Below are 57,671 nucleotides of genomic sequence, written 5' to 3'. Positions count from 1 at the left end.
ATAGGTCAAGCCGTATGTGTAAACGACCAGGGTAAAGGGCTTGGTCAGGATGATAATGGTCATGTAACGCTTGAAGCTCATCTTGGTTAGAGCTGCCAGCATACAGAGAAAGTCCGCTGGACTAACCGGCCAAATCATCATAAAGATAAAGAATCGATCAAAGCGATTGCCCTTGTCTAACCAACCGATGTACTTATCATAGGTACGCTTGCTGACGACAGACTGAACAAAGGGTGCTCCGTAGAGGCGAACCAGGTAAAAGATAATGGCGCAACCAATAACGATTCCAATATAGTTATAAATAGTTCCAATAATGTGACCGTAGATAAAGACACCGGCAACGGATGTCAGAGCACCAGGAATGATAGGAACAACCGTCTGCAAAATCTGTAAAAAGATAAAGAGTGGTGGCCCCCAGATACCGGCCTGTTGGATAAAGGCAGATAGGGTTTCCTTAGAATGCAAGACTCCAGCCTGATAGGCCCAGATACAGAAAATCAAAGTACCAACTCCACCGATGATGGAAGAAATATTGATTGCTTGCTGTAGAACGGGAGAAACAGCTTTCATTTGTTTATCGTGTGACATGTAAACTCCTCTTGTGTAGTATGATTCTACTATACCATATTTTAAGGAGAAAGACTATATGGGAAACTTCGTGTGACTTAGTCTCAAGTATGGTAAAATGGGAATAAGAAAATGACAGCTTAGAATGAGGAAAATCATGTTAGGATTGAAGTTTAATGGCACTTGGCGCAACTATCAAAAGCAGGTCTTGGATAACTTCCAAGAATACCAAGCAGACGGCCATGTCCACTTGGTGGCAGCACCAGGTTCTGGTAAAACAACCATTGGGATTGAGTTGATTGCTCGCTTTGATAAGCCTGCCCTCGTTTTGGTACCGACGGTTACCATTCGGGAACAATGGGTGGATAGGATTCGCCAGGCCTTTTTAGAGGATGAGGACCAAGTCACAAATCTCGTGTCCCAAAATCTCAAGGACATGAAGCAAATTACCATCGCCACCTACCAAGCTTTTCACAGCGCTATGCAACAGGTACAATCCCAAGAGGATAATGGCGATGTTGAGGACTATGTCGGATTTGACATGCTTGCCAGCCTCAAGGAAAGGGGCGTTGAAACCCTCTGTCTGGACGAATGCCATCATTTGAGAAATGAATGGTGGAAAAGCCTAGAAGACTTCCGTAAAAATTACCAACAACTGCAAGTTATCTCTCTCACTGCGACACCGCCTTATGACAGTGAACCAGAACTCTGGGAACGCTATCTCCAGATGTGTGGCGAGATTGACCAAGAAATCACAGTGCCAGAACTGGTCAAGGAAGACACTCTTTGCCCTCATCAGGACTTTGTCTATATCTGTTTTCCGACTAAGGAAGAGGACAAGCGCTTGGAAGAGTTTGAAGACACCAAGTGGCAGTATGTCAGCCAACTAGTCGTTGATCCTGACTTCCAAGAGTTGATTCGAAGTTCCAAAGTTCTCAAAGGGGAAATTTCTGCGGATATGCTCCTTGAGGATCCCAAGTATCTCTCAGCTCTCCTCATTTATCTACAAGCGCAAAAGCTGGAAATTCCCAAGCATCTACAAGATTTACTGGGAGCTGAAGGCTTGCCTGCCCTCAATTACTACTGGCTCGAAGTTCTCTTGCAAGGCCTTCTCTATCAAACTCCTGACTGGTATGAGGATTCGCAGGAGACAAAGAAAAAAATAGAAGCAGAACTGAAATCAAGAGGACTGATTGAAAAACGTCAGGTTTTCTTGGTCAAATCCAAGGCCAATGATCAAATCCTCAACCAATCATTGGGGAAATTATCTGGAATTGCTGATATCTTTGCGACCGAGTATGCTAGCCTCGGAAAAGACTTGAGACAACTAGTCCTAGCAGACTATATTCGTAAGGACTTTGCTAACTATCTAGGGGATGATCAGGCACCCATCACTCAATTAGGTGTCCTACCTTACTTTGAAACCATTCGCAGAAGTGCACAAAAGCAAGGTCTTTCTGTCCCTATAGCAGTCCTTTCGGGAAGTGTGGTTATCGTGCCAACTAGTGTTAGGGAGGAACTCCAAGCACTCTTGCCAACAGTCGCTTTGACCTTCTCAGCTATTGGTCAACTAGATCCAGATGCCTATCTTCAGGTAGGTTTCCCCTCAACCTGTAAAGGGATGGTAGGGGCTGTAACTGAACTCTTTCAGAGGGGTGCCATCCAGGTCTTGGTCGGCACTAAGTCTCTCTTGGGAGAAGGATGGGATGCGCCTTGCGTCAACTCTCTCATCTTAGGAAGTTTTGTCGGAAGCTTTATGCTCAGCAATCAGATGCGGGGCCGTGCTATCCGTATCTGGCCAGGGCATCCAGATAAGACCAGCAATATCTGGCATCTGGTCGCTATCAAACCCTATACAAAAAATCTTTTCTTGTGGGAAAAGGAAAATGAAGAGGAAGTAGAGAAGGATAATCCCTATCAAGATTTACTGAGTCTAATTCGTCGTATGGAGCATTTTCTAGGTTTATCCTATAAGGAGGATACCATCGAGACAGGTCTGGATCGCTTGGACTTCCCTAAACCACCCTTTAAGAAAAATAAGATTCAAGCCTATAATCAGAAAATCAAGGAATTGTCCAAGGACCGTACCACCCTTCGCAAAAAATGGCAGGAGGCGTTGGTAGTTGCGGATAAGCTAGAGATTGTCAATGAGGTAGCAACAGATCGCAAGCAGATCCCTCTGCTCACTCTTGTTGATGCTGAAAAATGGCTCCGTTATTCCTTTATGCTAACGGCCCTCAATCTCCTCTTTTATATCTTTAGGGTCCGTGGAACTAGTATTCGCTGGTTGTTTGGACTGAGCATCCTCTTTCTAGCCTACACCGTGATTCGCTATTTCTTTTACAGGAGTCCTTATGTACGCCTACGGCAGGCGGGTGAAGGTATTCGTAATGCCATGCTAAAGATGGGGCATTTGTCCGATGACCAGTCGCGCGTGCAGGTAGAGGAAGATAAGGAAAGTTATAGCATTTTTGCCTATCTTAAGGGGGGCAGTATGAGAGATAAGGAACTCTTTTCTCAGACCTTGGGTGAATTCTTTGCAGCCGTGGACAATCAACGCTACCTCTTAGTCGCTAAAAAAGCACCAGCAGGTCAGTCCAAGTATTTCGTAGTCCCTAGCCTCTTTGAAAAACGTAAGGAAGATGCACAGCTCTTTCTAGACGCAGTCGCCCCTCAGCTAGGTGATTATCAGCTGCTCTACACCCGTAACGAAGCAGGCCGAAAAATCCTGCTCGAAGCTAGACTCAAATCCCTAGCCAACAAAAATGACCGCCTCATCACCAAGAAGAAGGTCAAAAGTGCTTTGAAATAGGAAAGTTTGCAAGAGATAAATAAGTAAATTCTCTTAAAGTATAAGCACAATTAGAGACAGTAAGAGACGGGTGGTACGAGTAAGAAGGAGAAGAAAGTTAAAGTAAAATAGGCTATACCTGTATCAGGATAAAATAAATGCTTTTAGGCATATTATTATCTAAAGGCATTTTTTATTGGATTCGTGTTATAATTTTGATAAAAGTATAAGGTAGTAAATTATTTTTTTTTTTAGAAAGAGTCAATATGGATGATAGATATATTAAGTTAGACCACATTGATACTTCAGTTGCGGCTAAAAATGTCGCCAAATTGCTAGAGGATAATAAAACCTATTTCCTAAATGGGAGCTGGGGTTCTGGCAAAACGGAGTTTTTAGCTGAAGTTGACAAGAACACTAATAAAAAATTAGTAACGTTAGATTTTTGGAGATTAAATGATAACCGCTCAACAATTGAGATTGTTTTTTCAAAATTGCACCCGTTTATATACATTTTTCTAAGGACTTGCTTAGTTTTATGTGTTGCGATTTCTATTTTAATGACGAATGTTGTTGATTTAGGATTAAGCAAATTTTTTGATTTTTGGGTGGTTTCACTTGGTGGAATCGTTGCTTTGAGTGTGGGTGTTTATCAATTTTTCAAAATCAAATCTGATGGGTTTTACAGTTATTTGTTAACATTTAAGTATTTTTCATTAGCTCGAAAAGTTCTAGTTATTGATGATTTTGATCGAATGTCTAATAAACAACAAGAGGAGAGTTATAAAATTTTTAGCTTGCTTAATGGTAAGCTTCCAATTGTTTTTGTTGGGGATATTGAGAAAGTTCACCTTAACGATAATAATTTCCTTTCTAAAATTATTGATAGACAGATAGAGTTACCATTTGTCCTTCATTCATCAAATATTTGGCAAGATTATTTTGAGTTGTTAAGCAAAAAACTGAATACTAGTTTGTCAGATGATTTTTGGAGAAGGTTTAGCTTTGAAAATAGAAACTTGAGGGATAGAAATCATTTTAATGACTATGTCAATCAAGAATTCCTTTCAAGGGGTAAACTAGGTCATGTTCAAGAGGAACAGCAACTTTGGATTATCTATGCCTATCTTTTTTATCCTGAATTATATAAACAATTATTGAAGAATGAGGAAATAAGAGTAAATGAAGATGAAAAAACTGGAATTAAAGAGATGTTCAAATTTGGACAAAGCATACAAGAAATATTGTCTGACATTCAGCAATCAGACCTCAACCAATATCCACCAAGTTATAAAAAGAATAAATCAGGCTATTTTCTTTATGAAGAATCTATAAATCGTACAAAAGAGGAGTTGGACATATTGCTTGAAACAGATAGTGAGAAATTATCAAGAGAACTAAGAGAGTCATACCATAACACAGATTTTTATCAATATCTTTCAAGTGAATATAAATCTTTTTCTGAAAAACTAAAAGCAAGATTACTACATATTACCATCAAAGAGTCTATGAAATCTTATAATAGCCCTACAATGGACTATATTGTTGGAGAAAAATTAAATGAAGAAATTCCCAGATATGAGAGGAATAGTCCTTTAAGTGAGGAAATAATAGGTATCATTGTGAATTTTTGGGAAAGCATTCTGAGAAAAGAAGGTTTAGATCCGTCTGAAATCCTTTATTTTATGGAAAAACATAGAGTGCTGACCTTCCATGATTTGGGACGTCACTATAAAAACCTAGAAATAAATAATGAAAATTTTGCTAAGCTAAAGCGTAAAGATATAGTCTTATTGACTTATCTTAGTTCAGTTAATAAATTTGGACAATTTAAGAAATGGGATAGTAGTATATGGAATGCAATTGATTATTTTGGAGATAAGGAATTCTTATCATTTTGGAAATTCCAAGGAATTCTGTCTACTGATGAGAATTATTTTGATTTTGATATTATCCCAGAAAACAAGACTTATACTCTTTGGATAGGTAAATACGCTTTTGAACCTCCTTATGAACTTGAAGATTATAGAGAGGATGTTATTAGAAAGATTCGTCCGAAACTTGAACAACTGAAATCAAAAGGATTTACGTTTGTAGAAAAAATAGATGGAGAACATAGACAAAGGGAGTAGGCGTACCAGACTTAATATTTTCTATTTCATAACTCATTTCTGAAGTTTATAATAAATAATTTATCTGCCCCACTCGATCTATTTTGGTCGAGTGGTTTTTCTTAAAATATGATAAAATAAAAAGGATAATACATTAATTAAAGAAAGTAAAAATGGCAAACAAAGAAAGTGCAGAGCGCAAGGAACGGCATCGTAAAATTTGGGCAATTGCGGACGATGTTTGTGGAGCTGTAGATGGTTGGGATTTTAAGCAGCACATAAGTATAAAGGAGGAACTCACATGTCTAAACTAAAAAAGACACGATTGGTAAAACAAGGTTAAAAATAATAATTATTATATTATAGTTATCTCAAAAATAAAATGGAGATGTTAATGAGTAAAAGGAAAAGTAAACAAATAAAAAAAACGTCACAAACTAAAAAAGAAGAATCAAAAATTGAGATAAAAGGGAATCATGAACTTAAAAAATTTTTAGATAACTCTAGATGTGAAAGAAGAATTATTGAAAATTTTGGTAGAAATTCAGTAAAAAAAATAAGTAATGTGAACTTAGAAAAAGTGGATTTTAAGAATTTGACATTAAAGAACTGTGAGTTTGTTGATTCGGAAATTAAATTTTCACATATATCTGAAAATAGCTATTTGAGAAAGTCTAAATTTTTAAATGTGGATTTTACAGGGACTGTATTTGAAAATGTAAATTTAGAAAAAGCAGAATTTAAGAATTGTAAATTATATTATGTACGATTTGAGGATTGTATTGTTGATTATAAAAATATTTTAAAAAACAAACCCGATGAGCCTAATTTAGCTATGAATCTTATTAAGTCATTGTACAAAAATGAACTACAGCAAGGTAATGCAAAAGAAGCTGATGAACTTTTTTTATTATATAAAAAAGAAGAGAGGCAATTTTTCAAACATTTGATTGGTTGGAAAAAAGCTAAAAAAAATAGCAATAAAATGTATCAGAATGAAAAATATTATAATGAATATATGAAGGATAAAAAACTTAATAAATTTAGTGTGTTTTTAAAATTAATATCATCATTGACAAATAATATTATTTGGGGATATGGAATAAAAATTCACAGAATAGTAACATCTATGATTTTTGGAATATTAATATTCTCTTTTATATATTTTAGTATAAATGATAAAAATTGTCTTAATTCAATTTTTTTGAGTTTTAAAACTTGGATGCTTAACAATGAATATGAATCTAATAATATGGTCGTTAGTGCAGTTATGATAATTGAGAATCTTTTAGGATTAGTGAGTTTAGCATTGCTTACATCAGCATTTTATAGAAAGGTGGAAAAATAGATTGGAGTCTAAAAATGTAGAAAAATTAAGAGAACTGATAAAAGATAATAGATTAACAAAAAAAATAGATGCGATTTTTTTGTATGGTTCTTCAATTACTAAGGAAAAAAATGAATATTCAGATATAGATGTTTTGATAGTGGTTCAATATGAATTACAAGCTAGAGATGAGGAAAAAATATTGAAAGTTATATCTTCAATATATGATTCTCAAAAATTAGATATTTCTATATACGATAACAATAAATTTCAAAATTTGTTGGACTCTGGAGCGTTGTTTATTCATCATTTGAAAAACGAAGGTCTATTGATATACTCTTCAAGAGATAAAACAAAAGAATACTATTTCAATAATCTTAAAGACTTTAAGGGGCTAGCAGAAGATGTTTTATTGTATAGAAGAATGTTGACTAAAACAAAAGCAAGTATTGAGTTAAATGGGATCAATTATTTTGACCTATGTATACTTAGTATGATTACAAGGAATACATTAACACTCTTAAATTATAAGCAATGTAAAGAAAAGTGTAAGTTCGGGAAATTGGAAGTTTTCAAATCGATAAAGAATTCAAAATTAGAATTAGAATTTAAAGAGTATTGTAAACTATTGGAATACAGATCCTATTTTAGGAGAGGTTTTCCCAGGGTTGAACTACCTAGCATTGAAGATTTTCAATTAATTTTGAAGAAGGTTGAAGAGCTAGTATGTTATGCAATTAACGAAATAGGTGTTAATGATACAATAGATAGATTTTATTTTTTAATTGACGATAATAATGCTAGAAATTTGTATACATCATTTGAAGTTTTTACAGATTTAGAAAGAGATATATATTTTTATTTAAAAAAATATGGTAAATCAAAATATAAATTAGAAATAAATTCTATTAGAACTGATTATATTGAATTTTTAATCGAAAATTATAACAAAGATGAATTTTTTTCTTTGACATTACAAATTTTAAATCATATCGAAAGAATAAAGAAAAAATCAAATAACTATTCTATTGATTTTCCTGACTTAATGACAATAAGAAACATGTCTAAATCTGAAATTTCATTAAATAAATTACTTCTAAAAATTTTAATGAGTATAAAAAAATTGACCAAAACCAATATAAAGTTATTAGATAAATGGCAAAAAAAATTAGAATCTAAAATTGATAGCACATTTATAGAGGATTTAGAGAGATACAGAAATATAAGAGGTAATACTTTTAAATAATATAAAAATACAACTTTAACTAAACTTATAGATGGTAAATGGAGAATACAATAAATTGATAATCTTCAAAATTTTAAGCTTTCATTAGATATGGATGGAATGATTTGGGCGTTCACTGAAGAAGCTTAAGCGAATTTTTCTACTATGAAATCATTCATAACTAGAATTATAATTCGAAATGAAATTAATAAATAGAGTTATGTACGTTAACAGACTACGTGAATATATATCTGATTTTAATTTACAGGTTTGGATATTATTACATGATTTTATATACAGGTCGGGAACGTTACTCATGAACTTGGTTAGCCATATTAGCATTGTAGTTCCGCCAATTGATTTTATTTCAAAATTAGACACCCAACTACAACCTATAATGTTACAACAACAGATTTCAAAAAATTTAAATCAAGAACTCACCCAATTGCGCGATTGGCTCTTGCCAATGCTGATGAATGGACAGGTGAAGGTGGAGCGCTAGGGAATTTAAAAACTTTTATATAAAATGCTATCAAGGAGGTGTGTGAATATTGTCTTGTGTAATTGGAACTGTATTTAAAAATTTCGCAATTATTTCAGGAGATACGCGTCTTAGCAAAGATTCAGGTGAAACTGTAAGTAATACATACTCTAAAGTGTTCAAGGTAAATCAAAATGTATTGGTAGGTTTTACTGGTTCAGGTAATGCTGTAGATATTTTAAATAAAAAAGGTATTTTTGATAAAGATGACTGTCCAAGCGCCGAAGATTTTCTAGAATTTTTATGGCTTTTATTAGGTAACAGAGTGGTAAATGAACCAAACCATTGTAATATATTAGTTTTGGGAAAAAGTAAAATGAATTATGGTTTTGGTGGAAACTTTCATATGTCAGAAGATGATGTTCAAAATCAGCTACATTTAACAGATCACAGGAACGTATGGGCTCCTATTATGACACCTCCAAATGTTGATTACGAGTATTATCAAGATTTAGTTAATTCAAAAGTACAATTTATTATTGCTGAACAAATAATTTCTCCAGTATTTAGTAGAGGGATGGCGATTAAGAAAATAAAAGAAATTCATAGAGAAATTATTCTAGAAATTTCTAAAAAAGATAAATCAGTTAATAGTAATATTGAACAACATGTGATTAAATGGTGAATATGACTAATAAAATTGTTGAATACAAAGACCTGATTGCTTTTCATCCAGGTCAATATGTTGGTGAGTTGATTGAAGATTATAACCTAACGCAAAAAGAATTTGCGGAGAAGTTGGGGGTATCGCCAAAGATGATCAGAAAATTAGTGAAAGGTGAGCAGTCAATTAGTAATGAGATTGCTCAGAAGTTAGAGAAATTTACCAAAATTTCGATGAAAACTTGGCTCAATCTTCAAAATGCTTACGATGTAAAAATGGCAGAGTTCTTAGAGTAAACATGGTATAATGTCAGATATGAATAACAACAACCAACGTGCCCTTTGTCAGCAACTCTGGGCGGAAAACAAATACCTTGTTTTGAGTCATTCTAGCAATATTTACAAGGACATTCGCCAGTATCTCAAGCAAAAAGTGGTGGAGCTGAGTCAGGTTCAAGAGATGATTGACCGTGCCTGCCAGATTCCAGAACACAGGGGTCAGGTTTGCAACGCTTTTCAGCATATTTGGGGCTATTTTAAAAAGCAAGCTAGCCTTGACGAGCGCAGAGATTATATGCTCTTGTTGGATCGCTATCGCTTTGGTCAAGCTTCTAAGCAAGACTTGATTGCTAAGACGAGAGATTTGCTTGAACGTTACCCAAATGCATATCTGCAACATTCTACCTTGCTGAAAGGAGACTCCCATGAGACTTTGGAATGAGGCTTTGATTTCACAACTTCCCCGTCCTCAGCTCTTGGGGCAACATCGAGAGTGTTGTGCCCTTCGTGGCAATGGCTGGGGCAGAAAGCATGCGACGGTTGATTATGTCTTTACCCACTCGCCTTATCGTCTTTATGCCTATCATCGCTTGATCATGGAGGAGATGGCAGACCGTGGCTACAAGGTCAGTCCAGAGTGGCTGGACAAGTACTACCGTGGGAAGACCTGTCCTCCTTATCAAGACTTAGCAGAGGAAAAGCTGAAAAGTCCTATCTATAGTGAGCATGATCATGCGTACTATGAGGAGTGTCTGGCAAATCTCCGTGACAAGGGGATCGACCTATAGTCTTTTCTAATACCAAGCTATAGTCAACTCTCAGTTTACTCAAGTTTGACTATGAACATGCCTATCTTGAAAATATGTTAATCATTGTCTACCAAAGGATTTGGGGAATCTTCTCCAAATCTTTTTTTGTGCGTTGAAAAGTGATATAGTTTCAAACTATATCAAAGCCTAATTTTTTACAATTATACAGACGCTTTCTTTTCTGTTAAGATAGTTTCAACAACAATTTTTGGAGGACAAAACATGTCAACTACAATTATCGGTTTCCCTCGTTTGGGTGAATTCCGCGAATTAAAATTTACAACTGAAAAATACTTTAGAAAAGAAATCTCAGAAGAAGAACTCTTGGCTGCTGCGAAAGAATTGCGTGCAAAACACTGGAACATCGTCAAAGAAAAAGGCATCACTGAAATCCCATCAAATGACTTTTCTCACTATGATAACTTCCTAGATGCAGCTTTCCTTTTCAACGTAGTGCCTGCATCTGTTCAAAACTTGGAATTGTCAGATCTTGAACGCTACTTTGCTTTGGGACGTGGTTACCAAGGAGAAAAAGGGGATGTTCGTGCCCTTCCAATGAAGAAATGGTTCAATACTAACTACCACTACATCGTTCCTAAATTTGAAAAAGACACTCAAGTGAAACTTGCAGGTCACAAGATTTTTGATGAGTTCCAAGAAGCTAAAGAACTTGGTCTCAACACTCGTCCTGTCCTTGTAGGTCCATTCACTTTCCTCCAATTGTCAGACTTTGAAGAAGGTGTGAAAGCAGAAGACTTCGTAGATAGCTTAGTAGCTGCTTACCAAGATGTTTTTGCGAAATTGGCTGAACTTGGTGCGACTCGTATCCAATTGGACGAAGCTGCTCTTGTAAAAGATTTGACAACTGAAGAAAAAGCCCTCTTCTTGAACCTCTACAACAAACTATTGGCTGACAAAAAAGGTCTTGAAATCTTGCTTCAAACTTACTTCGGTGACGTTCGTGACGTTTACGCTGACCTTGTCAAATTGCCAGTAGATGCTATCGGTCTTGACTTCGTTGAAGGTAAGAAAACTCTTGAACTCGTTAAAGGTGGCTTCCCAGCTGACAAGACTCTTTATGCAGGTATTGTCAATGGTAAGAACATCTGGCGCAACAACTACGAAAAGAGCTTGGCTGTTCTTGAGCAAATTCCAGCCGAAAACATCGTTTTGACTAGCTCATGTTCACTTCTTCATGTGCCATTTACAACTGCTAATGAAGAATTTGAACCAGCTATCTTGAACCACTTTGCTTTCGCAGTTGAAAAATTGGATGAGATCCGTGACTTGGATGCTATCCGCAACGGTCAAGGTGCAGAAGCACTTGCAGCTAACAAAGAACTCTTTGCGACTGAACGTGTTGGTGAAAATGCGGAACTTCGTGCTCGTATCGCTGGATTGACTGACGCAGACTACACTCGTTTGCCAGCCTTTGCTGAACGTGAAGCTATCCAAGAAGAAGCATTCAAACTTCCAGCTCTTCCAACAACAACTATCGGTTCATTCCCTCAAACCAAGGAAGTTCGTGCTAAACGTTTGGCCTTCCGTAAGGGTGAATTGTCACAAGAAGAATACGATGCTTTCCTTGCTGAAACCATCGACGAATGGATCAAATGGCAAGAAGAAGTTGGATTTGACGTGCTTGTACACGGTGAATTCGAGCGTAATGACATGGTTGAGTACTTCGGTCAAAACTTGTCAGGTTACCTCTTCTCTAAGAATGGTTGGGTACAATCATACGGTATGCGTGGGGTTAAGCCACCAATCATCTGGGGTGATGTGACTCGTCTCAACCCGATCACTGTCAAATGGTCTAGCTACGCACAAAGCCGTACTGACAAACCTGTTAAAGGTATGTTGACTGGACCTGTTACCATCCTTAACTGGTCATTCCCACGTGAAGACATCTCTATCAAGGATTCTACTCTTCAAATCGCTCTTGCAATCAAGGATGAAGTGCTTGACCTTGAAGCTGCAGGCGTGAAAATCATCCAAATCGACGAGGCTGCTCTTCGTGAGAAATTGCCACTTCGTCGTAGCGACTGGTACGAAGACTACCTTGACTGGGCTATTCCAGCCTTCCGTTTGGTACACTCAACAGTAGCACCAGACACACAAATCCACACTCACATGTGTTACTCAGAATTTACAGATATCATCCCAGCTATCGACAACTTGGATGCAGACGTTATCTCATTTGAAGCTAGCCGTTCAAATCTTGAAATCTTGGACGAACTCAAAGCGAAAAACTTCCAAACAGAAGTTGGACCTGGGGTTTACGATATCCACTCACCTCGTGTGCCTAATGAAGGCGAAATCGACCACACCATCGAAGCAATCCTTGCTAAAGTTCCAAGCAGAAAAGTTTGGATCAACCCTGACTGTGGTTTGAAAACACGTGGTATTCCAGAAACGAAAGAAAGCTTGATCCGCCTTGTAGAAGCTGCCAAAGCTGCGCGTGAGAAATTGTAAGAAAAGACAGTTCTCCCTATACGGCTGATCAGTAAGAAATCAACTAGAAAAGGTTCATAAATATGTCACGTCAAACACCGTCCCTCTCATTTGAAGTTTTCCCTCCAAACCCAGCAGTAGGCAATGACAAAATTATTGCGGCCCTGAAAGATATGCAGGACTTGGCCCCACACTTTATCAGTGTGACTGCCAGCAATAATAAATTTAATATCAAAGAGACGACGGTTCGTTTGGCAGACTATATCCAAAATGACTTGGAGATTCCGACCATTGCTCACTTGCCAGCTATTTATCTGACTAAGGATAAGGTGGCTGAGACCATTGCAGATTTGGATAAGGTTGGGGTTCAGAAAATCTTGGCTTTGCGTGGAGATATCATTCCAGATGTTGAGCCTCAAAAAGATTTCCGTTACGCGACAGACCTGATTGAATTCATCAAGGAGCAGGCCCCACACTTTGATATTGTTGGAGCTTGTTACCCAGAAGGGCACCCGGATTCGCCAAACCAAATCTCAGATATCCAAAATCTTAAGAAAAAAGTGGATGCAGGATGCTCTAGTCTAGTAACGCAACTTTTCTTTGACAATGAGCGTTTCTACGATTTCCAAGACAAATGTACCTTGGCTGGAATTGATGTGCCGATTCATGCAGGGATCATGCCAATCCTCAACCGTAACCAAGCGCTTCGTCTCTTGAAGACTTGTGAGAATATTCATCTTCCACGTAAGTTTAAGGCTATCTTGGACAAGTATGAGAATGACCCTGAGTCACTCAGAGCAGCAGGACTTGCCTATGCCGTAGACCAAATCGTGGACTTGGTAACGCAAGACGTAGCAGGTGTGCATCTTTACACTATGAACAATGCAGAAACTGCCCAATATATCCACCAAGCAACCCATGCCTTGTTCAATCACCAGTCTTTAGGATAATAAAAAGCAAACCATTCTTCTTTTCATGGAGGAATGGTTCCTTTTTAATAGAAAAGGCCGCACTTTTTAAGAAAAATATGATAAAATAGACTCTGTACGTACTTGATACAAAGATGAGGGTATTAAATAATACAATGCATTCAAACTGCAAGGTTTAGCGACACGAGCGAATCAAATTGATGATATCTGACGAGAGAGTTAGTAAAGCATTCAGCTAATCGCATGATAGCGATTAGCGTGAAAGGCTTAGATGCTTTAGCATCAAATCTTTCTGATGACTAACGGTAGGAAAGAGCGACACGAGCGAGTCAAATCGATATTATTTGACGAGAGAGTTAGTAAAGCATTTAGCTAATCGCATGATAGCGATTAGCGTGAAAGGTTTAGATGCTTTAGTATCAAACCTTTCTAATGATTTGTATCTTGATCTTTGTAGGCAAGGCGTATAATTTTATCAATCCAAAGGGGATTAAAATGACAAAACATGTGTTTCAAACGACTTTTGCTGGTCGTGAGTTGATCGTAGAGACTGGTCAGGTTGCTAAGCAAGCAAATGGCTCTGTTGTGGTACGTTACGGTGAGTCAACTGTCTTGACTGCTGCCGTTATGTCTAAGAAGATGGCAACTGGTGATTTCTTCCCACTTCAAGTCAACTACGAAGAAAAAATGTATGCGGCTGGGAAATTTCCTGGTGGCTTTATGAAACGTGAAGGACGTCCTTCAACAGATGCGACTTTGACAGCGCGTTTGATTGACCGTCCAATCCGTCCAATGTTTGCGGAAGGTTTCCGTAATGAAGTGCAAGTAATCAACACAGTCCTTTCTTACGATGAAAATGCATCTGCATCAATGGCAGCTATGTTTGGTTCATCATTGGCACTTTCTATCTCAGATATTCCATTTGACGGACCAATCGCTGGGGTACAAGTGGGTTATGTGGATGGCCAGATCGTCATCAACCCAAGTCAAGAACAAGCAGAGCAATCGCTTCTTGAATTGACAGTAGCTGGTACCAAGCACGCTATTAACATGGTAGAGTCTGGTGCCAAAGAATTGTCAGAAGAAATCATGTTGGAAGCCCTTCTTAAAGGACACGAAGCCGTTAAAGAATTGATTGCCTTCCAAGAAGAAATCGTTGCGGCAGTCGGAAAAGAAAAAGCAGAAGTAGAATTGCTTCATGTAGATGCTGAATTGCAAGCTGAAATCATCGCAGCCTACAACAGCGACCTTCAAAAAGCTGTTCAAGTTGAAGAAAAATTGGCGCGTGAAGCTGCAACTCAAGCAGTGAAAGACCAAGTCACAGCAGTTTACGAAGAAAAATATGCAGACCACGAAGAATTTGACCGTATCATGCGTGATGTGGCTGAAATCTTGGAACAAATGGAACATGCAGAAGTGCGCCGTTTGATCACAGAAGACAAGGTTCGTCCTGACGGCCGTAAGGTCGATGAAATCCGTCCTTTGGATGCACAAGTGGACTACCTTCCTCGCGTACATGGTTCAGGTCTCTTTACTCGTGGACAAACTCAGGCTCTTTCTATCTTGACTTTGGCGCCAATGGGTGAAACGCAAATCATCGATGGTTTGGATCCAGAGTACAAGAAACGCTTCATGCACCACTATAACTTCCCACAATACTCTGTTGGTGAAACTGGACGTTATGGTGCGCCTGGTCGTCGTGAAATTGGTCACGGTGCTCTCGGTGAGCGTGCTCTTGCTCAAGTATTGCCAAGCTTGGAAGAATTCCCATACGCTATCCGTTTGGTAGCAGAAGTCTTGGAATCAAATGGTTCTTCATCTCAAGCATCTATCTGTGCGGGTACTCTTGCCCTTATGGCTGGTGGTGTGCCAATCAAGGCACCAGTAGCAGGTATTGCCATGGGTCTGATTTCAGATGGAAACAACTACACCGTATTGACAGATATTCAAGGTTTGGAAGACCACTTTGGAGACATGGACTTTAAGGTTGCAGGTACTCGTGACGGGATTACAGCCCTTCAAATGGATATCAAAATTCAAGGGATTACTGCAGAAATCTTGACTGAAGCTCTTGCTCAAGCCAAGAAAGCTCGTTTTGAAATCCTTGATGTCATTGAAGCAACGATTCCAGAAGTTCGTCCAGAATTGGCTCCAACTGCACCGAAAATTGATACTATTAAGATTGATGTGGACAAGATTAAGATTGTCATCGGTAAGGGTGGAGAAACCATCGATAAGATCATCGCTGAAACAGGCGTTAAGATTGATATCGACGAAGAAGGAAACGTGTCTATCTACTCGAGCGACCAAGCTGCCATTAACCGTGCCAAAGAAATCATTGCTGGTTTGGTTCGTGAAGCAAAAGTGGATGAAGTCTACCATGCCAAAGTGGTTCGTATCGAGAAATTTGGTGCCTTTGTCAACCTCTTTGACAAGACAGATGCCCTTGTACACATCTCTGAAATGGCTTGGACACGTACCAATAATGTCGAAGACTTGGTAGCAATCGGGGATGAAGTTGATGTTAAGGTTATCAAGATTGATGAAAAAGGTCGTGTAGATGCTTCTATGAAGGCACTCTTGCCACGTCCGCCAAAACCTGAACGTTCAGAAGAAAAAGGGGATAAAGGTCCTCGTCATGGAGATCGTCCTCGTCACCACCACAAGGACCACAAACCTAAGAAAGAAACTACAGAAACACCAAAAGACTCAGAATAAGAAAAGGAGAAATGTATGGGATGGTGGCGTGAAACCATTGATATCGTAAAAGAAAATGATCCAGCAGCTCGCACTACCTTGGAAGTCTTGCTGACCTATCCTGGTGTCAAGGCCTTGGCTGCCCACCGTCTCTCCCATTTTCTCTGGAAGCACGGCTTCAAGCTTTTAGCTCGCATGCACAGCCAGTTTTGGCGTTTTTGGACTCAGATTGAGATTCATCCAGGTGCTCAAATCGACTCTGGAGTCTTTATCGACCATGGTTCAGGTCTTGTAATTGGGGAGACGGCTATCGTTGAAAAAGGGGTTCTTCTCTACCACGGGGTAACTCTTGGCGGGACAGGGAAGGATGTTGGCAAACGCCATCCGACCGTTCGTAAAGGAGCTCTCATCTCTGCTCATGCTCAAGTCATTGGACCTGTAGAAATCGGTGAAAATGCCAAAGTCGGTGCTGCAGCGGTTGTCGTAGCAGATGTTCCTAGTGATGTAACGGTTGTCGGTATTCCTGCCAAGATTGTCCGAGTGCATGGGCAAAAGGATGAACCAACCATTCACGAAGTTGAAGTAAAACGGGAATACTACGTCAATAAACTTGAGCAGGCGAGAGATGCCAGTCACAGTTCGTCTGGTTTGTAGAGGATACCTATATGATTCAAGCAAGAAACAAGTTAAGCCAAGAGGAGTTATCTGAGGCGAAAAAACTAATTAACTGTTGCCAAAACTATGACGGTACCTATCGTGATCCCTATCTCTCTAACATGCTTAATTTTGACCCAAACATGCCCGCCTTTTTCCTTTATTACGAAAAAGGCGAACTTGTTGGCCTATTAACGGTTTATGCAGATGATCAAGATGTGGAAGTGACAATACTGGTTCATCCAGATCATCGCCGTCAAGGAATTGCGCGTGCATTGTTTACTAGTTTTGAGAGAGAAACAGCTTCTTTTCCGATTCATTCAGTCACTTTTCAGACAGAGCGTGTTTTTCTAGACCGCCATCTTGATTTTGTTAGCAACTGGGGACTGGTTGAGGATGAAGAGACAGAAACTTGGTTAGGTAAGGATAGAAGACCTTATCCGTTAGCAAAACTTTCCAATCTTGAAGTTTTGTTAGCAGATTGTTCGTATCAGGATCAAATTAGTCAGTTAAAATTTCAGGTATTTTCAGAGGAGCATGAATCTAGAGAAGTTGTGGATAGATATGTCGCTGAAGCTCTGAAAGATCCAGAAAGTCGCTTATATATTTTATTAAAAAACGGCCAGGTTATTGGAACTTGCACGGTTGATTTATCAAGCGATACGAATTACTTCTACGGTTTAGCAATATCGGAACCTGAACGTGGAAAAGGCTATGGAAGCTACTTAGCAAAATCCCTCGTCAACAAACTGATTGAGCAAAATGACAAGGAGTTTCAGATTGCCGTGGAAGATAGCAATGTAGGTGCCAAACGTTTGTATGAAAAGATTGGCTTTGTTAAACAGACCCAGGTGGTTTATCTGAATGCGAAAGAGTAATAAATGCTATTAGAAGAATTTGAAAATGTACCTGCTGTCATCGAGCCAACTGATCGAAGTCTCCTTAGTGGTGGAGAAGTTTGTGATACCATAATCTTGTCTTTTAATGGAGAAATCCTTGAACGTGTAAAGCAGATAGATGGTGTCTACGAAGGTGGCTATCTTACCAATCTAAATGGCAAACTGCCATGGTATATCTATGAAAAAGATGGGAGTAAGGTAGCAGTTGCTATGGCTACGATTGGAGCTCCAATGGTTGTTGGACTTTTGGAAGAACTCAAAGCAAGAGGATTTAAGAACTTTATTGTTTTGGGATCTTGCGGAGTTCTAGACCAGTCTATTCAAGCAGATAAGATTATCCTACCAAGCTCGGCTTTACGTGATGAAGGTACTAGTTATCACTATGCTCCAGCAAGTGATGAAATAGCTTATGAGCGATCTCTACTCTTGACTATGGAAAAAGCCTTGGATAAAGCTGGTATTGAGCACATTCGAACAAAGTCTTGGACCACAGATGCCTTCTATCGTGAGACAGCTGCTAAAGTCAAACGAAGACTAGCGGCAGGAGCTAGAGTTGTAGATATGGAAGCTTCAGCTATCATGGCCTGGGCCCAATATCGACAAGCCAATGTCTATCAATTTTTCTACACAGCTGACTATGTCGACCATCACAATCATGAATGGGATGCTAGACGCGAGGATAGAAAAGCGGATTCTATGACTTTCTTTGAGATTGCCCTAGTCATTGCTCAAGAGTTAGTTTAGACTAGTCTTTACGATAAATTTGAAACAAGAAAGGAAGGGAGCCTAACGGAAAACATAGCAATAAAACTTCCGTAGCGACTCCCTTCATCTTTTTACTGTATTCTTCTTTTATGTTTAGAAAGGAGCAAGGAAATCCGATTTGTGACAGGCAATCGGACTAAAATTTCGTTGAACAGTTAGTTATGAAACTATCTGTTTATGAATTTTAGCTTTCCTGACTATTATTTTATGATTAAAATCTATGACACCATGTCTCGTGATTTGCGAGAATTTGTCCCAATCGAGGACGGCAAGGTTAAGATGTATGTCTGTGGGCCGACAGTTTATAACTATATCCACGTGGGGAATGCCCGCTCAACAGTAGCCTTCGATACCATTCGTCGCTATTTTGAATATCATGGCTATGAAGTAGCCTACATTTCCAACTTCACTGATGTGGATGATAAGATTATCAACCGTGCCAAGGAAGAAGGTATCACACCTCAGGAAGTAGCGGACAAGTATATCGCTGCCTTTCGTGAAGATGTGACGGCTTTGGGTGTTAAACCTGCGACTCGTCATCCTCGTGTAGTCGAGTTTATGGCTGATATCATCCGCTTTGTAGAAGACTTGATTGAAAAGGGCTATGCTTATGAGAGTCAAGGAGATGTCTATTTTCGTGTAGAAAAATCTCATAACTATGCTAAGTTGGCCAATAAAACCTTGGAAGACTTGGAGCTAGGAGCTTCAGGTCGTACAGATGAGGAAACAGCTCGTAAGGAAAATCCTGTGGACTTTGCCCTCTGGAAAGCTGCCAAACCAGGTGAGATTTCTTGGGATAGTCCATGGGGACCAGGTCGCCCAGGCTGGCACATCGAGTGTTCAGTCATGTCAACTGAGATTTTAGGAGATACCATCGATATTCACGGTGGTGGAGCAGACCTTGAGTTCCCTCACCATACAAATGAAATTGCCCAGTCAGAAGCTAAAACAGGCAAGACCTTCGCCAACTACTGGATGCACAATGGCTTTGTCAATATCGACAATGTCAAGATGTCTAAGTCTTTGGGAAACTTCATTACGGTACACGATGCTCTCAAAACTATCGACGGTCAAGTATTGCGTTTCTTCTTTGCGACTCAGCACTATCGTAAGCCTATCAACTTTACAGAAAAAGCAGTGTGTGATGCAGAGACTAATCTCAAGTATTTGAAGAACACTTACGAGCAACCATTTTCTGGAACTGTAGATGCTCAAGAGTTACAGGTTTTTAAAGATAAGTTTGTAGCGGCCATGGATGAGGATTTCAATACAGCTAACGGAATCACAGTTGTCTTTGAAATGGCCAAATGGATCAATTCAGGTAACTATGATGCAGCCGTTAAGGAAGCTCTTGCGGCGATGTTAGAAGTCTTTGGAGTGGTCTTTGTTGAGGAAGATTTGGATGAAGAGATTGAAGCCTTGATTCAAAAACGCCAAGAAGCGCGTGCTAATCGTGACTTTGCGACAGCTGACCAAATACGTGACCAACTAGCTGCACAAGGGATTAAATTACTTGACACCAAGGATGGAGTGAGGTGGACACGTGATTGATGTCAATCTCATTAATGGGATTGCTCTAGCTTTTGAAGGGGATGCGGTGTATTCTATGTATATTCGCCGCCATCTCATTCTTAAAGGCATGACCAAGCCCAATAAACTTCACCAAGAGGCAACCAAGTATGTGTCGGCCAAGGCTCAGGCACATTTGATTTCTCTCATGCTGGAAGAAGAAGTCCTAACGGAAAAAGAAGAAGAAATCTATAAACGGGGTCGCAATACCAACAGTCATACCAAGGCTAAGAATGCGGATGTGGTGACCTATCGTATGTCTACTGGTTTTGAAGCGGTCATGGGCTATCTTCATATGACTGAAAATGTGGAACGCCTAGAAACCTTGATTTCTTGGTGCATCCAAAAAGTGGAGGGCTAGAAATGATTGCAAAAGAACTACTGGATTGGTTTCCTGATGGTAAAATCTTAGATCAGCCAGTTTATAAAGAGGGTTATCTAAGTCTACCTCTGTCAAATTATCAGTGGCTTTTGCTTGAGGAAGCTAGTCTTAGTGAGCGTGAAAAACAACTGGTGGCTCTCTTAACCAAACAGGAGCAAACCATTTCCCTCAACCCCTGGTATAGTTATCTCATTGAAGGCAAAGGACAAGCACCGCAAAACTTTAAAAAATTGCAGCTTGTCTATTGTCACCTATCTTATTTTCAACAGGAGAATTTAACGTCTTGGTTAGAGATGATGGGAACCCTCTTTCCAAATTGTCAAACGGTGCTTCAGGTGGGAGCGCAGGATTACATTTTTGTTCTCCAACAGGATAAGTATACATCCGTTCGCTCAATCCTGACAGATACCTTGGAAGCCGTAGAATATGACTTTGGAGTACGTTTATCCATCATGTTAGGTCAGGTCTGGTCACAGACAGGACATCAGGCTCTGTCAGATCTCATCAAAGCAGAACGTGACTTGTTTAAAAACTGGTGGCGTCAAGGTCATCAAGGATTCCATACTTTTTCTCAACTCTATCTTTGGAGTATGGGTGAAAGAATTGTGGATCTCCGAGTTATCAAGGAATATCTGCATCAGATGATTGTGGACCAGGATCAGATTCAGGAAATCATCCTTTCACTGTGGGAAAACAGTGCAGTCCTGACTAAAACAGCACAGCAGCTCTATCTGCATCGCAATTCTCTCCAATACAAGATTGATAAGTGGGAAGAACTGACAGGACTGCAGTTGAAAGAATTGACAGATTTGACCTTGTGTTATCAGTTGATTTTACCAGATATAATCTAAAGTTTTGTGCAAGTTGCACAGAACTTTTTTATTTTTTTGGTCACCTTGCCATAGAAATGTAAAGCGTTTTCATCTATAATAAAACTATCAAATGACAAAAGGAGTTCACCGAAATGGTAGAATTAAATCTTAAAAATATTTACAAAAAATATCCAAATAGCGAACACTATTCAGTTGAAGATTTCAACTTGAACATCAAAGATAAAGAATTTATCGTTTTCGTAGGACCTTCAGGATGTGGTAAATCAACTACTCTTCGTATGATTGCAGGTCTTGAAGATATCACAGAAGGTACTGCATCTATCGATGGCGTGGTTGTCAACGACGTGGCTCCAAAAGACCGTGACATTGCCATGGTATTCCAAAACTACGCTCTTTACCCACACATGACTGTATACGATAACATGGCCTTCGGTTTGAAATTGCGTAAATACAGCAAAGAAGACATTGACAAACGTGTACAAGAAGCAGCTGAAATTCTTGGTTTGAAAGAATTCTTGGATCGTAAACCAGCTGACCTTTCAGGTGGTCAACGTCAACGTGTTGCCATGGGTCGTGCAATCGTCCGTGATGCCAAAGTATTCTTGATGGACGAACCTTTGTCAAACTTGGATGCTAAACTTCGTGTATCAATGCGTGCTGAAATCGCTAAAATCCACCGTCGTATCGGAGCTACAACTATCTACGTAACTCACGACCAAACAGAAGCGATGACACTTGCAGACCGTATCGTTATCATGTCAGCAACTAAAAACCCTGCTGGTACTGGTACTATCGGACGTGTTGAACAAATCGGTACTCCTCAAGAAGTTTACAAAAACCCAGTTAACAAATTCGTAGCAGGATTCATCGGAAGCCCAGCTATGAACTTCATCAACGTTAAATTGAACGGTGACCGCATTGTTGCTGACGGATTTACTTTGAAAGTTCCAGAAGGTGCTTTGAAAGTTCTTCGTGAAAAAGGCTACGAAGGAAAAGAATTGATCTTCGGTATCCGTCCAGAAGACGTAAATGCAGAACCTGCTTTCCTTGAAACATTCCCAGAATCAGTTGTGAAAGCAACTATCTCTGTATCAGAATTGCTCGGTTCAGAATCTCACCTATACTGCCAAGTTGGTAAAGATGAGTTCGTTGCAAAAGTTGACGCTCGTGACTACTTGCAAGCAGGTGCAACAGTTGAACTTGGATTTGACTTGAACAAAGCACACTTCTTCGACGTAGAAACTGAAAGAACAGTTTACTAAGATAGATTTTAATCAATGAGCACTACTAGAGTTTTTCTAGTAGTGTTTTTTTATCAAGTTTAGCAAACTCTTACAGAATGGGCTTTACTAGTTTTCATATCCTCAAAAAAGTGTTAAAATGGTAGGAAGAATTGGAGAGTATGCATGCCGAAAGAAGTAATTTATTCAGGCGATGAAGTCGTCGCTTTAACGCAAAAATATTTATCGAAAGAAGATGTGGCTTTTGTACACAAGGCCTTGGTTTACGCTGTAGAATGCCATAGTGGCCAGTATCGTAAATCAGGTGAGCCTTACATTATCCACCCTATTCAGGTAGCGGGAATCTTAGCTAAACTCAAGCTAGATGCTGTCACTGTTGCCTGTGGTTTTTTGCATGACGTGGTAGAAGACACAGATGCTACTTTAGATGACTTAGAACGCGAATTTGGTCACGATGTTCGAGTGATTGTAGATGGTGTTACCAAGCTTGGTAAGGTTGAGTATAAGTCTATCGAGGAGCAGCTGGCTGAAAATCATCGCAAGATGCTCATGGCTATGTCAGAAGATATCCGTGTTATCTTGGTCAAACTATCTGACCGCCTGCATAATATGCGCACCCTTAAGCACCTTCGTAAGGACAAGCAGGAACGTATTTCCAGAGAAACCATGGAAATCTATGCACCGCTTGCTCACCGTTTGGGGATTTCAAGTGTGAAGTGGGAACTAGAAGACCTATCTTTCCGCTATCTCAATCCAACTGAATTTTACAAGATTAGTCACATGATGAAGGAAAAACGTCAAGAACGCGAAGCCTTGGTCGATGAAGTTGTGACGAAACTCGAGGAATACTCATCTGAGCGCCATCTTACAGGAAAAATCTACGGTCGTCCAAAGCATATCTACTCTATCTATCGTAAGATGCAGGATAAGAAAAAACGCTTTGAAGAGATCTACGACCTGATTGCCATTCGCTGTATCCTAGACACTCAGAGTGATGTCTATGCGATGTTAGGTTACGTTCATGAGCTTTGGAAGCCAATGCCGGGACGTTTCAAGGACTATATTGCCAATCGTAAGGCCAATGGTTACCAGTCTATCCATACGACTGTTTATGGACCAAAAGGACCAATTGAGTTCCAGATTCGTACTAAGGAAATGCACGAGGTTGCTGAGTACGGGGTTGCGGCTCACTGGGCTTACAAAAAAGGAATCAAGGGTCAAGTTAATAGTAAGGAATCTGCTATTGGGATGAACTGGATCAAGGAGATGATGGAGCTCCAAGATCAAGCAGATGATGCCAAAGAATTTGTGGATACTGTCAAAGAAAACTATCTGGCTGAGGAGATTTATGTCTTTACTCCAGATGGGGCGGTTCGTTCACTTCCAAAGGATTCTGGACCGATTGACTTTGCCTATGAAATTCATACAAAGATTGGGGAAAAAGCGACTGGAGCCAAGGTTAATGGCCGTATGGTTCCTTTGACGACCAAGTTAAAAACGGGTGACCAGGTTGAAATCATCACCAATCCAAATTCATTTGGACCAAGCCGTGACTGGCTCAATATGGTCAAGACCAGCAAGGCACGCAATAAAATTCGTCAGTTTTTTAAAAATCAAGACAAAGAATTGTCCATCAATAAAGGCCGTGAATTGCTGATTAGTCAGCTTCAAGAAAACGGCTATGTGGCCAATAAATTTATGGACAAGCGCCACATGGATGAAGTCCTTCAAAAAACCAGCTACAAGACAGAAGAAGCCCTCTTTGCGGCTATTGGTTTTGGAGAAATCGGAGCTATCACTGTCTTTAACCGTTTGACTGAGAAGGAACGTCGTGAAGAAGAGCGGGCCAAAGCTAAAGCAGAAGCTGAAGAATTGGTCAAGGGTGGCGAAGTCAAGGTGGAGAACAAGGACACGCTTAAGGTTAAGCATGAGGGTGGAGTAGTCATCCAAGGTGCTTCTGGGCTCTTGATCCGGATTGCCAAATGTTGTAACCCTGTTCCAGGTGATGATATCGTCGGCTATATTACCAAAGGACGCGGAGTTGCCATCCACCGTGTAGACTGTATGAACCTTCGTTCACAGGAAAACTACGAACAACGTCTACTCGATGTTGAATGGGAAGACCAATTCTCAAGTAAGGAGTATATGGCTCACATCGATATCTACGGGCTCAACCGTTCTGGTCTATTGAATGATATCTTGCAAGTCTTATCAAATACAACTAAGAATATCTCAACCGTTAATGCCCAACCAACCAAGGATATGAAATTTGCCAATATCCATGTTTCCTTTGGGATTTCAAACCTTTCAATGCTGACCACCGTGGTTGATAAGATTAAGAGTGTACCAGAAGTCTACTCGGTTAAACGTACCAATGGTTAAGTTGGCTTGATATCATCAGAAAGGATTGCTATGAAAATTATCGTTCAGCGTGTCAAGAAAGCTCAAGTTTCTATTGAGGGGCAAGTATATGGGAAAATCCAGCAGGGGCTCTTACTCTTAGTAGGTGTTGGACCTGAGGATCAAAAAGAAGATTTGGATTATGCAGTCAGAAAGCTTGTCAATATGCGAATTTTCTCAGATGCTGAAGGCAAGATGAACTTATCGGTTAAGGATATCCAAGGTCAAATCCTCTCCATCTCTCAGTTTACTTTGTTTGCAGATACCAAAAAAGGCAATCGTCCAGCCTTTACAGGAGCTGCTAAACCGGATATGGCGGAAGCTTTCTATCAAGAATTTAACCAAGAACTAGCCAAGGAAGTTCCTGTTGAGACAGGAGTCTTTGGAGCAGATATGCAGGTGGAACTGGTCAATGATGGCCCAGTAACCATCATTCTTGACACCAAAAATAGATAAAAAAACCAAGCTCGCGGGCTTGGTTTTTCTTATCTATCACAAAATATTCCAAAATGAAATGGGTTCTTGATAGGCTTGGGGGAAGTCTCTTTTCAGGCTTTGGCAGGTGCGATAGGAAGGGATGAGATATCCTAGGATGAGGAGACTTCCCTGAAGGAAAAGTGGGATACCACTTAAAAACAGCAAGGAGAGAATTATCAGGTTATCCCATAGGAGGATTTGTAAGGCAAAACGCCAGAATCTCGATCTAATCTGGGAATAGAGTTGACTAAAGTGGTCACAAAGTTGGTTGGAAAGATAGGTAAACAGCACAGGGTGAAAGAAGATGAGCCAACCATTGTAAATCAAAATCCAATCCCAAGTGAGCCCCTCTTTAAATGTCAAAAATGCCAGCATGATTCCATCGATGATGAGGAGTTGAATGGTTTTGATGGAGATGATTTTTTTCATGATAAAACCTTTTTTTCCTTAGAGACACTCCCACAAAGAGATATGTTTGTCATAAAAGTCTGGATAGTTTTCTCTTAGGTGGCTGGCCGTTATATAATAAAAAGTAGAATGACAGGAAGTAAAGACTGGAGTAAGAGAGTAAAAATGTTGAGGGCCAGTGATGGCTAAAAAGACAAATAATAGTAGGTCAGCGGAGAGAATCTCTAAGTAGTAAAGGCGAATTTTTTTGTTCATCTGAGGATAAATCTCAGAGAAATGTTTTTTGAGTCGATTGACCAAGCGAAATAGCAGTAGTCCTTGAGCAAGGATGAAAATGAAGCAAAAAATCAGGCCTCTCTCCAAAGAAAGTTCGTATCGGGGTCTGAAAGTTACCAACAGTAGCAAATCGCTGACTACGATGGCTGTAAAATGGATTCTAAAGAGATTTTTCATAAGATGACCTCCCTCTTTTATCTAGCTTCATTCTACTCCAAAAGAATGGGAGTTACAAGTAAAATGATAAAAAATTTTAGTAAGGAGATTCTATTAAGTCGGCTTGCTTTCTTTATTTGAGTTTCCTTCTATTTTTCCACTTCTTCATCATTCCAGACAAATAAAGCTCCGATTGCATTGAGGATATAAAAGATGTATTTTCCGATATTGGCAAAGTTTCCTTGAATGCCAGCCTTTGTCAGCTGAACGAAATTGTAAATCAACCAAAATCCCCACTGAGTTGTCAGTTTCAATGCATTCAAAGCATTGGCAATGAGGGAGAATGCAAAGGCAATAGTTGTTACGTAGGCAAGGAGATTCATCTTTCCTCCATAGCCGATATAGTTGGTCATAAATGCAAAGAGGAAGGCGATGATTGAAATGATGATGGCAGCTAATTTTATCTGTTTTTGGCTCATTTGGTTGGGTCTGCCTTCTTGCGAAGCTTCCCATTTCTTAATAGCAAAGGTATAAATGAGGAAGGTGACAGGATAGGTGATAATGGCCGCCTTATTTCCAAGGATATAGTCAATGGTGCCGGACAAAATCGTATTGACAATGCCAAAGTAATTTCCCCATTTGCTTAATTTTCCCGTGAAACGAGTGGACAACATGGAAATCCCAACGTTGGTTACGGAAATCAATCCAAAGGGCACAAGGGCAGTCCATGGGCCCCAGTCTACGAATTTATCGAGACGGGAGTTGAGGTAACCAGATGCGATCGCAATTCCAACGACCAGAGCAACCCCAAAGAGGTCAAACCATTTGGATGTCGCAAAAATTTTTAGTGATTTTTTCATAGGTTAAAATATCTTTCTTTTTTTTACAAACATTCTACAACAAAACGAGAGTAACATCAAATGCTAGAAATAAAACCCTGAAAATCAAGCTTTCAGGGTTGGTAGGGGACTTGAGAAATTAGTTCAGTTTTTCAACATAGAGCTGTTTGGCGATTTCTAGGCTGACTTGGAGTTCTTCATTCTTGTGAATGAGAGTGAAGGTATTAGAGAAGCCATCAAACTGCTTGACTTGGAGTTTATCTCCGATATTGATGGCATGTTTTTCAAGATATTTGAGGAGGTCAAAGCTATCGTGAACGCGAGTCAGGAGATAGGTTCCAGCTTCTTTGGTCTCTGCTAGAGGCAAGTTGTTGATTTCAACCAAAAGTTCTCCCTTGGCAGGAATAGTTCCTCCATGGGGACAGGTTTTTGGAAAGCCTAACATTTTGTCTAATCTCTCGACAAAAAAGTCTGAAACCGTATGTTCTAATACCTCGGCTTCCTCATGAATTTGGTCGCTGGTATAGTCTAGATGGTGCACCAGAAAAACCTCAATCAAACGGTGTTTACGATAGAGCTCAGATACAAGTTTTAAACCAATATCAGTCAATAAGTATCCTTTTTTCTTGTCTTTTAAGATGAGATTTTCGGACTGCATGCGCTTGATCATTTCGGTTACAGCTGGAGGAGATACCTGCATTCGAGCAGCAATTTCCTTATTGGTAATCTTAGGAAGTTCCATGCCAATCTCATAAATACATTTTAAGTAATCTTCTTTATTTGGTGTCATTCGCATTTCCTTGTTTATTATCTCCATCTAGTATACCAAAAAAAGCTAGATTTCTCTAGCTTTCTGCCTTGTTATAAGTGGTCTTTCTTTTAGTCAAGCGACTTTGCTGCTTCAATCGCGGCTTCAAAGTTTGGTTCGCTGTTGATATTATCCACGTATTCGACATAGCGGATGATATTGTCAGTATCAAGAACAAAGACTGCGCGTGCAAGCAGATGCCATTCATTGATTAAGAGCGCGTAATCACGTCCAAAAGAGTGGTCGAAGTAGTCTGAGAGCATGATGGCATTTTCAATTCCCTCTGCGCCACACCAACGTTTTTGAGCAAATGGAAGGTCCATAGAAACAGTAAGGACAACAGTGTTGTCCAAGCTAGCCAATTCTTGGTTAAAGCGACGAGTCTGAAGTGAGCAGATACCAGTGTCGATAGAAGGAATGACACTCAAAATCTTTTTCTTACCATCAAAGTCAGCCAGTGATTTTTTAGAAAGGTCAGTTGTTGTTAGAGAAAAGTCAAGGGCCTTGTCTCCTACTTGTAGTTGTTTTCCTGTGAAAGTTACAGGATTTCCAAGGAATGTAGTCATAAGCTACTCCAATCTTTTTTCTTTCATTCTACATTAAATGTTCAGACTTTTCCAATAGTTTGACTGAAAATTGATTAGACAAAAACGCCAATTCAAGGAGAACGACGTTTTTAGAAATTTATTTAGACAAACCTTCAGCAATCTTTTCAAGATTGTATTTCATCATGTTGTAGTAGCTATCGCCTTCTTTGCCTTCTTCAGCGATAGAATCTGTAAAGATTTGAGCATAGATTGGGATGTTTGTGTCTTGTGAAACTGTCTTCATTGGACGGTCATCGACACTGGATTCGACAAAGAGTGATGGAACTTTTGTTTGACGAAGTTTTTCAACCAAGGTCTTGATTTGGTCAGGAGTTCCTTCTTCTTCGGTATTGATTTCCCAGATGTATGCACTTGGTACGCCGTAAGCTTTAGAGAAGTATTTGAAGCATCCTTCGCTGGTTACGATGAGTTTCTTATCAGCAGGGATAGTGTTAAATTTCTCTTTGGCTTCCTTGTCTAGGGCATCAAGTTTTTCAGTGTATTCTTTGAGATTTTTTTCGTAGAATTCCTTGTTGTCAGGGTCTTTTGCGATGAGCTGTTTGGCAATATTTTGCGCATAAATCATCCCGTTTTCAAGGTTGAGCCAAGCATGTGGGTCTTCTTTTCCTTTTTCATTTTGGCCTTCAAGGTAGATGATATCTACGCCTTCACTGACAGCAAAGTAGTCTTTGTTTTCAGTTTTCTTGGCATTTTCTACCAATTTTGTAAACCAAGCATTTCCACCTGTTTCAAGGTTGATACCGTTATAGAAAATCAAATCAGCTTGAGAAGTTTTCTTGACATCTTCAGGAAGTGGTTCGTATTCGTGTGGGTCTTGACCAACAGGAACGATACTGTGAAGGTCAATCTTGTCACCTGCGATATTTTTAGTAATATCAGCGATGATTGAGTTTGTAGCAACAACTTTTAGTTTTTGACCAGAAGCTGCATCTTTTTTTCCGCTAGCACATGCTACAAGAACAATGGCGGAAAGAAAGAGAACGAGTAATGTACCTAATTTTTTCATTAGATCCTCCAATTTAGTGGGGTTCTGCCCCTTATTTTAACAAATGTTTATTTTTCAGTTTCAAATATCGTTGTTTTGGAGCGATAAAGAAGCTAATGAGAAAGAAACTAGCGGCTGTAAGCACGATACTAGAACCTGCCGCAACGTTAAAGCTATAACCGATAAAGAGTCCCAAAACTGAAGCAGTCGCTCCAAAGGTTGAGGAAAGGAAAATCATACTTTTCAGGCTATTAGCATACAGATAAGCAGTTGCCGCTGGGGTAATCAGCATGGCTACAATCAGGATAGTTCCGACACTTTGCATGGCTGTCACAGACACAAGAGTTAGGAGTACCATGAGAAGGTAGTGATAGAAATTGACAGGCATTCCCATGGCTTTAGCCAAGAGTTCATCAAAGGAAGTTATCAAGAGTTGCTTGAAGAAAATCCAGATTAACAAGAGAATGGCTGCCCCTACCCCCATGGTAATAAACATATCCGTATCTTGGACGGCTAGGATATTACCAAAAAGGATATGGAAAAGGTCAGTTGAACTTTTAGCGACACTAATCAAGATGATACCGAGGGCTAAGAAAGAAGAAAAGGTAATGCCGATGGCGGTATCGCTTTTGATAATCGAGTTCCCCTTGATGTAGGTAATGATGATGGCAGCTAGCAATCCAAAGACAATGGCTCCGATAAAGAAGTCAAGGCCCAAGATAAAGGAGAGGGCTACACCTGGCAAGACAGCATGTGAAATGGCATCTCCCATGAGTGACATCCCGCGTAGTATGATGAAACATCCTACAGCTCCAGCTACGACCCCGATGACAATGGCTGTTATCAAGGCATTTTGCAAGAAATGGAATTTTTGCAATCCATCGATAAATTCTGCAATCATAGGTCACCTCCATTGAAAAAGAGTCGATTACCGTAAGCTTCTTTGAGATTGGCTTCGGTAAAGGTTTCTTTGGTTGGACCAAAGGCAATCACTTCTCGATTGACAAGCAAGACTTGATCGAAGTAGTGGGGAACCTTGCTGAGGTCGTGGTGGACGATCAGAACCGTCTTCCCAGCTTTTTTCAGATCTCTCAGCGTATTCATGATGATTTCCTCACTGACAGAGTCAATCCCAACAAAGGGCTCATCCAAGAGGATATAGTCGGCTTCCTGCACCAAACATCTGGCAATCAAGACCCGCTGGAATTGACCTCCAGACAGTTGACTGATTTGCCGTTCTGCGTAGTCAGCTAGACCGACGATTTCAAGGGCCTCTTGCACTTTCTTCCAATGTTTAGCATTTAAACTGCGAAAGAGAGGGATAGAGGGAAAGAGTCCTAGAGAGACACATTCTTTTACCTTGATGGGAAAGTTGTAGTCGATATTGATTTTTTGTTCGACATAGGCGATTCGATGTAAGGATTTTTTCACTTCCTTGTCATCGAGAAATGCCTGACCTTGATGTGGGATAATTCCCAGTATCCCTTTTAATAATGTTGATTTCCCAGCACCGTTTGGACCAATGATACCGGTAATTGTTGGTCCTTGGAGCACTAGTGAAATATCCTTTAGTGCCAACGTTTCTTTGTAGGAGACACTGAGGTTTTCGATACGTATCATACAGTTATATTCCTCCTAATTTTTAATATACCTTAATTTTATTTTTAAGTCAAGTTAATTTTTGTAAAAATTTAAAATATTAATGATTAAAATAAGAGGGCAACTCGGCATTTTTAATTGCAATCCCAAGGGAATTTTGCTAAGCTAGGAATAAGTGAAAATAGGAAAGAGAGAACAAGATGACACGTTATCAAGATGATTTTTATGATGCTATAAATGGTGAGTGGGAAAAGACTGCAGTCATTCCAGCTGATAAATCAAGAACAGGTGGTTTTATCGACCTTGACGAAGAAATTGAAGAGTTGATGCTAACAACAACTGACAAGTGGTTGACTGGAGAAGATGTGCCAGAAGATGCTATCTTGGTAAACTTTGTTAAGTACCATCGTATGGTCAGAGATTTCGATAAGCGAGAAGCAGATGGGATCAAACCAGTTCTTCCTATGCTTAAGGAATACCAAGATTTGGAAAATTTTGCGGATTTCGCAAGCAAATTAGCAGAGTTTGAATTAGCTGGTAAACCAAACTTCCTTCCATTTGGAGTATCACCTGACTTTATGGATGCTAGAACCAATGTTCTCTGGGCTAGTGCTCCAGGAACAATCTTGCCTGATACGACCTACTATGCGGAAGACCATCCACAACGCGAGGAATTATTGAACCTTTGGAAAGAAAGTACTGCTAATCTCCTCAAAGCCTATAACTTCTCAGATGAAGAAGTCGAAGATCTTTTAGAGAAACGATTGGAGTTAGACTGTCGTATCGCAGCAGTCGTACTTTCAAACGAAGAAAGTTCAGAATACGCCAAACTCTACCATCCATACGCTTATGAAGATTTCAAAAAGTTTGCACCAGCTTTACCTCTCGACGACTTCTTCCAAGCTGTGATTGGGCAAGTACCTGATAAGGTCATCGTAGATGAGGAACGTTTCTGGCAAGCGGCAGAGCAATTCTATAGTGAAGAAGCTTGGCCTTTGCTCAAGGCAAGCTTGATCTTGAGTGTGATCAACCTTTCAACGAGCTATTTGACAGATGAGATTCGTATCTTGTCAGGTGCTTATGGCCGTGCTCTTTCAGGTGTTCCAGAAGCCCAAGATAAACGCAAGGCTGCTTACCACTTAGCGCAAGGACCATTCAAACAAGCCCTTGGCCTTTGGTATGCCCACGAAAAATTCTCTCCAGAAGCAAAGGCGGATGTTGAGAAAAAAGTGGCAACTATGATTGATGTTTATAAGGAACGCTTGGCCAAAAACGACTGGCTCACTCCTGAAACACGAGAAAAAGCTATCGTCAAACTCAATGTCATCAAGCCTTATATCGGTTACCCAGAAGAATTGCCAGCTCGTTACAAGGACAAGGTAGTAGACGAAAACGCTAGCCTCTTTGAGAATGCCCTATCCTTTGCGCGTGTAGAAATCAAACACAGCTGGAGTAAGTGGAATCAGCCAGTAGACTACAAGGAGTGGGGCATGCCTGCTCACATGGTCAATGCTTACTACAATCCACAAAAGAACTTGATTGTTTTTCCAGCCGCTATCTTACAGGCGCCATTCTATGACTTGCATCAGTCATCTTCTGCCAACTATGGTGGTATCGGAGCAGTTATTGCCCATGAAATTTCTCACGCCTTTGATACTAATGGAGCTTCCTTTGATGAAAATGGAAGTCTCAAGGATTGGTGGACTGAGAGCGACTATGCAGCCTTTAAAGAGAAAACGCAGAAGGTTATCGACCAGTTTGATGGTCAGGAATCTTACGGAGCAACCATTAACGGGAAGCTAACTGTATCAGAAAACGTTGCGGACTTAGGAGGAATAGCTGCAGCGCTAGAAGCTGCCAAGAGAGAACCTGACTTCTCAGCTGAAGAATTCTTCCATAACTTTGCGCGTATCTGGCGTATGAAAGGCCGTCCAGAGTTGATGAAACTCATGGCTAGCGTTGACGTGCACGCGCCAGCTAAACTCCGTGTCAATGTCCAAGTGCCAAACTTTGATGACTTCTTTACAACCTATGATGTCAAAGAAGGCGACGGTATGTGGCGTTCACCAGAAGATCGTGTGATTATTTGGTAATCAAAAAACCAAGGATCAAACATCCTTGGTTTTTAGTTTGCTAGAAAAATGGATTAAAGGTTTTTTCGTGAGCGATGGTCGTAGCAGGTCCGTGTCCAGGATAGACATCGTAGTTTGGGAGAGTAAAGAGCTGGGTTTGGATACTATGGAGAAGCTGTTCCATGCTACCAGTTGGTAAGTCTGTTCGACCAATGGTTTCACGGAAAAGAGCATCACCCGTTAAGACAAGCTGAGTATCCGGAAAGACAAAGGATACGCCACCAATAGAGTGGCCTGGTGTTGGTAATACAGTAAAGTGAAACTCCTCTATCTGGTATTCTTTATGAAAGACAAAGGTGTGTTCAGCTGGTCTACAGACAACATCTGCCATATCATCGTGACGAGGAAGACCAGAAAGATTATCAACAGGAGTATAGAGCCAAGTGGCCTCGCTTTCCGCTACATAAACGGGAGGATTTCCAAAAGTATCTCTAACCAAGTCTAGACTCAAGATATGGTCATAGTGGGTGTGGGTCAGGAGAATTGCACAGACTGGTTTGTTAATGGTCTCGATAGTCTTGCGAATAGCCTCCCAATGGCTACCAGGATCGACTACAATCAAGTGTTGGTCTCCTTCAAGATAATAAGTGTTTTCATAGGCAACAGGGTTCACAGTTTTATGGATTTTCATAGGATTTCCTCTTTCAAAGAATTTACTCCTACTAGTATAACACAGAAGAATAAAATAAGGAATCAACAAGAAAGTCCCTCCATAAAGGAAGGGACTTTCTTGTTATTAAAAATGATTTTTCCAGGCTTGGAAACGAGCATCCAGTAGGAGTTGTGTCAGATTTTTTAAGATTTCAACTTGCTTGGGCTCCAGTGTCTGGGCTTGAGAAACAAGTTGTCGAACATGGTCGATAGCATTTCTAGAAGATAAATCGTTGATGGAAGTGATTCCAGATTCTAGGATGGTTCCAAAGAAGAGATCAAAATAGAGCTCTAGTTCTTCATCGGGAACATTGTCCACCCATTCTTTAAGAGCGTCTTTGATTTGCAGACTTTCGCTACTAATTTCCTCTAGTTGGACAAAGTGGTGTCCTTCAGTTAGCCAGCTAAAGGTATTGTGTTGAGCGATTCCACCGAGAGCCGTAGATTTGACGACGGTAGGAGTATCAGGAACTTCTAGCATCATGCCGATGACAGAACCTTGTGGGACATAACGGTGAAATTTAGGGATAACATCTTGATAACCAGTCGTTTCTGTCAGATGAGCCTGCAAACCAGGAGCATCGTAGGTATAAACTGCAGAGACTTTTTCTTGCAATTCAGGCTGGATTTGACTGGCAGCATAGACAGCCAGATTCCCACCTTTAGAATGTCCAGCTACAATCACTTTTTGTTTTGGATGTTGGGTAAAGAATTCTTCCAAGTATTCAAGAGCATGTTTTTGGGCAGGTATTTCCTTCATGTAGGTCATATGGAAATCTTCCTTCCAACCAATAATACTATCGTCTGTACCTCGAAAGACAATCAGATAAGTATCTAAATCAAGGCGATAGGTCATAGCAGCGAACTGTTTCTGTTGCTCCGTATCAACCTCGTTTACAAAGTTAGAGAGTTTGCTATTTTTAAAACGTTTGTGTTGGGATAACTGATCGAGGAGCTGGAGACGTTCTTTATTGGTCAACATGTTAGTCTCACGAGGGACACGTGTTGCGACATCGCTTAAACGATTGACAGGCTGATCCAATAGATTATCAAAAGAAAGATAGGTCAACTCAGCCAGAGCTAGTATATCCAGTTCATTTAAGGGAACATCATAAAAAGAATCGTATTGAACATCAGTTAGGTAGTCGAAAATATTGGCCATGGAAACTCCTTTCTTAACTTTTATCTTATCAGATTTACATCAATTTCGCTAGTAGTGAGGAGAATTTTGCTATAATATAGAAAAAGGAGGAGCAGATGCACAAGATTTTACTAGTAGAAGATGATCCAGTTATCCGTCAACAAGTTGGGAAAATGCTCTCTGAATGGGGATTTGAGGTAGTCATGGTAGAAGACTTCATGGAAGTTCTAACACTATTTGTTCAGTCTGAGCCTCATCTGGTTCTCATGGATATCGGCTTGCCTCTCTTTAATGGCTATCACTGGTGCCAGGAAATTCGCAAGATTTCTAAAGTTCCCATTATGTTTCTGTCTTCGAGAGACCAGGCTATGGACATTGTGATGGCCATTAATATGGGGGCGGATGACTTTGTAACCAAACCTTTTGACCAGCAGGTTCTTTTAGCCAAGGTACAGGGCTTATTGCGTCGTTCCTATGAGTTTGGACGGGATGAAAGTCTCTTAGAGTATGCTGGAGTTATCCTCAATACCAAGTCTATGGATGTGCATGTCAATGGCAAAGCTATCAGTTTAACCAAGAATGAATTTCAGATTTTACGAGTTTTATTTGAGCATGCGGGAAATATCGTGGCGCGTGATGATTTGATGCGGGAACTTTGGAATAGTGACTTTTTTATCGATGATAATACCTTGTCCGTAAATGTCGCGCGCTTGCGCAAGAAATTGGAGGAAGAAGGTTTGATTGGTTTTATCGAAACCAAGAAAGGAATAGGGTACGGATTGAAACATGCTTGATTTCAAAAGTTTTTTTCTAGCTTATATCCGTTCGCGTAGCCGTTTTTTCGTGTTTATTCTCTTACTTACAGGCTTACTTTTTCTCTTTGAGGTCTTATTTGATAACCAAGTGCCCTACTTTAACTATTTCTTCTTTCTATCTACCTTTTTGACACTTTTGTTTTTGGTCTATGATTTCTTGATAGAATTGCAACGCTATCGTAAGGAATTGTTTTACGGAAAAAGAGAAGCCAAGTCACCAATGGAGGCACTACTAACTGAAAAACTAGAGAAAAGTGAAGAAGAACTCTATCAAAAGAAATCAGATGCGGAAAATCGCTATAATGACTTGGTGGACTACTATACTCTCTGGGTGCATCAGATAAAAACACCAATTGCGGCCAGTAAACTCCTCGTGAGCGAGGTGGAAGATCGCCAATTGAAGCAACAGCTAGAACAGGAGATTTTTAAGATTGATTCCTACACCAACCTCGTTCTCCAATACCTACGCTTAGAGAGCTTCCATGATGATCTGGTGTTGAAGAAAGAAAATGTGGAGGATTTGGTCAAGGAAGTTATTCGCAAATATGCCATTTTCTTTATCCAGAAAGGATTAAGTGTTAATCTGCATGACTTGGATAGAAGCATTGTGACGGATAAAAAATGGCTGTTAGTAGTTATTGAACAAATCCTTTCAAATAGCCTCAAATACACAAATGAAGGTGGCATTGAGATCTATATGGAAGATCAAGAACTTTGCATTAAGGATACTGGGATTGGCATCAAAAACAGTGATCAATTGCGAGTTTTTGAACGCGGATTTTCAGGCTACAATGGTCGCATGACCCAGCAGTCATCTGGACTTGGACTCTACTTGACCCAAAAAATCAGCCAAGAATTAGGACATCAAATCCGTATTGAATCTGAACTTGGTCAAGGGACAACTGTGCGCATTAAGTTTTCAGAAGTGAATCTACTGATTGAGTGAAAAGAATTGCTAAGAGCTTGGAAGAATCCTTTCAGGCTCTTCTTTAGACCTTGTTATGGTAAGAAAGTAGGTTTCAATCAGATAAAAAATTGTAATCTTACAAAAATGTAAGATTACAGACCTCTTTTGTAAGGTTATGTTATGGCAAGCTGTCTCTATATGGAGTAAACTTATAGCATAAAGAAAAAGGAGAGAAACCATGAAAACAATCTTACAAAAGAAAGATACAAGTAAACCAAGTCCAAAAGAGATCGAGCGAGTTCAGCTCGGTTGCGCTATTATGCAGGCTCAGTTTCAATTAATGGGATATTAAAAAGGAGATTATCATGACACTATTAGATGTAAAACACGTTCAAAAGATTTATAAAACACGTTTCCAAGGCAACCAAGTAGAAGCCCTGAAAGATATTCATTTTACTGTAGAAAAAGGTGACTACGTTGCCATAATGGGGGAGTCTGGTTCTGGGAAATCAACCCTACTCAATATTCTCGCCATGCTTGACAAACCAACTCGCGGTCAGGTCTTCCTAAACGGAACAGACACAGCTACCATTAAAAATACGGAAGCATCAAGCTTCCGTCGTGAAAAGTTAGGCTTTGTCTTCCAAGACTTCAATTTGTTAGATACGCTTTCTGTTAAAGACAATATCTTACTCCCTTTGGTATTGTCTAGAAAGCCTATTACAGAAATGATGAAAAAATTGGTCGTAACGGCTGAAAATCTTGGCATCAATCAATTGCAGGAGAAGTACCCTTATGAAATTTCTGGGGGGCAAAAACAACGGGTAGCAGTTGCACGCGCCATCATTACAGAACCTGAAATTCTCCTTGCTGATGAGCCAACAGGAGCCCTAGACTCTAAATCATCTGCAGCTCTCCTTGATATCTTTGATCAAATCAATGAACAAGGACAGACCATTCTCATGGTAACCCACTCAACAGCAGCAGCCAGCCGTGCGAAACGTGTCCTCTTCATCAAGGATGGCATCCTCTACAATCAAATCTACCGTGGTGAAAAAACTGATCGTCAGATGTTCCAAGAAATCTCTGACACCTTAACTGTTATGGCAAGTGAGGTGAACTAGTATGTTTCGATTAACCAATAAGTTGGCCATCTCCAACTTGATCAAAAACCGCAAACTCTATTATCCTTTTGCTCTGTCTGTTATTTTGGCAGTCACAATTAGCTATCTCTTTTACTCTCTAGCCTTTAATCCTAAAATTGTGGATTTGCGTGGTGCGTCCGCGATTCAATTTACCCTACAACTAGGGCTTGTCGTAGTGACACTTGCATCAGCCATTATCGTTCTTTATGCCAACAGTTTTGTCATGAAAAATCGCTCCAAAGAACTGGGTGTATATGGCATGTTAGGCTTAGAAAAGCGTCACTTGATTGGTATGACCTTCAAGGAACTATTGATTTTTGGGCTAGTAACAGTCACTGCTGGGATTGGGATTGGTGCCCTCTTTGACAATCTCATCTTTGCCTTATTGCTCAAACTTGCAAAGATGAAGGTAGAGTTAGTAGCCACCTTCCAATGGTCCGTAGTTCTTTCCATCCTTCTGGTATTTGGGCTTGTCTTTTTAGTCATTGTCTTCCTAAACGCTCTCCGCATTATCCGTATGGATGCTCTGCAACTTTCTCGTGAGAAAGCAAAAGGTGAGAAGAAGGGGCGTTTCCTAGTTCTTCAAACTTTAGTAGGGCTCATTGCACTAGGTGGTGGCTACTACTTGGCACTAAGCGTAACAGATGCATTCAAAGCTGTAGCTACTTTCTTTATTGCGGTTATGTTAGTTATTGTAGGGACCTATCTCTTATTCAATGCTGGTATTACAGTTTTCCTACAGTTGCTCAAGAAAAACAAGAGATATTACTACCAACCAAATAACCTCATCTCTGTTTCTAACCTTATCTTTCGTATGAAGAAAAATGCTGTCGGATTAGCAACCATTGCCATCCTTTCAACCATGGTTTTAATCACCATGTCTGCAGCTACTAGTATCTACAACGGATCTGAGAATATGAAAAAACTCATGTATCCTCATGATTTTGATGTTAAGGGACAACATGTAGAAGTTGAGGATTTAGACAAGCTTTTGACTCAATACGCTAGCGAAAAGAACCTAACCATCAGCAATAAGGACGTCCTCAATTATGCAAGTTTCGGTCTTTCGAGTCAAGAAGGGACCAAATTAACCATCTTTGAAAAAGGGCAAAACAATGTCATGCCTAAGACAGTCTTCCTGGTTTTTGATCAAAAAGATTATGAAAAAATGACTGGACAAAAGCTGAACCTTACTGGTAACGAAGTAGGACTTTGGGCTCGAAATGACCAACTTAAAGATCAGAAAACATTTAGTCTGAACAATCAGAACTATACAATCAAGGAAGCAATCCAGCAGGATTTTATTGCCAATCATGTTTCCAATCCCTATGTACTATTGGTATCGGATTATAACTATCTTGTAGTAGCTGATATTCAAAGTTTTTTGGAACAGTACCAGGATTCAGCTGTATACACACAGCTCTACGGTGGTATGGATGTAACAGCTAGTCTAGAGGAACAGTTAAAGCTATCTGATGATTTTGAGGAGTTTGTAAATAATTTTAGTCATAATCTCAAAAATGAAGACGGTATGGTTTATGGTGGAGGCACTGCAAGTGACGCAATTGCCCAAATGAATGCTCTCTTTGGAGGAGTTCTCTTTATTGGTATTTTCCTCTCTATCATCTTTATGATTGGAACTGTACTCGTTATCTACTATAAACAAATCTCAGAGGGTTATGAGGATCGTGAACGCTTTGTCATCCTGCAAAAAGTGGGCTTGGATCAAAAACAAATCAAACAAACCATTAACAAGCAGGTCTTGACTGTTTTCTTCCTCCCTGTAATCTTTGCTTTCCTACACTTGGCATTTGCCTATCATATGTTAAGTTTGATTCTTAAGGTCATTGGGGTAGTAGATACAGCTATGATGTTAACCGTAACCTTATCTATCTGTGGCGTCTTTGCTTTAGTCTATGTACTAATCTTTATGATTACTTCAAGAAGCTATCGTAGAATTGTTCAAATGTAAAAACAGGAACATCAAAAAAGAGAGTGGGACAGAAATCCTAGCCTCTCAATTGTCTTTGGATTGTCGAGTAAGACGCAGTGGTTGAGTGGGCTCTACTACGCTGATTTCATCAGCTTTTACAGCCCTACTCAACTGTGCGGAGGTGGGACGACGAAATCGAATTCTAACGAATTAACGATTTCTGTCCCACTCTCTTTTTAGCTAGCTGGGATTTTGTACAGGTTTTATCTCTTATTTCTCAACACGTGATTTGTTGGCGATATCAGCTAGGATTGCTGCTACAAACTCATCATCTTTTAAACATTAAAACGGTATCTACTTTCAGAGGAGATATCGTTTTTTTTCTTCGGATAAGGATACAAAAATTTCTTCCTTTCTCTATCTTTTAAATTAATTGATTTCTTCAGAGAAAGACTGTAAAATTTTTGATATAATGTTAAGAAGGGACTGATTCAAGACAGTCATATCTGGTCTTTCTTCCAGTCATTTTTCAAACAATATCAGTTGATAATCAGCTTAAATCAGATCTATCAGTTTGTCTATCTTTCTCTGATGGAGATCATGTCCTATCTTCACTTTGATTATTGGAAAAAACGGCTCGGTCAGGAGCTAGTATGAATAAGGAGAACAAATGAGACGTTTAAAAATGTTATGGCATATTATACAGGTTACGGGTTTTACTCGGTTTGCTCTGAGTTTTGTGACCTTTGTTTTTGGGTCAGGAGGCGTGCTTTTCCTAGTTGAACCTGCTATCACAAATTACGGAGACGGTCTTTGGTATGCTTTTGTGACTTCGACGACTGTCGGCTACGGGGATCTCCTAGCTGTGACCTTGATTGGAAGGATTACCAGTGTCTTCTTGACGATTTATGGGCTCATATTTTTTGGCTGTTTATCAGCTGTTATTTTTAATTATTATACCAATTTAAATAAGGAAAGAGGAGAGGACAAATGACTGCCAATTATTCAACACGGGAATACCGTGAGAAATTATACGATGACCTTCATGTTCGATTGAGAGATACAGCGATTTTGATGTGTGCAATTTTTATTGCCTCTATCGGACTAAATATGAATTCAACAGCTGTCATTATAGGAGCCATGTTGATTTCACCTCTCATGACACCGATTGTTGGACTGGGATTCGGTTTAGCTATTTTTGATACGCGTTTAATCAAGCAATCTCTAGAGGTTTTATTGACTCAAGTGTTGGTCAGTTTGCTTGTCTCGACTCTGTATTTCTGGATTTCTCCCTTGTCTTATGCAAGTAGCGAGTTGATTGCACGAACCTCTCCAACCATTTGGGATGTTCTCATTGCTATTGCGGGTGGGATAGCAGGGTTCATTGGTTCAAGGAAAAAAGAAGCAAACAATATCGTACCAGGAGTAGCCATCGCAACAGCTCTGATGCCACCTATCTGCACTGCAGGCTATGGTTTAGCTAATGGAAATGTACGATTTTTATTTGGGGCCCTTTATCTTTTCTTGATCAACTGTGTCTTTATCATGCTAATCAACATTGTTGGAACAAGAATTTTTATGAGAAAATCTCCCTTAAGTTCATTTAATGAGCTAAGCATTAAATTGAGAATTGGGTTGATCTCCTTGATTGTATTATTGGTCCTTCCAGCCAGCTATTCAGCAGTCACTCTGACGATGGATCAAGCGCGAAAAGAAGGGATCAAACAGTTTGTAGGAAATGAGTTCGCCAATCATACGGTCATTAATCAAGTCTACAAGTCAAGTAATAATGAATTGGTCTTGACGGTTGTTGGAGATCCGATTTCAGAAGAAGAATTAGAAACCATCCGCCAAAAACAAGCCTCTTACGGTATTCAATCTGTTCAATTGAAAGTCAAGCAATTCCATAATTCGGCAAAATTAGATAGTGAGACGACCAAGGAATTTTACGAAAACATTGACAAGTATATCGAACAAAAACTCTCTGAAAAAGATTTACAAAACGATCGCGCAAAAGAAAATGAAGCAGACAAGGATTGAGGATAGTCAACTTATCTAACTCATGGAAGCAAATCTTGGGAGGATATCCTATATCCAAAAGTTAATGGATAGAAAGGATTGTTGATGAGAATATCATTTGTGGTGGTTTGACCAATCACTACTAGCTCAGCTTAATCAAAATATAAAAAAGCAACAACTATTTCAGTTGTTGCTTTTTCTTACTGAAAAATGTTTCTCAGACTGTGATCGTTTTATTTCTCAACACGAGATTTGTTGGCGATATCAGCTAGGATAGCTGCTACAAACTCTTCTACTGACACAGTGTTCGTTTCTTTTTGTCCATAGCGACGAACGTTGACAGTTCCGTCTTCCATTTCCTTGTCACCAACGATCAATTGGTAAGGGATCTTGCTAGTTTGTGATGCACGGATCTTGAATTGCATTTTTTCATTACGTTCATCCACATCAGCACGGACACCACGGTCACGGAGCTTCTTAGCCACTTCCCAAGCGTAGTCAACGTGTTTCTCGTTAGATACTGGGATGAGGGTTACTTGGTGTGGTGCAAGCCATGTTGGGAAGGCACCCTTGTAGTTTTCAATCAAGATGGCTGTGAAGCGTTCCATGGTTGAAATAACCCCACGGTGGATCATAACTGGACGGTGCTCTTCACCGTCAGCTCCGATGTATTTAAGGTCGAAGCGTTCTGGAAGCAAGAAGTCAAGCTGAATTGTAGAAAGAGTTTCTTCTTTACCAAGGGCAGTCTTAACTTGAATATCCAATTTTGGTCCGTAGAAGGCTGCTTCGCCTTCGGCTTCAAAGTAGTCAACACCCATTTCATCAAGGGCTGCACGAAGCATGGTTTGGGCATTTTCCCACATCTCATCGTTGTCAAAGTACTTATGAGTATCTTGAGGGTCGCGAAGAGAGAGACGGAAGCGGTATTCATTCAAGTTGAAATCTTCATAAACATCGATAATCAACTGAAGGGCACGTTGGAATTCTTCTTGGATTTGTTCTGGAGTCACAAAGAGGTGACCGTCGTTGAGAGACATTTCACGCACACGTTGAAGACCAGTGAGGGCACCGGATTTTTCATAACGGTGCATCATACCGATTTCAGCGATACGGATTGGCAATTCACGATATGAGTGAACATGGTGTTTGAAGACTTGGATGTGGTGTGGACAGTTCATTGGGCGAAGAACGAATTCTTCACCATCACCCATATCCATAGTTGGGAACATATCTTCACGGTAGTGATCCCAGTGACCAGAAGTCTTGTAAAGTTCTACTGAGGCAATTGGTGGAGTGTAAACGTGTTGGTAACCAGCGGCGATTTCCTTGTCGACGATGTAGCGTTCCAATTCACGACGGATAGTCGCTCCATTTGGCAACCAGAATGGAAGTCCTTGACCAACTTCTTGAGAAATCATAAAGAGATCCAATTCTTTACCAAGTTTACGGTGGTCACGTTCTTTGGCCTCTTCACGCATTTGAAGGTAGTTTTTCAAGTCTTTCTTGTCAAACCAAGCTGTACCATAGATACGTTGCATCATCGCATTGTCGCTATTTCCACGCCAGTAAGCACCAGCTACATGGAGAAGGTGGAAGATTTGGATACGACCAGTTGATGGGACGTGAGGGCCACGGCAAAGATCTACATATTCACCCTGACGATAGATGGTCAAACCGCCTTCGTCTTCTGAGTGTTCCTCGATCAATTCCAACTTGTAAGGGTCGTTCTTGAAGATTTCACGCGCCTCGTCTTTGGTCACTTCCTCGCGAATAGATGGGAAGTTTTCTTTCACGATTTTTTGCATTTCTTCTTCGATACGAGGAAGATCTTCGTTAGAGATTTGACCAGCTTGGTTATCAGTATCGTAGTAGAAACCATCTTCGATAGCTGGACCAACACCCAAGTGAATGTCTGGGAAAAGGCGACGAGCTGCTTGAGCGAACAAGTGAGCTGCTGAGTGACGCAAGATTGGAAGAGCATCTTCGTGATCAGGTGTCACGATTTCGATGCTTCCGTCTTCAGTAATAGCACGAGTAGTGTCGATGAGTTTGCCGTTGAATTTACCAGCAAGAGCTTTTTTAGCTAGAGAATTGCTAATTGATTGAGCAATTTCAAAAGTTGTAACGCCAGATTCGAATTCACGAACAGCGCCATCTGGGAAAGTAATTTTGATCATGGTATTCTCCTTATATTAGTTATCAATTATTTCTATAACAGAGGTGTTTCCCTATTTTGCAGTCCTAAATCAAGAAAAACAAAAAGCGACATCCTCAAAAGGACGTCGCAACGTGGTTCCACCTTCATTTATGTTCCTCAAAAAAGAGGGACACCTCTGATTGGCTCTAACGTGGCCACCGTTTTATGTTTGCATAAAAGTTAGTAGAGTAGTATCAGTATAGTCTTTCTATGCGTTCTCAGCAACCACGCACTCTCTGGTAGAAAGGTTCTAAGTGACTTGTCTCTATGCATTATTATAGCATGATTGCGAGATTTTTCAAGGATTTTGTGAAAGTTTTTTGTTTTTCAGTTTTTGAACCAGATACTTGATAGTGGCACCAATAACTGTACCTAGTAGAATAAGAATTTCATAGGCTAGGAAATAAACAATGATAAATTCTCTGAAAGGAATGATAGTAAATCCATAGAGTAAGCAACTACCTAAAAGCCAATGAAGTGAAAAACCAAATCGGTAGCTATAAAGAAGAGAGACTATAAAAACTACAACAGGCGAAATGATGAATATATTTAAAAGATAGAGCTCCGTTAATTTTGGATTCTGTAATAGTAGTATAAATAATCCATAAAGTGGACAATAAAAGAAAAATACGACCAAATAGTAGGGGAGATATTTGAAGAGTTTACGCATGGTCAATCACCTCTCTTTTCAAGCTGTCTACTTAGATATCTTTCCTATAACTATTATAGCACATTTGAGGTATGGATAGTAAATCAGTTGACAAAGAACTTAGTTATTGGTAGAATAAGTAATGTCGTAAAGACAAATAACTTCTTCTTGGTTACAGGCATGCCAACCTGTCACTCGGATGAAGCCAAATAAAAAGGAGAAACATCATGGCAATCTCAAAAGAGAAAAAAAATGAAATCATTGCACAATATGCACGTCACGAAGGTGATACAGGTTCAGTAGAGGTTCAAGTTGCTGTCCTTACTTGGGAAATTAACCACCTTAACGAACACATCAAACAACACAAAAAAGACCACGCTACTTACCGTGGATTGATGAAGAAAATCGGTCGCCGTCGTAACTTGCTTGCATACTTGCGTAAAAACGACGTTAACCGTTACCGTGAGTTGATCAACTCTCTTGGACTTCGTCGTTAATTCAAGATACAAAGGCCGTCAAAAGCACAAAGCAAAAATAGGAAAATTGACGAAGAAACTTCAGTTTCTAGGAGATTTTATCTTTTTTGCCAAGTGCTTAGGCCGTGTTCAATTGAGCACATCTTGAAAATAAGGCTACTCTAGTTGAGTAGCTTTTTATTTTTGTCACCTTACCTCGATATACTCAAGTATAATCTTCGTTTACGGTTCCTAGCACTGTAAGGTAAAATAAACCAGAATGATCTCCCTTCGGGGAGATATTTTTGTTTCACTAAGATTTTATCCCGAGTTCAAATGAACTCTCTGAAATAAGAGGGCTTTTTTGTGTGCATTTTTCTAGTCTTGTTCCTGATTTAGAAATGTGGTATACTAATTATGAAAATTGTCTAAATTTTTAATTTTTGTTAAAGGAGGGTTTCATGCTTTCCAAATTTTCTGGAAACCATCAAAACCTGAGATATTGTTTTTTACTAGCTATCCTGTTAGGAGCTTTGGGGATCTCTCTGTTTCTGGCAGTTTCTATGGGGTCTGTTCAAATTAGTTTGAGTGATACCTATCGGATAATTTTGAGTCAGTTAGGGGCTCCTTTTGAGATAGGAGACATTTCAAAGTCTACGCTTGCTATTGTTTGGAATATGAGATTGCCACGGGTTTTTCTTGCTTTGATTGTTGGTGCAGGCCTTTCCATGTGTGGTAGTGTCATGCAGTCAACTGTCAACAATCCAATAGCAGAGCCCTATGTATTAGGAATTTCAGCCGGGGCAACCTTTGGAGCAACTTTGAGTATTATTCTTGGATTTAAAGTTATGATTGGTCTAGGATCTTTCCTCGGAGCGATTTTAGCAACAGTTGCAGTCCTTCTGATTGCTTCCATGCAAGGCAGGATGACAACTTCCAGCCTGATTTTATCAGGAACGGTCGTGAATGCACTATTTTTGGCTTTTTCAAACTTTATTATCTCTATTGGTGCCAATGCTGATAGCGTTATGACCATCAAGTTTTGGACCATGGGTTCCTTAGCGGGGACCTCCTGGGCTCACTTAACTTTGCCAACAGTAGTAGTGGGAATAGCTTTCTTATTTTTCTCTACCCAATATCGTGTTTTTAATGCCATGATGATGGGAGATGAGGCGGCTTTGACCTTGGGAATTCCCTTGCGTTTTTACTGGTATCTCTATGTGACGATTGTGGCTATAATGACAGCAATCTTGGTATCGACCTGTGGGATTATTGGTTTTGTTGGCCTTATCACACCTCATCTAGCCCGAAGTTTGGTTGGGACAAATTACAGAAGGCTATTTCCGATAGCTACTTTACTAGGTGCCCTCTTTGTCGTTTGGGCAGATGTTCTTGCTCGTGTTTTGATTCAGAATGCTGAACTTCCGATTGGTATCTTCACAGCCTTAGTAGGTGCACCTTTCTTTATCTACATGGTTGGAAGTAGACGAAGGGAGGTGAGGGTCTGATATGGACTTAATGTGTCAGGATATTCACTTTGGAATCGGAGAGAAAAAAATTCTCAAAGGAGTCTCACTTAAACTTGAGGGCAACCAATTTCATACCATTTTAGGACCAAATGGCAGTGGGAAGACTAGCTTGCTGAAACTCCTCTATCGACAGGAAAAGCCTGATCAGGGCTTGATTTCTCTAGATGGAAAGCCACTGGAACAATTGAGCGTCAAGGAAACGGCAAAGCAGATGGCAGTCGTCACGCAGTTTAATCAGTTACAATTTGATTGTACGGTTGAGGAAATTGTCATGCTGGGCAGAACACCCCATCTCTCTTTCTTACAAAAGGAAAAAGACAGTGATTTTGCTCTGGTTGAGGATGCTCTGGTCAAGGTAGATATGCTCGAAAAGAGAAATCGACTCTACTCTTCTCTGTCAGGAGGGGAGAAGCAGCGGGTTTTGTTGGCACGTGCCTTGGCACAAGAACCGACTCTCCTGCTCTTAGACGAACCAACCAATCATTTAGATATCAAGTACCAGCTAGACTTGTTGACCATTGTCAAACATCTCAATATCAATGTACTAGCAGTATTACACGATATTCAGCTAGCTTGTCGCTATTCAGACTATCTCTATCTAATGAAAGAAGGAGAGATTGTTTACCAAGGGACTCCAAAAGAGACCATCACACCAGAGTCTTTGCAGGCTGTCTATGGTGTCCAAAGTAGGGTTACTTGGACGGAAGACCAACAAGCCATGATTCACTATTTATAAAAAATGAAAAGGAAAACAAAACATGAAAAAATCACTCAGTATTTTGCTCCTAACAGTAGCTACCTTAACTTTAGCAGCTTGTGGAAATAGTGCAACAGAAAAAGCTAGCACACAATCAAGCGCAGAGACAAGTCAAAAATCCACTACAGAAACCAACTATCCTGTAACCATCAAAACTTATGATGCCAAAGGAAATGAAGTCGAACAAGTCTTTGAAAAGGCTCCTGAAAAGGTCATCACCAACAACCTATCAACAACTGAAATCCTACTTGAACTTGGTTTGAAGGATAAAATTGCTGGTATGCTCAATCCTGATAATGCCGTAACTGGTAAATACAAGGAAGCCATTGAAGCCATCCCTCATATTGGTGATAAAAAATCAGTCTCACAAGAAACAGTTCTTTCTTATGAACCTGATGCCTTGATGGGACGTAATATGATGTTCTCTGAAAAGTCAATGGGAACTATCAGCGCTTGGAATGAAAATAAAATCCCTGTTTATACGCAAAAAGCCTCACTATCAAATATCCAACAGGATTTGGGAAATATCGTTGAAGATGTGAAGAATCTTGGTACCATTTTCAATGTCCAAGACAAGGCAAACCAATACGCAGAGCAATTGCAAGCTAAAATCGATGCGGTTAAAAAAGCCAATCCAGAAACACAGGGTGAAAAGAAAAAAGCTTTGATTATGGTTGCTTATAACGACGAAACCTTTGGTGCCTACAAGTCAGCCCTTCAAGAAAGTTTGCTCAACCAACTTGGTTACACAAATGTCGCAACAGGAACATCTGGTTTGACTTTAGAAAATCTAGTATCAATGGATCCAGAGTTGATTATCTATGTAACCAGCGACCGCAATCAAAAATTGGATGAAAAAGCAGTGGATTTGATGAAGGCAAATGCTGTTTTGGAAAATGTCCCAGCAATCAAGAATCAAAAAATCATGACCATCTCTTATGATGAGTTGATGGACTACGGTCCAGCAGTGATTGATTCACTTGAAAAAATCAATGACTTTATCAAGAAATAAGGAGTTTAACTGGGAAGGGATTCAGGTTAGGGTCAGTCTTCCTTCAAACTATGACTCTAAACAAGCCTACCCAGTTGTGCTCTTAAACGATGGGGGACTGGATTATTTATCATACCTGTCTCAGTCTGTGATTTTAGTGGGTTTGGTTCCAGAAAACCGTCTGGATGACTTTACACCTTGGAAAGCTAGTTCTTTGAAAGAAGGGGCTTCAGATTTTGGTGGAAAGGTAGATGCCCACAATCAAAAGGTCTTTCAAGGGATTCTAACAACTCTAAAAAAATCCTACTTGATTGATGAAAGTAGGATTGCTTATGGTGGCTATTCACTGGGGGGGCTTGCTGCTGTCTATAGTCTTTATAGTAATCATCTTCCTGTGACCTGTATCTTTTCTATCTGTGGTTCCTTCTGGTATCCAGACTTTATAGACTTTTGCAGGGAACGTGACTTGATACAGAGCCAAAGCCTTATTTATCTGCAAAATGGTCAGACAGAAGGTTCCAATCATTCCAATCGTCTGTCTAAGGCTCCTATTTTTGCTAGAGGCATTCATGATCTGATTTCAGAAGCAGCTCCCTCAACCTATTCCACTTTTGATGCTTACGGGCATCATGAAGCTCTCGACCAACGCTATCAACAGTTTTGTGATTGGCTAATGAAAGAATGGGAGCTTAAATAAAAAAGCGATACTCTCTGTTTAGGATGGACAGAGAGTATTTTTCTTGCCTTTAATCGGGTATGTTTTTACATTTCGGAGTGATTATCCAAACCGAAAGTTTAACTGAAATGCAGCAAAATGTGGTATAATGAGTAGATAGATAGAATCGAGGATATTATGTCATTTACGAAATTTAAATTTAAAAAATATATAGAAGAAGCTTTGGAGGAGTTGAAGTTTACGACTCCTACTGAGGTGCAGGATAAGTTGATTCCCATTGTTTTGGCAGGTCGAGACTTGGTTGGTGAATCAAAAACAGGTTCAGGAAAGACTCATACTTTCTTGCTTCCAATTTTCCAACAATTGGACGAAGAGAGTGATAGTGTGCAGGCGGTTATTACAGCTCCAAGTCGTGAGTTAGCAACACAGATTTATCAAGCGGCTCGTCAGATCGCATCACATTCAGATGTTGAGATTCGTGTTGTGAACTACGTTGGTGGAACAGACAAGGCCCGTCAGATTGACAAATTAGCAAGCAACCAGCCCCATATCGTCATTGGAACACCAGGTCGTATCTATGATTTGGTAAAATCGGGTGATTTGGCTATCCACAAGGCTAAGACCTTTGTAGTCGATGAAGCTGATATGACCTTGGATATGGGATTCTTGGAGACGGTTGATAAGATTGCGGGAAGTCTTCCGAAAGATTTGCAGTTTATGGTCTTTTCAGCGACTATCCCGCAAAAACTGCAACCATTCTTGAAAAAATACTTGTCTAATCCAGTTATGGAAAAAATCAAGACCAAAACAGTTATCTCAGACACCATTGATAACTGGTTGATTTCTACTAAAGGTCGTGACAAGAATGCCCAGATTTATGAATTGACTCAAGTCATGCAACCATATCTAGCCATGATTTTTGTCAATACTAAGACTCGTGCAGATGAATTGCATACCTATTTAACAGCCCAAGGCTTGAAGGTTGCTAAGATTCATGGAGATATTGCACCTCGTGAACGTAAACGGATCATGAATCAGGTGAAGAACCTTGATTTTGAGTATATTGTTGCGACTGACTTGGCTGCGCGTGGGATTGATATTGAAGGTGTCAGCCATGTTATCAATGATGCTATTCCACAAGACTTGTCCTTCTTTGTTCACCGTGTTGGACGAACTGGACGTAATGGTCTGCCTGGAACAGCCATTACCCTTTATCAACCAAGTGACGACTCAGATATTCGTGAGTTAGAGAAACTAGGGATCAAGTTTGTGCCTAAGATGGTTAAAGACGGAGAATTCCAAGATACTTATGACCGCGATCGTCGTGCCAATCGTGAGAAGAAACAGGAAAAATTGGACATCGAAATGATTGGGCTGGTTAAAAAGAAAAAGAAAAAAGTCAAACCAGGTTATAAGAAAAAAATCCAGTGGGCTGTCGATGAAAAACGTCGTAAGACCAAGCGAGCAGAAGGTCGTGCTCGTGGACGTGCAGAGCGAAAAGCTAAGCGCCAGACATTTTAAAAATGAAACAGTAGGACCCAATCGGTTTTACTGTTTTTTTGAGCAATGAAAAGGATATTCCTTAACATTAAGATTAGTTCTGTGAGATTGAGTGTGATGATACTTCCTACTGTAGTTCAGGCTTGTTCGATAATAGCAGAGTAGTGAGAGGAACGCTATAAAGTTCAATTAAGAAAGTACCAAAATTGTTAAAAGTTCTTAGCAGCGAGAGAAGATTAAGATTTTTAGTTGTTAAAATGTTGTCAAAGTAAAATAAAAAGCCTTAGAAATCTGATCTCTTTTGATTATAGGAAATATTATTATTATTTAGGAAGTATAAAATAGTAGCGTAAAATATAAATATGTATCTTATTTTTATTAATTCTTTAATCTTGATTATACAAAAAATAATTTATTTTACATTTACTAAATTAAAATATTATTTTAGTGTTAAATAGTCAATGTTGATGGTATAATTTAAGAGAAGTTTTTTATAAGGGAGTTTTATCATGGTTATCAATAATATTAATTTAGTTATACCCAACGATATTCAAAAGGGCTTAGAATCAGGTATATACAAACAATTTGGTTCTGTTATCAGAAATAATAAGGGACAGATTATTAGACATCTCAAAGCTGTAGATTTTTCTAAAGATACTGCAAATAAATTAATCGGTAATAAGGCTATAAAAGTTGGACTAATAGGTGCAGGAGTTTTAGCTGTAGGAGGAGTAGGTTATTATGGCTATCGTAGTATTCAGATGAATAGTGTATCAAAATCTTTAATAAAAAGGTTAACTCAGTATTTAATTTCCGCTCAAAAAGGAGAATTGACTGAGAAAGATATTGATAAATTTTTAAATTTCTTAAATAAAAATGAATCTCTGCTAAAGAAATTAGAGTTAGATACTTCTCTTGATGAATTATTTGAATTGGTGAAGACTTATACAGAGCAGTTTGCTGAAGCAAACAACTATGTATATAATAATGAAACTAAAAGAAAAACTAATCATAACGACAAAATTATTAATCTAAAAGAGTATCTTAAAGTACAAAAGAACATATACAGTTCAGAAGTCATTTAGTTATTTTAATTTTATAATTTGAGATGCTAAAAAAGTTTCTATTCTAATTTCTGAAAATAATTTTTAAACAAGTATTTTCACTCAAATCATATTTTTTCAATTATAAATGATTTATCAGAATACGAAGAGCTATATAAAACTTTTCCAGTATACTGAAAATAGGTTTGAAAAAGCTATAAAACAATTTAATATTGATCTTTAGAATTTTTTTGTAGATTCATTTTTCTTATGAAATACGATTATTCATTTATAACTTTAAATCATCTGAATCAGAGTAGTAGATGGATGACTAACTTGTATTTTAGAAGAATAAATTAGTTTTAAAAAATGTAGAAATTAGGACACTATGATTGAGGGGACTTTTTGGAAATGAAAAAAGGTAAAATTTATGAAAATAAAAAAAATTAATATTCAAAATTATCGTCTATTGAAGGATTTTTCTTTAGAATTGAAGAGTGAATTGTCGTTAATTGTTGGGAAAAACAATTGCGGAAAAACCTCAGTTTTATCTGTATTGGAAAAGATAATTAATAAAAGATTTAGTTTAACCTGGGAAGATATAAATTTAGATCATAGAAAAGTAATTTTTGAAAATATAAAAAAGGTCTCGAATACTCCTGACTCAGAATTAGAACGTATTTTAGGTATCAACCTTCAAATATGGATTCAGTACTCAGAAGAAGATTCTTATCAAAACATCCAGCCATTTATGATGGATCTAAATCCCGATAATAATTTTATTATTCTTGAATTTACGTATATAATCCTGATTCAAAAACTTCGTGACTTAAATCTTCAGGTTAGTGGTTTCATAGATGATTTTTCAAAGTTTGAGTTGTTCATGAAGAAAAATATGAGTAAACTTTTCGAAATGCAGATTTACTCACTAGGATACAATCCTTATACTCAAAAATTAACAGAAGAAAAATCTGATTTACTTGAAATGAAAGATGTTCATAAAATTATTAAAGTAGGAGGGATCAGTGCTAGTCGAGAAGTATCTAATAAAGAAAATAACCATTCATTGTCTAAGACGTCAAATCAATTTTATAAATTAAATAATGGTGAAGATATTGACAGCAATGCAAATAATTTACTTCGATCTGCAATTTTAAAGGCAGACGAGACTTTAACGAAAGCTTATAGTGGTGATGATAGCAATGAAGGTATATTTACTCCAGTCTTTGAACGAGTAAAAAGATTTGGTGGACATGATAGTGAAGCAGAGTTGGCAATTCATTCATCACTGTCTGAAAAGGATATTTTAAGTAATAATACGACTCTGTATTATAGGCATGATGATAGTCTATTGCCTGAAACATATAATGGTTTGGGGTATTTAAATTTATATGGAATAATATTTGAAATTGAGATTTTAATGGCTGATATAAAAAATGATCCTGCTGATATTAATCTAATTTATATTGAAGAGCCAGAATCGCATACACATCCACAATTACAGTATATTTTTATCAAGAATATTAAAGACTTGCTAAAGGAACACAATGATGAACTAAAAGAAAGTGGGAATATTGGTTGTATTCAAACTTTAATTACAACACACTCGTCTCATATAGTTTCCGATTGTAATTTTGATGATTTAATATACTTTAAGCGTGATGCTGGAACAGTAATATCAAAAGTTTTTAATTCATTGAAAGAAGAATACGGAGAAGACCAACTAGGATTTAAATTTGTAAAGCAGTATCTTACCCTTAATAGTAGTGAATTATTTTTTGCTGATAAAGTTATTTGTATTGAGGGTGATACGGAAAGAATTTTACTTCCCAGAATGATGCAAAAAGTGGATATTTCTAACTCACTTAATCAAAATTCAATGATAATGCCGTTACTTTCTCAAAATATTTCAATTATTGAAACAGGTGCACATTCACAAGTGTTTAGGAAATTATTTGATTTTTTAGGAATAAAAGTATTAATAATTACGGATATTGATCCAGCGAATAGAAATGAAAATAATCGCTTAACTTCTTGCTCAGCAGAAGATGCTACCTCTACAACAAATACTTCAATTAAAAGTTTTTTTGACATTTCTGGGGATGAAGTATTTTCAATGGTAGCTCAAAAGAATTTTGCAGAAAAAATAACATCAGATAATAGAATTCGTATTGCATACCAAATTCCCGAAGATGAAAGTAGTTATCAGCCTGCTAGCTTTGAGGATGCCTTTATCAGTTTAAATAAACAATTCATTATTAATCAAAAAGAAGGTCTTATTAAATTTGAAGCTTTAAAAAACTTTGATGATAGTGAAATAGAGGATTTCTATAAATTTGCTAGAGATAAAGTGAACAAAAAATCTGCATTTGCATCAAGTTTATTATATTTCGAAAGAGAAGAAAACACTTGGAAAGTACCTAACTATATTTTGGAGGGATTGTTATGGTTGAGAGAACAATAGAACCAGAGGTAGAAAAAGTATTTGAATTAATAAAACAAGGGAAAAATTTTATTCTTGAGGGTGGTGCTGGAAGTGGGAAAACTTATTCGTTAATCTCAATTATTGAAAAAATATCTATGGAAGAACCAAAAAAATCGATTGTATGCATTACTTATACTAATAATGCTGTTGCAGAGATTAAATCACGAATCATTAATGATAATTTATGGGTTTCAACAATTCACGAGTTTATTTGGCGTGTCATTGGAAATTTTCAAAAAGAAATTAAAGAATGTCTTGTTGAGTTAATAAATGATGATGCACAAAATTTATTTATTACTCCAAAGGAAGTATCTAGTGAAGACTTTATTTCACTTGATTACTTTGATGGTGTTCGTGTTGACTATGCTGAATGGTATTCTATGAGCATAACTGAGCAAAATAAGGTTCAAATAAGTCATGACCATGTTCTTATAGTTGCTGAAAAAATGTTTTCTAAATATAAGAAGTTATGTGATATTTTAGCGAATACTGCAAACTATATATTTGTTGACGAGTATCAAGATACGAGTCCTTTAGTTGTAAAAATTTTATTAGAGCACCTTGAAAAGAGTACTAAAACTAATATTGTAGGTTTTTTTGGAGATTCAATGCAGGCTATATATGATTCGGGAGTGGGAAACATAGATTTCTACGGCCTTGAAAAAATACAAAAAAATCTAAACCGACGTAATCCACAAAAAGTTATAAATTTAGCGAATAGATTTAGAAGTGATGGATTAGTCCAAATTCCTTCGGGGGATGTAGACGCTCCGAACATGAATAATGGTAATGTAATTCAAGGGGTGGTGAAATTCATCTATGGCGATGGAATTAATCATCTTGAAGATCTTAGAAATAGTAAACTATACAAAGATTTAGAATTTGATATATCTCAAAAAACAAAGGAATTACGTCTGACACATAAACTTAATGCTGAAATGGCAGGTTTCTCTAAGCTATTTGAATTATATAATTCTGATTTATTTGTAAAGTTAATTACAAATATGAAGAAAAAAATTAGTGCAAACGAGCTAGTTGATAAAGGAAAATCGTTTGAAGAACTAGTAGAAGAGGCAAAAATAGTTTTTGGAAAGGGCGGTCCATTAATAATTGATATTGTAAAATCTACTCCAGAACTTTTAGCTATTTACAATAGAATTAAGACATTTTCGTTTGAAGAAGTGATTAGTAAGAGTAAAATTAATAAAGATTCTTTATTGGCTTATAAATTTAATGGTTTAAATAATAGATATGAGGCTGGTACAGATAGAGATAGGATTCTTAAAAGATTAGATTTAATTTATGAACTATTAGAACTATATAAAATAGGTAAACATAATGAATTTTTGCGTATTACTCGTTTTAAAATAACTTCGTCAGATGATAAAATTACTCTATCTAAAATTATGACGGAAATCTCTGCTAATGATACTACAATTGGAAGAGTCATAGAACTTGCAGAGAGAACAGGATTAATTTCAAAGGACGACTTATTTACTAGTTTTATTGAAAATAAGGGATGTTATTTATGGTTACGACTCGAGAAATTACCATTTCAAGAATATGTAAATAGTGTTGCTTATCTTAGAGAATATGTATCAGTCATAACCCAGCATAAGGTTAAAGGTAGTGAGTATGAGAATGTCTTAGTTTTGTTAGACAACGGAAGATGGAATCAATATAATTTTAACACTATATTTGGAAAAGGTTCAGCTAATGAGAATGTTCAAAACAGGACTAAGAAACTTTTTTATGTTGCAATCACTAGAGCAATGAAAAATTTAATTGTTTACATGCCAAGTAATGATCAACAGATTGTTGAAAAAGCTCAAGATTATTTTGAATCCAGTGATATTGTTGATGTTCTATGTTTAGACAAAGCGTAAATAATAATATTTGTTAACTTAAATTTAGTAAGGAGAAAGTATGATTACATTACGAAAAAAAATTCTTGAATTTGATATTACAGGTGTTTTAGGTTCTGAAATTAATCAGCATATTGATTTTTTTAATATTGGAGTTGAAGAAGCTTATGTTGCAATAAAAAATAATGATGACAGTAAAGCTCTGTCCATTTTAAAAATATTAAAATCACAACTAGACATAGAGTATAAGTATTTTGATTCTAAAAGGTTTTGGGATTTTGCAACATTAAACGACGCTTATAGTTATGTTGATGGCATAAAAAGAGCTAGTCGAGCATTGGTGGGAGCACCCAATTATCGAAATATGAGATCCATGATTTATGATATTCGAGATTATATGACTAAAACAAGGTTTGACGATGATAGGTATTATGGAAATGTATTCGCTTTAGATGTTGACAAATATTTAGATGAGATGACGGCTTCGGAACGTCATTCGCGTTTTGGAGTATTTCTTCAAGGGATTAGAACATTTTACCATCGACCAGGAAAAGGTACAGCAAAACAATGCCTTACTCTATCTAAAGGTCTTGCTCACAAAGATATAGAGCCTTTTATCTTCGTAGAGCATATTGAGAGATATTTGTGATAATTTGTAATGTACCCGTAAATACTTATAATCAAACACATAGAATTTCTTGTGATGTTTTGTTTGTATAAAACAATAACAATTTAAATTGTGTGAACTTTTCGTAAAGTCTAGCTCAACTCGTGTATTTTTATGGTAAAGTTCACACCATTCAAATGACAGTTATTCAAATTAGATAAAATTCTTCTGTCTAAAAATGTGAGGAAACATTGATTTTAAGCGCATATTGAAACTTATTCAAATAAGAGTGTTTCTAAACTAGCCTTAAGAAAGCTAAAGACTATCAGTAAATTTCTAATGCTACATTTTTATCACAAAAATTTAGATAATTTCATTTGAATGTAAATTATGTGTTTTAATCAAGGAAACTATAGAAGTGATCAAAGGTTAATTTTTGAAATTAAAACGAAGCATCAAATAATAGAAGAATAAAATTTAATATAAAAAAACCTCACCAGAAAAATGAACTGCACCCCCAAAGTTAGACAGAAAAAATCTAACTTTGGGGGTATTTTATTATGAAATTAACTTATGAGGATAAAGTTCAGATCTATTCACTTAGGAATCAAGGTCATAGCTTCAAGGAGCTTTCAAAAAGATTTGATGTAGATTTTTCTGGGCTAAAGTACATGGTGAAATTAATTGACCGTTATGGAATAGAGATTGTCAAGAAAGGTAAGAATTGTTATTATTCTCCAGAACTAAAACAAGAAATGATTGATAAAGTCTTACTTGAAGGTCGTTCACGTAGAAGTGTCAGCCTTGATTATGCTCTCCCAAACCAAGGAATGCTTTCAAATTGGCTGGCACAATATAAGAAAAACGGGTATACTATTGTTGAGAAAACAAGAGGGGGACGTAAACCGAAGAAAAAGCCTGAGGAATTGACAGAGTTAGAGCGTC

The 57,671-nt window shown here is 38.6% G+C and carries 50 protein-coding genes and 4 pseudogenes (1 of these 54 running past the window's edge); 40 read left to right on the top strand and 14 right to left on the bottom strand.

Going from position 1 to position 57,671, the window contains the following annotated elements; genetic code table 11:
* A protein-coding gene (locus QM911_RS02235) for a TVP38/TMEM64 family protein (protein ID WP_414312973.1) crosses the window boundary here: on the bottom strand, positions 1–588 show its 5' portion. Its footprint begins 33 nt before the window's first position; 588 of the gene's 621 nt are visible here — the first part of the coding sequence; it begins with the start codon at positions 586–588; its stop codon lies off the left edge, out of view.
* A gap of 136 nt (positions 589–724) precedes the next feature.
* Between QM911_RS02235 and QM911_RS02230 the strand changes: the two genes are divergently transcribed.
* The 22 genes and pseudogenes from QM911_RS02230 to dtd all read left to right on the top strand — a co-directional run bounded on the left by QM911_RS02230 (position 725) and on the right by dtd (position 25,529).
* A complete protein-coding gene (locus QM911_RS02230; RefSeq protein ID WP_414312972.1) occupies positions 725–3,379 on the top strand; it encodes a DEAD/DEAH box helicase family protein in 2,655 nt (884 codons plus the stop codon).
* Positions 3,380–3,624: 245 nt separating this feature from the next.
* Positions 3,625–5,490: a P-loop NTPase fold protein gene (locus QM911_RS02225; RefSeq protein ID WP_414312971.1), complete on the top strand. Its 1,866-nt coding sequence runs from the start codon at positions 3,625–3,627 to the stop codon at positions 5,488–5,490.
* A 152-nt stretch (positions 5,491–5,642) separates the two neighbouring features.
* Positions 5,643–5,750 (top strand): annotated as a pseudogene (locus QM911_RS02220) (adenine methylase); the annotation flags it as partial.
* Between the two features lie 113 nt (positions 5,751–5,863).
* Positions 5,864–6,817: a pentapeptide repeat-containing protein gene (locus tag QM911_RS02215; RefSeq protein WP_414312970.1), complete on the top strand. Its 954-nt coding sequence runs from the start codon at positions 5,864–5,866 to the stop codon at positions 6,815–6,817.
* A gap of 1 nt (position 6,818) precedes the next feature.
* A complete protein-coding gene (locus QM911_RS02210; protein WP_414312969.1) occupies positions 6,819–8,042 on the top strand; it encodes a nucleotidyltransferase domain-containing protein in 1,224 nt (407 codons plus the stop codon).
* Positions 8,043–8,358: 316 nt separating this feature from the next.
* Positions 8,359–8,523, top strand: a pseudogene (locus QM911_RS02205) (restriction endonuclease subunit S); the annotation flags it as partial.
* 49 nt (positions 8,524–8,572) lie between these two features.
* On the top strand, positions 8,573–9,187 hold the full coding sequence (locus QM911_RS02200; protein ID WP_414312968.1) for a hypothetical protein: 615 nt from the start codon (positions 8,573–8,575) through the stop codon (positions 9,185–9,187).
* 2 nt (positions 9,188–9,189) lie between these two features.
* Positions 9,190–9,459: pseudogene (locus tag QM911_RS02195) on the top strand (HigA family addiction module antitoxin); the annotation flags it as partial.
* Between the two features lie 22 nt (positions 9,460–9,481).
* Positions 9,482–9,886, top strand: a complete 405-nt coding sequence (locus QM911_RS02190) for a YbgA family protein (protein ID WP_414312967.1) — start codon at positions 9,482–9,484, stop codon at positions 9,884–9,886.
* Positions 9,870–10,232, top strand: a complete 363-nt coding sequence (locus QM911_RS02185) for a TIGR02328 family protein (RefSeq protein WP_414312966.1) — start codon at positions 9,870–9,872, stop codon at positions 10,230–10,232. The genes QM911_RS02190 and QM911_RS02185 overlap by 17 nt, the downstream gene beginning before the upstream one ends.
* A 243-nt stretch (positions 10,233–10,475) precedes the next feature.
* A complete protein-coding gene (gene metE, locus QM911_RS02180; protein WP_414312965.1) occupies positions 10,476–12,725 on the top strand; it encodes a 5-methyltetrahydropteroyltriglutamate--homocysteine S-methyltransferase in 2,250 nt (749 codons plus the stop codon).
* 62 nt (positions 12,726–12,787) lie between these two features.
* Positions 12,788–13,654, top strand: a complete 867-nt coding sequence (metF, locus tag QM911_RS02175; RefSeq protein ID WP_414312964.1) for a methylenetetrahydrofolate reductase [NAD(P)H] — start codon at positions 12,788–12,790, stop codon at positions 13,652–13,654.
* A gap of 474 nt (positions 13,655–14,128) precedes the next feature.
* Entirely contained in the window at positions 14,129–16,351 is a 2,223-nt protein-coding gene (pnp, locus tag QM911_RS02170) for a polyribonucleotide nucleotidyltransferase (RefSeq protein ID WP_414312963.1), read from the top strand.
* Between the two features lie 15 nt (positions 16,352–16,366).
* The gene (gene cysE, locus QM911_RS02165) at positions 16,367–16,984 is read left to right on the top strand and encodes a serine O-acetyltransferase (protein WP_414312962.1); all 618 of its coding nucleotides are present in this window, start codon (positions 16,367–16,369) and stop codon (positions 16,982–16,984) included.
* A gap of 11 nt (positions 16,985–16,995) precedes the next feature.
* Positions 16,996–17,862 carry a GNAT family N-acetyltransferase gene (locus QM911_RS02160; RefSeq protein WP_070459809.1) on the top strand — a complete coding sequence of 289 codons (867 nt, stop codon included), beginning with the start codon at positions 16,996–16,998 and terminating at the stop codon, positions 17,860–17,862.
* 3 nt (positions 17,863–17,865) lie between these two features.
* On the top strand, positions 17,866–18,627 hold the full coding sequence (locus QM911_RS02155) for a nucleoside phosphorylase (protein ID WP_414273942.1): 762 nt from the start codon (positions 17,866–17,868) through the stop codon (positions 18,625–18,627).
* 228 nt (positions 18,628–18,855) lie between these two features.
* Positions 18,856–20,199: a cysteine--tRNA ligase gene (gene cysS, locus QM911_RS02150; RefSeq protein WP_414312997.1), complete on the top strand. Its 1,344-nt coding sequence runs from the start codon at positions 18,856–18,858 to the stop codon at positions 20,197–20,199.
* The gene (locus QM911_RS02145) at positions 20,192–20,578 is read left to right on the top strand and encodes a Mini-ribonuclease 3 (protein WP_045763483.1); all 387 of its coding nucleotides are present in this window, start codon (positions 20,192–20,194) and stop codon (positions 20,576–20,578) included. The genes cysS and QM911_RS02145 overlap by 8 nt, the downstream gene beginning before the upstream one ends.
* Before the next feature lie 2 nt (positions 20,579–20,580).
* Entirely contained in the window at positions 20,581–21,450 is an 870-nt protein-coding gene (locus QM911_RS02140) for a helix-turn-helix domain-containing protein (protein ID WP_414312961.1), read from the top strand.
* Positions 21,451–21,563: 113 nt separating this feature from the next.
* Complete coding sequence (locus QM911_RS02135; protein WP_049504000.1) at positions 21,564–22,694, top strand: ABC transporter ATP-binding protein; 1,131 nt, start codon at positions 21,564–21,566, stop codon at positions 22,692–22,694.
* Between the two features lie 144 nt (positions 22,695–22,838).
* Complete coding sequence (locus QM911_RS02130; protein ID WP_001123766.1) at positions 22,839–25,055, top strand: RelA/SpoT family protein; 2,217 nt, start codon at positions 22,839–22,841, stop codon at positions 25,053–25,055.
* A gap of 30 nt (positions 25,056–25,085) precedes the next feature.
* Positions 25,086–25,529 (top strand): D-aminoacyl-tRNA deacylase, encoded by a 444-nt coding sequence (gene dtd / locus QM911_RS02125; RefSeq protein WP_223339247.1) that lies wholly within the window; start codon positions 25,086–25,088, stop codon positions 25,527–25,529.
* Positions 25,530–25,565: 36 nt separating this feature from the next.
* Here the strand turns inward: dtd and QM911_RS02120 are convergent, their stop codons facing one another.
* The 8 genes from QM911_RS02120 to QM911_RS02085 form a co-directional block, all read right to left on the bottom strand.
* Positions 25,566–25,979: a hypothetical protein gene (locus tag QM911_RS02120; protein WP_000720876.1), complete on the bottom strand. Its 414-nt coding sequence runs from the start codon at positions 25,977–25,979 to the stop codon at positions 25,566–25,568.
* Between the two features lie 18 nt (positions 25,980–25,997).
* Positions 25,998–26,411 (bottom strand): hypothetical protein, encoded by a 414-nt coding sequence (locus QM911_RS02115; RefSeq protein ID WP_000792893.1) that lies wholly within the window; start codon positions 26,409–26,411, stop codon positions 25,998–26,000.
* 128 nt (positions 26,412–26,539) lie between these two features.
* Positions 26,540–27,250: a nicotinamide mononucleotide transporter gene (locus QM911_RS02110; protein ID WP_000749115.1), complete on the bottom strand. Its 711-nt coding sequence runs from the start codon at positions 27,248–27,250 to the stop codon at positions 26,540–26,542.
* A gap of 118 nt (positions 27,251–27,368) precedes the next feature.
* Entirely contained in the window at positions 27,369–28,019 is a 651-nt protein-coding gene (locus QM911_RS02105) for a metal-dependent transcriptional regulator (protein WP_414312960.1), read from the bottom strand.
* Positions 28,020–28,108: 89 nt separating this feature from the next.
* Positions 28,109–28,603, bottom strand: a complete 495-nt coding sequence (tpx, locus tag QM911_RS02100) for a thiol peroxidase (protein WP_000206531.1) — start codon at positions 28,601–28,603, stop codon at positions 28,109–28,111.
* 118 nt (positions 28,604–28,721) lie between these two features.
* Positions 28,722–29,651 carry a metal ABC transporter substrate-binding lipoprotein gene (locus QM911_RS02095; RefSeq protein ID WP_414312959.1) on the bottom strand — a complete coding sequence of 310 codons (930 nt, stop codon included), beginning with the start codon at positions 29,649–29,651 and terminating at the stop codon, positions 28,722–28,724.
* A gap of 31 nt (positions 29,652–29,682) precedes the next feature.
* Entirely contained in the window at positions 29,683–30,531 is an 849-nt protein-coding gene (locus QM911_RS02090; protein ID WP_000559776.1) for a metal ABC transporter permease, read from the bottom strand.
* Positions 30,528–31,250 carry a metal ABC transporter ATP-binding protein gene (locus QM911_RS02085; protein WP_000619160.1) on the bottom strand — a complete coding sequence of 241 codons (723 nt, stop codon included), beginning with the start codon at positions 31,248–31,250 and terminating at the stop codon, positions 30,528–30,530. The genes QM911_RS02090 and QM911_RS02085 overlap by 4 nt, the downstream gene beginning before the upstream one ends.
* Positions 31,251–31,429: 179 nt before the next feature.
* Here QM911_RS02085 and QM911_RS02080 point away from each other — a divergent pair, with 179 nt between their 5' ends.
* Positions 31,430–33,322 (top strand): M13 family metallopeptidase, encoded by a 1,893-nt coding sequence (locus QM911_RS02080; protein ID WP_000199247.1) that lies wholly within the window; start codon positions 31,430–31,432, stop codon positions 33,320–33,322.
* A gap of 40 nt (positions 33,323–33,362) precedes the next feature.
* Here the strand turns inward: QM911_RS02080 and QM911_RS02075 are convergent, their stop codons facing one another.
* Entirely contained in the window at positions 33,363–33,992 is a 630-nt protein-coding gene (locus tag QM911_RS02075) for an MBL fold metallo-hydrolase (protein ID WP_000690837.1), read from the bottom strand.
* 105 nt (positions 33,993–34,097) lie between these two features.
* Positions 34,098–35,174 carry a DUF2974 domain-containing protein gene (locus tag QM911_RS02070; RefSeq protein ID WP_414312958.1) on the bottom strand — a complete coding sequence of 359 codons (1,077 nt, stop codon included), beginning with the start codon at positions 35,172–35,174 and terminating at the stop codon, positions 34,098–34,100.
* 95 nt (positions 35,175–35,269) lie between these two features.
* Between QM911_RS02070 and QM911_RS02065 the strand changes: the two genes are divergently transcribed.
* The 6 genes from QM911_RS02065 (at position 35,270) to QM911_RS02040 (ending at position 41,993) form a co-directional block, all read left to right on the top strand.
* Entirely contained in the window at positions 35,270–35,947 is a 678-nt protein-coding gene (locus tag QM911_RS02065) for a response regulator transcription factor (RefSeq protein WP_000548968.1), read from the top strand.
* Positions 35,940–36,914, top strand: coding sequence for an ATP-binding protein (locus QM911_RS02060; protein ID WP_414312957.1), 975 nt, complete (start codon positions 35,940–35,942; stop codon positions 36,912–36,914). Before QM911_RS02065 ends, QM911_RS02060 begins: the two co-directional genes overlap by 8 nt.
* 326 nt (positions 36,915–37,240) lie before the next feature.
* Positions 37,241–37,999 (top strand): ABC transporter ATP-binding protein, encoded by a 759-nt coding sequence (locus QM911_RS02055; protein WP_070459777.1) that lies wholly within the window; start codon positions 37,241–37,243, stop codon positions 37,997–37,999.
* Position 38,000: 1 nt separating this feature from the next.
* Positions 38,001–39,992 carry an ABC transporter permease gene (locus QM911_RS02050; RefSeq protein ID WP_414312956.1) on the top strand — a complete coding sequence of 664 codons (1,992 nt, stop codon included), beginning with the start codon at positions 38,001–38,003 and terminating at the stop codon, positions 39,990–39,992.
* 631 nt (positions 39,993–40,623) lie between these two features.
* On the top strand, positions 40,624–40,947 hold the full coding sequence (locus QM911_RS02045; protein ID WP_414312955.1) for a potassium channel family protein: 324 nt from the start codon (positions 40,624–40,626) through the stop codon (positions 40,945–40,947).
* Complete coding sequence (locus QM911_RS02040) at positions 40,944–41,993, top strand: DUF389 domain-containing protein (protein WP_414312954.1); 1,050 nt, start codon at positions 40,944–40,946, stop codon at positions 41,991–41,993. Before QM911_RS02045 ends, QM911_RS02040 begins: the two co-directional genes overlap by 4 nt.
* Positions 41,994–42,205: 212 nt before the next feature.
* On the opposite strand, the gene thrS is transcribed toward QM911_RS02040, so the two are convergent.
* The 3 genes and pseudogenes from thrS to QM911_RS02025 all read right to left on the bottom strand — a co-directional run bounded on the left by thrS (position 42,206) and on the right by QM911_RS02025 (position 44,839).
* On the bottom strand, positions 42,206–44,149 hold the full coding sequence (thrS, locus tag QM911_RS02035; RefSeq protein ID WP_414312953.1) for a threonine--tRNA ligase: 1,944 nt from the start codon (positions 44,147–44,149) through the stop codon (positions 42,206–42,208).
* A gap of 69 nt (positions 44,150–44,218) precedes the next feature.
* Positions 44,219–44,346 (bottom strand): annotated as a pseudogene (locus tag QM911_RS02030) (AAA family ATPase); the annotation flags it as partial.
* Positions 44,347–44,467: 121 nt separating this feature from the next.
* The gene (locus tag QM911_RS02025) at positions 44,468–44,839 is read right to left on the bottom strand and encodes a hypothetical protein (RefSeq protein ID WP_074324261.1); all 372 of its coding nucleotides are present in this window, start codon (positions 44,837–44,839) and stop codon (positions 44,468–44,470) included.
* Between the two features lie 206 nt (positions 44,840–45,045).
* Here QM911_RS02025 and rpsO point away from each other — a divergent pair, with 206 nt between their 5' ends.
* The 11 genes from rpsO to QM911_RS01970 all read left to right on the top strand — a co-directional run.
* Positions 45,046–45,315 (top strand): 30S ribosomal protein S15, encoded by a 270-nt coding sequence (gene rpsO, locus QM911_RS02020; protein ID WP_001018251.1) that lies wholly within the window; start codon positions 45,046–45,048, stop codon positions 45,313–45,315.
* Between the two features lie 419 nt (positions 45,316–45,734).
* Positions 45,735–46,781 (top strand): FecCD family ABC transporter permease, encoded by a 1,047-nt coding sequence (locus tag QM911_RS02015; protein ID WP_414312952.1) that lies wholly within the window; start codon positions 45,735–45,737, stop codon positions 46,779–46,781.
* Between the two features lies 1 nt (position 46,782).
* Positions 46,783–47,538 carry an ABC transporter ATP-binding protein gene (locus QM911_RS02010; protein WP_414312951.1) on the top strand — a complete coding sequence of 252 codons (756 nt, stop codon included), beginning with the start codon at positions 46,783–46,785 and terminating at the stop codon, positions 47,536–47,538.
* Positions 47,539–47,560: 22 nt separating this feature from the next.
* Positions 47,561–48,571, top strand: a complete 1,011-nt coding sequence (locus tag QM911_RS02005) for an ABC transporter substrate-binding protein (protein ID WP_000749360.1) — start codon at positions 47,561–47,563, stop codon at positions 48,569–48,571.
* Positions 48,552–49,247: an alpha/beta hydrolase-fold protein gene (locus tag QM911_RS02000; protein WP_414312950.1), complete on the top strand. Its 696-nt coding sequence runs from the start codon at positions 48,552–48,554 to the stop codon at positions 49,245–49,247. The genes QM911_RS02005 and QM911_RS02000 overlap by 20 nt, the downstream gene beginning before the upstream one ends.
* 156 nt (positions 49,248–49,403) lie before the next feature.
* The gene (locus QM911_RS01995; RefSeq protein WP_223140755.1) at positions 49,404–50,747 is read left to right on the top strand and encodes a DEAD/DEAH box helicase; all 1,344 of its coding nucleotides are present in this window, start codon (positions 49,404–49,406) and stop codon (positions 50,745–50,747) included.
* Positions 50,748–51,235: 488 nt separating this feature from the next.
* A complete protein-coding gene (locus QM911_RS01990) occupies positions 51,236–51,811 on the top strand; it encodes a hypothetical protein (RefSeq protein WP_414312949.1) in 576 nt (191 codons plus the stop codon).
* Positions 51,812–52,199: 388 nt separating this feature from the next.
* The gene (locus QM911_RS01985; RefSeq protein WP_414312948.1) at positions 52,200–54,233 is read left to right on the top strand and encodes an ATP-dependent nuclease; all 2,034 of its coding nucleotides are present in this window, start codon (positions 52,200–52,202) and stop codon (positions 54,231–54,233) included.
* Positions 54,215–56,140: a UvrD-helicase domain-containing protein gene (locus QM911_RS01980; RefSeq protein ID WP_414312947.1), complete on the top strand. Its 1,926-nt coding sequence runs from the start codon at positions 54,215–54,217 to the stop codon at positions 56,138–56,140. Before QM911_RS01985 ends, QM911_RS01980 begins: the two co-directional genes overlap by 19 nt.
* 40 nt (positions 56,141–56,180) lie before the next feature.
* Entirely contained in the window at positions 56,181–56,768 is a 588-nt protein-coding gene (locus QM911_RS01975) for a hypothetical protein (protein ID WP_153225420.1), read from the top strand.
* Positions 56,769–57,286: 518 nt separating this feature from the next.
* Positions 57,287–57,671 (top strand): transposase (locus QM911_RS01970; RefSeq protein WP_414312946.1); only part of this gene is annotated, 385 nt, incomplete at its 3' end.

Source organism: Streptococcus infantis (assembly GCF_047460825.1).
In the GTDB taxonomy this organism is placed as follows: domain Bacteria; phylum Bacillota; class Bacilli; order Lactobacillales; family Streptococcaceae; genus Streptococcus; species Streptococcus infantis_V.
The sequence above is the reverse complement of the archived record's forward strand: the minus strand, read 5'-3'. Positions and strand labels throughout refer to the sequence as shown.

Coding starts and splice junctions, on each gene's coding strand:
- QM911_RS02070 (WP_414312958.1), bottom strand. CDS start 35,174: ATGGCCAATATTTTCGACTACCTAACTGATGTTCAATACGATTCTTTT.
- QM911_RS02225 (WP_414312971.1), top strand. CDS start 3,625: ATGGATGATAGATATATTAAGTTAGACCACATTGATACTTCAGTTGCG.
- QM911_RS02015 (WP_414312952.1), top strand. CDS start 45,735: ATGCTTTCCAAATTTTCTGGAAACCATCAAAACCTGAGATATTGTTTT.
- QM911_RS02075 (WP_000690837.1), bottom strand. CDS start 33,992: ATGAAAATCCATAAAACTGTGAACCCTGTTGCCTATGAAAACACTTAT.
- QM911_RS01985 (WP_414312948.1), top strand. CDS start 52,200: ATGAAAATAAAAAAAATTAATATTCAAAATTATCGTCTATTGAAGGAT.
- cysS (WP_414312997.1), top strand. CDS start 18,856: ATGATTAAAATCTATGACACCATGTCTCGTGATTTGCGAGAATTTGTC.
- tpx (WP_000206531.1), bottom strand. CDS start 28,603: ATGACTACATTCCTTGGAAATCCTGTAACTTTCACAGGAAAACAACTA.
- QM911_RS01975 (WP_153225420.1), top strand. CDS start 56,181: ATGATTACATTACGAAAAAAAATTCTTGAATTTGATATTACAGGTGTT.
- metF (WP_414312964.1), top strand. CDS start 12,788: ATGTCACGTCAAACACCGTCCCTCTCATTTGAAGTTTTCCCTCCAAAC.
- rpsO (WP_001018251.1), top strand. CDS start 45,046: ATGGCAATCTCAAAAGAGAAAAAAAATGAAATCATTGCACAATATGCA.
- QM911_RS02155 (WP_414273942.1), top strand. CDS start 17,866: ATGCTATTAGAAGAATTTGAAAATGTACCTGCTGTCATCGAGCCAACT.
- QM911_RS02230 (WP_414312972.1), top strand. CDS start 725: ATGTTAGGATTGAAGTTTAATGGCACTTGGCGCAACTATCAAAAGCAG.
- pnp (WP_414312963.1), top strand. CDS start 14,129: ATGACAAAACATGTGTTTCAAACGACTTTTGCTGGTCGTGAGTTGATC.
- QM911_RS02085 (WP_000619160.1), bottom strand. CDS start 31,250: ATGATACGTATCGAAAACCTCAGTGTCTCCTACAAAGAAACGTTGGCA.
- QM911_RS02010 (WP_414312951.1), top strand. CDS start 46,783: ATGGACTTAATGTGTCAGGATATTCACTTTGGAATCGGAGAGAAAAAA.
- QM911_RS02060 (WP_414312957.1), top strand. CDS start 35,940: ATGCTTGATTTCAAAAGTTTTTTTCTAGCTTATATCCGTTCGCGTAGC.
- QM911_RS02040 (WP_414312954.1), top strand. CDS start 40,944: ATGACTGCCAATTATTCAACACGGGAATACCGTGAGAAATTATACGAT.
- QM911_RS02215 (WP_414312970.1), top strand. CDS start 5,864: ATGAGTAAAAGGAAAAGTAAACAAATAAAAAAAACGTCACAAACTAAA.
- QM911_RS02115 (WP_000792893.1), bottom strand. CDS start 26,411: ATGAAAAATCTCTTTAGAATCCATTTTACAGCCATCGTAGTCAGCGAT.
- QM911_RS01980 (WP_414312947.1), top strand. CDS start 54,215: ATGGTTGAGAGAACAATAGAACCAGAGGTAGAAAAAGTATTTGAATTA.
- QM911_RS02000 (WP_414312950.1), top strand. CDS start 48,552: ATGACTTTATCAAGAAATAAGGAGTTTAACTGGGAAGGGATTCAGGTT.
- QM911_RS01995 (WP_223140755.1), top strand. CDS start 49,404: ATGTCATTTACGAAATTTAAATTTAAAAAATATATAGAAGAAGCTTTG.
- QM911_RS02110 (WP_000749115.1), bottom strand. CDS start 27,250: ATGAAAAAATCACTAAAAATTTTTGCGACATCCAAATGGTTTGACCTC.
- QM911_RS02160 (WP_070459809.1), top strand. CDS start 16,996: ATGATTCAAGCAAGAAACAAGTTAAGCCAAGAGGAGTTATCTGAGGCG.
- QM911_RS02025 (WP_074324261.1), bottom strand. CDS start 44,839: ATGCGTAAACTCTTCAAATATCTCCCCTACTATTTGGTCGTATTTTTC.
- QM911_RS02190 (WP_414312967.1), top strand. CDS start 9,482: ATGAATAACAACAACCAACGTGCCCTTTGTCAGCAACTCTGGGCGGAA.
- QM911_RS02140 (WP_414312961.1), top strand. CDS start 20,581: ATGATTGCAAAAGAACTACTGGATTGGTTTCCTGATGGTAAAATCTTA.
- thrS (WP_414312953.1), bottom strand. CDS start 44,149: ATGATCAAAATTACTTTCCCAGATGGCGCTGTTCGTGAATTCGAATCT.
- QM911_RS02095 (WP_414312959.1), bottom strand. CDS start 29,651: ATGAAAAAATTAGGTACATTACTCGTTCTCTTTCTTTCCGCCATTGTT.
- QM911_RS02045 (WP_414312955.1), top strand. CDS start 40,624: ATGAGACGTTTAAAAATGTTATGGCATATTATACAGGTTACGGGTTTT.
- cysE (WP_414312962.1), top strand. CDS start 16,367: ATGGGATGGTGGCGTGAAACCATTGATATCGTAAAAGAAAATGATCCA.
- QM911_RS02050 (WP_414312956.1), top strand. CDS start 38,001: ATGTTTCGATTAACCAATAAGTTGGCCATCTCCAACTTGATCAAAAAC.
- QM911_RS02130 (WP_001123766.1), top strand. CDS start 22,839: ATGCCGAAAGAAGTAATTTATTCAGGCGATGAAGTCGTCGCTTTAACG.
- QM911_RS02105 (WP_414312960.1), bottom strand. CDS start 28,019: ATGACACCAAATAAAGAAGATTACTTAAAATGTATTTATGAGATTGGC.
- QM911_RS02185 (WP_414312966.1), top strand. CDS start 9,870: ATGAGACTTTGGAATGAGGCTTTGATTTCACAACTTCCCCGTCCTCAG.
- dtd (WP_223339247.1), top strand. CDS start 25,086: ATGAAAATTATCGTTCAGCGTGTCAAGAAAGCTCAAGTTTCTATTGAG.
- QM911_RS02005 (WP_000749360.1), top strand. CDS start 47,561: ATGAAAAAATCACTCAGTATTTTGCTCCTAACAGTAGCTACCTTAACT.
- QM911_RS02055 (WP_070459777.1), top strand. CDS start 37,241: ATGACACTATTAGATGTAAAACACGTTCAAAAGATTTATAAAACACGT.
- QM911_RS02080 (WP_000199247.1), top strand. CDS start 31,430: ATGACACGTTATCAAGATGATTTTTATGATGCTATAAATGGTGAGTGG.
- QM911_RS01990 (WP_414312949.1), top strand. CDS start 51,236: ATGGTTATCAATAATATTAATTTAGTTATACCCAACGATATTCAAAAG.
- QM911_RS02065 (WP_000548968.1), top strand. CDS start 35,270: ATGCACAAGATTTTACTAGTAGAAGATGATCCAGTTATCCGTCAACAA.
- QM911_RS02090 (WP_000559776.1), bottom strand. CDS start 30,531: ATGATTGCAGAATTTATCGATGGATTGCAAAAATTCCATTTCTTGCAA.
- QM911_RS02135 (WP_049504000.1), top strand. CDS start 21,564: ATGGTAGAATTAAATCTTAAAAATATTTACAAAAAATATCCAAATAGC.
- metE (WP_414312965.1), top strand. CDS start 10,476: ATGTCAACTACAATTATCGGTTTCCCTCGTTTGGGTGAATTCCGCGAA.
- QM911_RS02120 (WP_000720876.1), bottom strand. CDS start 25,979: ATGAAAAAAATCATCTCCATCAAAACCATTCAACTCCTCATCATCGAT.